This is a genomic window from Mycobacterium sp. NGS50, from assembly GCF_059812545.1.
The window spans coordinates 1-57,671 of sequence record NZ_JCALCW010000011.1 but is presented as its reverse complement, the minus strand read 5'-3'; the positions used below and the strand labels follow the sequence as shown (position 1 = coordinate 57,671).

The following is a 57,671-nucleotide window of genomic DNA, read 5'->3' as shown; positions in this document are numbered from 1 at the left end:
ATCCGCCGGCCCGATGATCGCCGGCCAGATTTCCGCGTATACGCAATTTGCCAGCTTAGTTGGCCCGCGCCGCGCCGTCGGCAAACCGCCACCGATGTGCGTCCAAGGGAACAGCCCCGCACGCCAAAGCGTCCGGGGCTGTTCGTCAGGTGTCGCGATCGCCGACTCCGCGGTTGCGGATTAAGGGGCGCCGGCGCCACCAACACCGCCTGCGCCGCCCGGAAAATCTTGCCAAACTCGGCGAATAGTCTGATTCAACGGATCCTCAAGGCCAGCAGGTCTGCCCGTGTGCGGGCCGTCGCTCAGCTGTCGAGGAGCGGGGCGATGCCGGCCTCGACGTCACCCAATCCGGCCAGGTCAATGCCGAACCGCTCGGTCAGCTCCTCACAAACCTGAGCGGCGGTGTCGAACCGAATGCGTTCGGTGGCACCGTCGCGGGGATGCACGGCCAGGTTGCGGCCACGCAGGTTCCATCGCGCCTCATCGGTGACCAGCGCGACGCTGAGGCCGACGACGAATATCGAGTTCGGATGCGTCGAGACGTACCAGCTCCCGACCTGGCTGTCGATCAGCGGCCGCGGTTCGGTGGAGAAGATGTACAGCGGCTGCCAGGTGCCCGCGACCAACGCCTCCAGCAGGCAGTTGCCTCCGTGCGGCCGCAACCGGTACGGCTCGTGGCGGGTCTGCTGGACCTCGCCGGTGGCCAGCCGGATCGGCGACGACAGGGTCTGCCCACCGAAACCGACGTCGACCAGGTACGGGTCGTCGGCGCCGGGGAGCCGCACCGCCAGCACCTGATGCGTCTCGGAGTGTGGCGGGCCGTCGAGGCCGGCCGGATCCATCCACACCACCCGCCCGATCAGCCGGTCGACGCGAAACCCGAGGTCTGTCAGCGCATACCCGATCAGGTTGTTGTGCTCATAGCAGTAACCGCCGCGTCGGCGCCGCACCAGCTTGTCGGTCAATGCCGCCGGGCTCAGGTCGAACACCGGGATACCGAGCACCGGGTCGAGGTTCTCGAACGGAATGCTTCGGTTGTGCGCGGCGACCAGGGCGCTCACGGTCTCCAGCGTCGGCTCACCAGCGCCGGTGTATCCGATGCGGTCGAAATACGCCGCGCGGTCGAAGACCTGTTCGGCAGCCACAGCGGTGATGGTAACAACCCGCCCGGACCGGGTACTATGGGAAAAACTAGAACACGTTCCAATTTGAAGGGGGTACCCGGTGAACGCACCGGACACCGACGCAGACGTCACCCTGACGCCCACCGCCAAGTGGGATCCGCTGCTCACCGAGAAGGTGATGGGACTGCTTCGTCCCTTCCTGAAGACCTATCACCGCAGCGAGGTGCACGGCCTGGAGACCTTCCCGCCCGGCGGCGCCCTGGTGGTCTCCAACCACTCCGGCGGCATGTTCGCCATGGACGTTCCGGTGTTCGCCGCCGACTTCTACGAGAAGTTCGGCTATGACCGGCCGGTGTACACCCTGAGCCACGACGTCATCTTCACCGGGCCGACCGCCGACTTCTTCATCAAGACCGGATTCATCCGCGCCAACCACAACAACGCCGACGAGGCGCTGCGCTCCGGCGGAGTGGTCGTGGTCTTCCCCGGCGGTGACTACGACGCGTACCGCCCCACCCTGGAGGCGAACACCATCGACTTCGACGGGCGCACCGGCTACATCCGAGCCGCGCTGAACGCCGGCGTGCCGATCGTGCCGACGGTGTCCATCGGTGGGCAGGAGACCCAGTTCTACCTGTCCCGCGGTACCGGTCTGGCCAAGATGCTGCGGCTGGACAAGCTGATGCGGTCCAAGATCATGCCGATTTCGGTGGGCTTCCCGTTCGGGCTGTCCGCGGTGCTTCCGGTCAACCTGCCGCTGCCCACCAAGATCGTCACCCAGGTGCTCGAGCCGATCGACATCTCGGATTTCGGCGAGGACCCTGACATCGACGCCGTCGACGCGCACGTGCGCCATGTGATGCAGCAGGCGCTGGACAAGCTGGCCGCCCAGCGTCGCTTCCCGGTCATCGGCTGATCCGATGCTCGACGTGCTGACCCGGCTCACCCAAGCCGGTGGACTGCTGACCACGATGGCCCGGGCCGGGATGATCGCCGGGCTGCGACCGGATAAGTACCTGCGCATCGCCGCCGCCGCACGCCGCGAAAACCTCTCCATCACAAGCGGCTTCACCATGTCAGCGCAGCGCTGCCCGAATCGGCCCGGCCTCGTCGACGAGTTGGGCACGCTGACCTTCCGCCAACTCGACCAGCGCGCCGACGCGTTGGCCGCTGCCCTGCAAGGGTTTCCCGGCGGGGCACCCGCGGTCGTCGGGGTGATGTGCCGCAACCATCGCGGCTTCGTCGAAGCGCTGATTGCCGCCACCCGCATCGGCGCGAACGTGCTGCTGCTGAACACCTCCTTCGCCGGTCCCGCGCTGGCCGAGGTCGTCGAGCGGGAAGCGGTCGACGCGGTCATCTACGACGACGAGTTCACCGACTCGGTGGATGCGGCGCTGTCGGGGCGCACCTCGTGTCGCCGGATCGTCGCGTGGACCGACGCCCCCACCGGGCACGACACCGTCGAGGCGTTGATCACCACGCATGCCGGCCGGCGCCCGGTGTGGGGCCGCACCGGAAAGCTGATCCTGCTGACGTCTGGAACCACCGGCACTCCCAAGGGCGCCAAGCATTCCGGCGGTGGCATGACCGAGCTCAAGGCGATCCTCGACCGGATTCCCTGGCACACCGAGGAAACCACGGTGGTGGTCGCGCCGATGTTTCACGCCTGGGGCTTCTCCCAGCTGGTGTTCGCCGCGTCGTTGGGCTGCACGGTGGTGACCCGGCGCAAGTTCGACCCGGAAGCCACCCTGGCGCTGATCGATGAGCACCGCGCCACCGGCCTGTGCGTGGTGCCGGTGATGTTCGACCGGATCATGGACCTGCCCGAGGACGTGCGACGCCGCTACAGCGGGCGGACGTTGCGGTTCGCGACCGCGTCCGGCTCGCGGATGCGTCCCGACGTCGTGACCGCGTTCATGGACGAGTTCGGCGACGTCATCTACAACAACTACAACGCCACCGAAGCCGGCATGATCGCCACCGCCACCCCCGCGGATCTGCGAGTGGCGCCCGATACCGCGGGCAAACCAGCTGTGGGCACCGAGATACGGATCCTGGACGCCGCGTTCCGTTCGGTGCCCACCGGCGAGGTCGGTCAGATCTTCGTGCGCAACTCCAACCAGTTCGACGGCTACACATCAGATTCCAAAGGGGCCACCAAGGACTTTCACGATGGCTTCATGGCGTCGGGCGACCTGGGGCGGCTCGACGAAGCAGGCCGGCTGTACGTGGTGGGCCGCGACGACGAGATGATCGTCTCCGGTGGCGAGAACGTCTACCCGATCGAGGTGGAGAAGACGCTGACCGCACACCCCGGTGTCGCCGAGGCGGCGGTGCTCGGTGTCGACGACGACGCCTACGGGCAACGGCTGGTGGCGTTTGTGGTGTTGCGTCTCGGGGCACAGGTGACCACGGACGATCTCAAGCAGCATGTCCGCGACAACCTGGCCAACTACAAGGTGCCGCGCGACATCACCGTGCTGGATGAATTGCCGCGCAACACCACCGGCAAGGTGCTGCGGCGGGAGTTGCAAGCCCGGGCCTGATCGCGCGGTCGTGTCGAAGACGTGTGCTCGACGACACCACTAGTTCGTCGCCGACCAGCTGCGAGTGGCATTTGCCCGACGCCTCAGCGGCGTGTCACGTCGTGAGAATGCCACTCGGTGCGTACAGACGACTCACGCCGGGGGCATCGCGGTTTCCACATGGGTCAGCTCATCGGAAAGCCCCGCAGCCCTGCGGATTTCGATGAACTCCTCGACCATGGCGTCGGTGATCTCGTGGGGGTCGCGCACGCTGGCGTTGTCGGTCAGCACCGAGATGTTGATCTGGTCGACGTAGCTCCACACCGTGATGTTCACCCCACTGGCCGCGGTCAACGGACCCACCGAGTAGATCTCGGTGACCAGTGCGCCACCCACCCGGCCGCGTTCGCGCGGGCCGGGGACGTTGGAGATGTTGAGGTTCAGCATCTTGTTCTGTACGTCTGGGGTGTCCAGCTTCTTGAACATCGATTCCGCCAGCGCCGGCGGCATGTAGTTCGACCATCGGCTGATCAACTCGGGCCCCATCAGCTGGTGGCTTTCCTTGGCGCTGGTGGCCGCCTCCTTGGCCTGCCGCACCCGGTCCAACGGGTCGTCGGCCTCCACCGGCAGCGCCACCAGGACTCCGGAGAATCGGTTGCCGGAGATGCGGTCCGGGGAGAAGTCGAAGCTCATCGGCACCGACGCCAGCAGCGGGTGTTCGGCGGCGCCGTCGTACTGCAGCAGCAGGCGACGCAACGCGCCCGCCGACATGGACAGCACCATGTCGTTGATGGTGGCGCCCAGTGACTTTCCGGTTGCCTTGACATCGGCCAGCGCCAAAGTCGCGGTGGCGAAACGACGTTCGGCGGTGATCATATGGTTCATGAAGGTCGGCGGCGGGGCGAACGGCCGGGTCAGCTGCGACAGTTTGCGGGTGCTGCGACGCACCCGCCCGATACCCGCGGTGGTGTAGCCGATGGTCGCCGGCACCTTGCCCAGTTGGCGCATGTGATCGCCGAACGCCGACCGCATCAGTTGCCCTCGGGTCGGTTCGGGATCGGTCCGGTAGGAGTCGCGGTCGGCCTGTGGGCCGGTGGTCAGGTCCATCCCTCGGGCCATCAGGTTGGCCGAGGCGATGCCGTCGGCGAGCGCGTGGTGAATCTTGCCGACCACCGCGATCCGGTTGTCGGCCAGCCCTTCGATGAAGTACATCTCCCACAGCGGCCGGCTGCGGTCCAACTGGGTGCCGGCGATCTCACCGATCGCCTCGTCGAGTTCACGGCGACCGCCCGGCGCGGGCAGCCGCCACGGCCGAATGTGGTAGGTCAGGTCCACATCGCAGTTCTCCCGCCACATCGGGTGGTGGAACTTCCAGGGGATGTCGACCAGTTGGTAGCGGAACGGATCCAACTTGTAGAGCCGACTGTGGATGACTTGGCGGAAGTCGTCGATGCCGAAGTTTCGGTGGTCTTCATCGAGGGCGATGACCGCGATTTTCAGGGTGTGCATGTGCACGCCCGGAGTCTCGCTGTAGAGCAGGACCGCGTCCCACCCGCTCAACCGCTTCACTACCGGGTCACCGCCATGCAGGGACCATACATGCGGGTGGTGATCAAATGACTCGTTTGGTCCCGATCAGCGTTCGGCTGCGGTGAATCTGGTTGAGGAACAGCCCGATTGCGGTGGCCATCGCACCGGTGCGGGCACCGTCGGTCATGTCGAAGCCGTGTCCGGCGCCGGGCAGCTCGACATAGCCGACCGCCGAGGACGACACCGACCGCAGCCGCGCCACGAAGTCGCGGGCCTGCTCGACCGGGATGACGGAGTCGGCGCTGCCGTGGATCACCAGGAACGGCGGGGCCTTGGGGTGCACCCGCGCGATCGGTGAGGCTTTGCGGTACAGCTCGGGGTTGCGCTTGATGGTCTTCTTGACGACCACCCGCTGCAGGAAGTCGACGAAGTCCGCCCGCTCCGGGGTGGACCGATCCTCCCAGTCGTAGCGGCCGTAGATGCCGACCACCGCATCCACTGCGGTGTCGGAGCCGTCGGGCAGGTCGGCCTGCAGTTCCCGGTCGTTGCCGGTCAGCCCGGCCAGCGCGGCCAGGTGACCGCCGGCCGAACAACCGGCGACCGCGACGAAATTGCGGTCACCGCCGAACTTGTCGACGTTGGCGTGCGCCCAGGCGATGGCGGTTTTCACATCGGTGATGTGGCGCGGCCAGCGGTGATGCGGGGCGACCCGGTAGTCGATGGACAGACACACCCAGCCCTGCTCGGCCAGGTGCGACAGCAGGGCGTAGCCCTGCAGCAGCCGGCTGCCGTGCACCCAGGCACCGCCCGGCACGAAGATCAGCACCGGGGCCGGCCCGTCGGGCAGATCAGCGCGGCGCCACACGTCCAGCAACTGGGCCGGGTCGCTGCCGTACTGGACCGAGCTGCGGTACAGGTGGCGGCGATGCTCCAGGGCCCGCCACACCGGCGGGGTGCGCTCGGGTTGCGGCCACTCGATGTCGAGATCGGCGGCCGGCACGATGCCGCGCAGCGCGGCGTCGGCGACGGCGCGGGTCTGGTCACGCTCTTGCTTGCGGACGGCGCCGATGCCAGGGGTGAACCAGGATTTCGCGGTGCTGGACCAGAAGCTGGGCACCTGACGTGCACCCCAGACGCCCATCGCGGTGACGCCGCCCAGCGGCTCCAGGCGCTTGCCGATCACCGGGAGGGAAGCCAGGGCCACGCTGGATGCCAGCATGTAGTCAGCGGGGCGGGCGCGCAGGAACCAGCGGGCCCGCCGGGTCATGGCGGGCGTGATGGTTTCAGTGCGCCGAGGGCGCGGTCCAACCGTCATTTCCGGAGCGTACCCCGCCCGATGTCGGGTCATTCACAATGCCGCCGGGTCGTCGCAACCGCATGTTGGCGGGAGCGCAATACTGGGCTGATGCCCAACCGTGAGTTCCATCCCGACCTGCGTCGCGTCGCCCGGTTGCTGCCCCGTGGCGGGATCGGTCCCCGCACGCTGCCGGTGCTGCAAGGCCTCAGCCGCGTGACGGGGCGTCGCACCGCCAAGGACATCGAGGTGCTCACCCTGGCATCGGGCGTCGGAGTCCGGCTCTACCGCCCGGCCGACGCCGGCCCGGCGCCCGCGCTGTTGTGGATCCACGGCGGCGGATACGTGATAGGCGACGCGTCCATCGACGACGCACTGTGCCGGAAGTTCAGCCGCGAACTCGGCATCACGGTCGCGTCGGTGGACTACCGGCTGGCACCCAAACACCCGTACCCGGCCGCGCTGGAGGACTGCTACGCGGCACTGACCTGGCTGGCCGGGCTGCCGGCGGTCGACGGTGCTCGAGTGGCGATCGGCGGGGCCAGCGCCGGGGGCGGGCTCGCCGCCGCGCTGGCACTGCTGGCCCGGGACCGTGCCGAAATCCAGCCGGCGCTACAGCTGTTGGTGTACCCGATGCTCGATGACCGCAGTGCGGAGCTGCCCCCGAATCCGAACTACCGGCTGTGGAATCCGGGCAGCAACAAGTTCGGCTGGGGCGCCTACCTGGGCGATGCCGATCCGCAGCTGGCAGTACCGGCCCGCAACGCCGACCTGAGCGGGCTGGCTCCGGCGTGGATCGGCATCGGCACCCTGGACCTGTTCTACAACGAGGACCTGACCTACGCGGAGCGGCTGCGCGACGCCGGGGTGCCGTGCCACCTCGAGGTCGTCCCGGGCGCCTTTCATGGGTTCGATCGGCTGGTGGCGCGCGCGTCGGTCTCGCGGTCGTTTTTCGGCAGCCAGTGCGCCAGCCTCAACAAGGCCTTCGCATGACGGCCAGCGGCGACGAGCAGCGGGCGCTGCGCGACGCCGTCGCCGATCTGATGGCCAAGCACTCTGGTGAGGAGCAGGTGCGGGCGCTGATGGCGTCCGATACCGGATTCGACGCGTCGGTGTGGCGGGATCTGGCGGCGATGGGCCTGCTGGGGCTGCTGATTCCCGAAGAGTACGGCGGGGCCGGTGCGGGCCCGGTGGAGATCGGCATCGTGTGTGAGGAGATGGGCCGTTCGCTGCTGGTCAGCCCGTTCCTGGCGACCGCGGTGCTGGCCGTCAATCTGTTGGCGGAGGTTGCCGATCCGGCCGAGCAGGCAGCGGTCTGGCCGCGGATCGCCGCGGGCGAGCTGATCGCCGCCATCGCCTACGCCGAGGACGGTTCGGCCCGGCCCCCGGAGAGCATCGCGACATCGGCCGGTGCCATCGGCGACGCCTGGCATGTCACCGGATACAAGCACTTCGTGCTGGACGCGGCGGTGGCCGACGTGCTGTATGTACTGGCCGGCACGGACGCCGGCCCGGCGGTGTTCGCCGTGGAACGCGGCGCGACCGGTCTCGACGTCACGCCGCTGAGCACCGTGGACGCCACCCGCAAGCAGTACCGGGTGCAGTTCGTCGACACCCCCGCCCGCCTGGTCGGCCGACAGGGTGCCGGGTTGGCGGCGTTCACCGCGGCGCTGGACCGTTCGGCGGTCGCGCTGCTGAGCGCGCAGGCCGGCGGCGCGCAGCGCGCCACGGCGATGGCGGCCGACTACGCCAAGACCCGCTATCAGTTCGGCCGGGCGATCGGCAGTTTCCAGGCCGTCAAGCACCTGTGCGCCGACATGCTGCTGGAGTCCGAGTCGGCGACCTCGGCCGCTCGCGTGGTCGCCGCCTCCTTCGCCGAGGCGGCGCCGTCGCGGCTGGCGGACCTTGCTCTGGCGCAGGCGTATTGCGCGGATGCGTTCGTGTTCGTCGCGGCCACCAACATTCAGGTGCACGGCGGGATCGGTTTCACCTGGGAACATCCCGCCCATCTGTATCTGCGCCGGGCCCGCAGCGACGCCCAGCTGCTGGGCAGCCCGTCCTGGCACCGTGAGCGCTACCTGCAGCAGATCGGAGCGTGACCATGAGCGACGATGAGGCACTGCGCGCCGAGGTCTCCGAATGGCTGGCGGCCAACTGGACTGCGGACGTCGACCGGGCGGCCTATGCCCGAGCGGTGGTCGATGCCGGCTGGGCCGTACCCAGCTGGGAGCCCGAGCTCTACGGTCGCGGGCTTTCCGATCGGCAATCACGTTTGGTGGCAGCAGAATTCAATACTGTCGGCGCGCCAGGGACCGGGCATGATCGGGCCAACCTGTTCGCCTGCACCCTGCACGACTGTGGAACCGAGGAACAGAAACAGCGACTGATCCCCCCGTCCATCCGGGGTGAGAGCAAATGGTGTCTGCTCTACAGCGAGCCGGGCGCCGGATCGGATCTGGCCGGCCTGCGTACCCGCGCGGATCGCGACGGCGACGACTGGATCATCAACGGGCAGAAGGTATGGACGTCGTTCGCCACCACTGCCGACTACGGCATGTTGGTGGCGCGCACCGACTGGGACGTGACCAAGCACAGCGGGATCAGCTTCTTCATGCTGCCGATGCGTCAGCCCGGGGTCGAGGTGCGCCCGATCCACCAGATCACCGGTGAATCGGAGTTCAACGAGGTGTTCATCTCCAACGCCCGGGTGCCCGACGCCAACCGGGTCGGCGAGCTCAACGCCGGGTGGGGTGTGCTGCAGGTGGCGTTGGGGTATGAGCGACGCCTGATGGGCGATCTGGCGCGGACCTCCAAGGGCGGTAAGCGGTTACAGGCCCAGTCGCAGAGCAAGCTGGTGGAGTTGGCCCGGCAGGCCGGCCGGCTCTCCGACGCGTCGGTGCGCCAGCAGATCGCGCGGGTGGAGGCATTGGCGACGGTGAACCGGTGGAACAACCAGCGGGCCAAGACCAGCGCCGATCGGGCCGAGGCGGGCAGGCTGTTGGCACTGGGCAAGATCGCGATGTCGCGGATTCTGCACGAAACCGCCCGGGTGGAGACCGAGATCATCGGCTCGGAGTCGATGCTGTGCGGCCCGGACAATCCGGTCGGTGACGCGGTGACCTTCCGCACGCTCAACGCCTATTTCACCTCGATCGGCGGCGGCACCGATCAGATTCAGCGCAACATCATCGGTGAGCGGGTGCTGGGCCTGCCCAAGGAGCCGGATCCACACCGCGACACCCCGTTTCGCGATCTGCCGTTCTAAAGGCCGACAAACGGGAAAGCCCCGCACGCGCCATTGCGTGCGGGGCTTTCCCGTTGTTCGGTGCTGCGTGCCGCCTAAGGCGTGGCGCCGTCGCCGCCGGCGCCACCGACCCCACCGGTCGCCCCGTTGACGGGGCTGGCGGGTGCGCCGAGGTCGCCGGCCGTAGCCCCGGATGCACCGCCGTTGCCGCCAGTGCCGCCGACGCCCCCGGTGCCGCCGCCCGTGGTTTCGCTGTCGCCGCCGTCGCCGCCGGTCCCGCCGGTACCACCGGTTCCGGTGTCGCTGGCGCCACCAGCGCCACCAGCCCCACCGGCGCCACCGGTCGCGGCCACCACGTTGGCGTTGTCGCCGCCGGCGAGACCGCCATCTCCACCGTCACCACCGGCCCCGCCGGTACCCGCACCGATCGCGGCCCCACCGTCGCCGCCATTGCCGCCGTATCCCGGAATGGCGCCGCTGCCCGTGACACCTGTCGATCCGGTACCTCCAGGCCCGTTGACCGTGACGGTGTTCCCGTTGCCTCCGTTACCGCCGTCGCCGCCGCTGCCGGGATTGAAGCCAGCGCCACCGGCGCCGCCGTTGCCACCGTTACCAGCGCCACCCGCGACGTCAACCAGGCCGTTGTTGTAGGGCGTGGGCACCGAGGTGAAAGCGTCGCCACCGTTGCCCCCGGCGCCACCATCGGCACCGTCACCGACGTGGCCGTTGACTCCGCCGACACCACCTGAACCACCTGCACCACCTGCACCGCCTGCGCCCCCGAACTGAGCATGCTGCGAGTACGCGTGGCCGCTGTCGGTGTGCTGGGCCGCACCCGACACACCGCCGTCACCGCCGGCGCCACCCTGGCCGCCGTTGCCACCGATACCGTCAGCAGCGGTAACGGCGCCACCCGCGCCACCGGCCCCGCCGATGCCGCCGTAGCCACCGCCATTGCCTTGAGTGCTCAGACCGGTTGACGGAGCAGCACCGATCTGACCTGAGCCACCGTCACCGGCGTCGCCACCGGCGCCGCCATTGCCGCCGATGTGCACGCCGGTGCCTCCTGCACCTCCGGCCCCGCCGTTACCACCCGCACCGCCGCCGGTCACCCCGGTGACGTTGCCGGCGCCATTACCGCCGGCACCGCCAGTACCTCCGTCGGCGCCCGCCACGTTTTCACCGGCACTGTTGCCACCGGCACCGCCGTCACCACCGGCGGTGGCATCGGGGTAGGCAGTGGTGCCGTCGGCCCCGGCACCGCCGTTGCCGCCCGCACCACCGACCAGACCGTTGCCGCCAGCACCACCGTTACCGCCGTTGTGCGCACCGGCATAGTTGCCGCTGCCGAAGATTCCGCCGGCACCACCGTTACCGCCGGCGCCACCGTTACCCATGGTCCCGTCGCTGCCGGCCTGACCACCCGGGCCCGCCGCGGCACCACCGTTACCGGCCGCGCCACCGTTACCGCCGGCGCCACCGTCCTGGTTGCCGTAGGCGTTGAAGGCCTTCGCGGCATCGAGGGCGGCCGCGGACTCACCGTCCTGGCCGTGTCCGCCGTCACCACCGTCACCACCGTTACCGCCGATGCCGTTGCCGCCGTCGGCAGTCGAGATCGCCGCACCACCATCGCCGCCGGCACCACCGTTACCGCCGGCACCGCCGCTCACACCGCCACCGGGCACCCCGTGATCGATATCCGGGTTGCTGGCACCACCAGAACCACCATCGCCGCCGTCACCACCATCACCGGCGATAGCGCCCTGGCCACCGTCACCACCGGCACCACCATTGCCGCCGGGGCTGTGCGCCGGACCATTGGGCGCGTACTGCGACAGGTTCTGACCCTGGGCAACCGCGCCACCGTCGCCGCCGCTACCGCCGTCGCCACCGTCGCCGCGGGTGCCGTCACCCAAAGCGCCGGTGCCACCGGCACCGCCGCTTCCACCATCGCCGCCGGCACCGCCGTCGCCGCCGGGCCCGGTGCCGTCCGGCGAACTGACAGTGTCGTTGAGGACACCACCGGCACCACCGGCACCACCGTTGCCGCCGGTCCCGGCATCACCGCCGGAACCGGCCGTGCCATTGACCGCATTTCCGCCGACGCCGCCCGAACCGCCGTTACCGCCGGCGCCACCGACAGCCCCGGTCGCACCAGCGAGACTGCCCTGCACCCCATCACCGGCATTGAACCCCGCACCACCGGCACCACCATCAGCGCCGCTACCACCGGCGCCGCCGTTACCGGCATGGTTGCTCGCCAACGAGCCGGCGTTGCCACCAGCCCCACCGTTACCGCCGGAGCCACCGGCCTGACCTGCCGTCGGCGCGCCCTGGTTCGTGCCGAGGGCCCCCGACGTCCCCGCCGCACCATCACCACCAGCAATGCCGTTGCCGCCGACACCGCCATCACCGCCGTTGCCCAGCGCGCCGCCGTCACCACCGGCCCCGCCGTTACCGCCGGACGCGCCGGTCAGGGCGTTGGGGTCGCTGGCCGGGTCATAACCGTCACCACCGTTACCGCCGTTGCCCTGGATCACCGTCACCAGATTGCCCGCCGCACCGTCTTGGCCATCCGCACCGGGAAGAGCGTTGGTGTCATTGGGATACGCCGGGCCGCCATGCCCGCCGTGCCCGCCGGCCCCGAAGACACCCGGCGCCCCACCATTGCCGCCGGCACTGCCATCGGGGTTAGCCGCGGTCCCATCCGCGCCGTTACCACCATTACCGGCGATCCCGGCATCCCCACCGGTCCCGCCGTTCCCGCCGTCACCGCCCTCACCGATCCCGCGGCCCGCGTCCCCACCCAAACCGCCGTTACCGCCGTCGCCGCCGATACCCCCGGCACCGGCCGCGCCACCATTACCACCGGCCAGCAACGGATCCGTGGAATTCCAGCCCGCCCCGCCATGACCACCAGCCCCGGCGTTACCGCCCAGACCACCATCACCACCATCAGATAAGAACCAGCCCGCCGTGCCGCCATCACCACCACGGCCACCATGACCACCGGTACCACCCACACCACCATCAGGGCTGGCCTGAGTACCCGCCGTCCCGGTCACCCCCGAACCGCCGGCACCCCCGTTACCGCCCAACCCGCCATTGCCATACGTCAAACCCTGACCACCGGCACCACCATTACCGCCGGCCGCACCACTTAACGCCGCCGCAGCCCCACCATTACCGCCGACACCACCAGTCCCGAAGTACTGGCCGGCCACATCACCACCGACACCACCGGCACCGCCGGCACCACCATTGACACCCAGATCCCCGGCACCACCATCACCACCGGCACCACCATCACCGAACCACGTGCCACCCACACCACCGGCGCCACCATCAGCCCCGGCACCACCATCACCGCCGGCACCACCATTACCGAACCAACTCAGCGCATCCCCACCCGCACCACCAGCAACCCCGGCCTGCGTGGAATCCCAACCATCCCCACCATCACCGAACCACAAACCCCCCGCACCACCATCAGGGTCGGCCGCCGTGCCATCCACACCATCACAAATCACCCCGCACGCCCCAGTAGCGGCCGTCAACGGGGCAAACAACTGATTCAGACCCTCATACACCGGCGCCATCACCGGGTTATTGATCAAACTCTCCACACCGTCATGCCACGGCTGATACACCACCTGCTCAAACCAATTCCCACTACCAAACACCACCGGATCCACCGCCAACGCCGGCGCCGAACCCCCCACACCCCAATCCGCCAAATCAACCGACGACCCACCCCAACTCGCCGGATCAAACAGATTCAGCGCCCCATCCCCGACACCCACATCCCCCGCCGGCACCCACGCCGACACATCAAACAAATCCGTCAACCAATCCCACTCATCAGCCTGCGCCACCGGAACCGACCCCAACGGCCCCAACCCCAACGCCAAAAACGCCCCAACCGAAGCCGCAGCCCCCACAACCCGACCCGAACGACCCGACCGACCCCGACGAGCAGCCATCCCCCGTGAACCTTTCGTTACACCCCATTAACAGGGCTCTTAGTGAGCGCTAACATACTGATCAGCCGACTGTCAGTCAACGAAATCGGGCTATTTCATCCTGACAGTTTGCTTATGGACGGTCGGGTGCACCATTGGTCTCCATACGGGTCCCGAAAGTCACCGTTGCCGCACTCAGCCGCGTTCAGCGGGCCGCCGGTAGCGGATTCCCGAAAATGCCGGTCGCGAAGATCTGCCAGGCTGCTCTCAGCTGGGATCAGCTCACGACCTGGCCGGCGATCACGGTGGCCGCCACCATGTCGGCATGGAGTTCGGCCAGCGCCTCACCGGGTGGGATGTGCAGCACACACAGGTCGCCGGGTTCACCGGCGGCCACGCTGCGGGGGCGTGCCGGCTCTTCGGGACGACCGAGAAACAGCTGTAATGCCCGACCCGGTGCAATGCGTTCATCGGCGCCGAGCACCGTTCCCGAGCCGGTGGAGCGGTGCACCGCGGCGCGGATGGCCGCCCACGGATCCAGCGCCCCGAATGGGGCGTCGGTGCTGCCGGCCACCGAGACCCCAGCGTTGATCAACCCGGCGACCCGCCACAGCTGCGGGTGTTCGTCGGCGGGGACATCGCGTACGTACTGGTCGCCCCGCTCGGCGATGAAATTGGGTTGGGTGACCACGGTGACGCCCAGTTCGGCGAGGTCAGCGAGGGTGTCGTCGGACACGATCGCGGCATGCTCGATACGGTCGCGCGGGTCAGTGCCCGCGGCCCGCAACGCGGCCAGGGTGACGAGCAGCTGGGCGGCGGTGACGCAGTGCAGCGCCACGGGATGCCCGGCACGGTGCCGATCGCGGATCCAGTCGGTCAGTCCGTCGAGGTCGAGCCCGTCGTCGTGCAGGATCTTCTTTCCCGGGGCCAGAAATGCTGTGCGGGGGCGGAATTCGCCGCTGCGGTGGGCGACCAGCAGGGCATCGATGTCGTCGGCACCCAAATCCGGTGTCGCGTCGGTGACCCCGGTGACACCGAAGCCGGTGAGCCGGGCGCTCAGCGTGGCCAGATCCGTGTGGCGTCGCTGCAGCGCGCTTGCCCAGCTGTCGGTGCTGCGCAGCCGCCCATCGGGGTGCCCCGCGAGCCCGAGCCGGATCAGGCCGGCGGAGTTGAGGATCCACCGCACGCCGCTGCGGTGCTGGACCCGCACCGGAGTGTCGGGCAGCAGAGCATCCAGGGCGAACCGATCCAGGTCGCCGGCGACGGATTCGTGGTAGCCGACCGCCCGGATCCAGCCGTCGGCACCGGCGGCGCTTGCCGATAATGCGTGCCACAGCTCCTCTTTCGTGTGCACCGCGGGCGGCCCGACCGGCAGCGAATCGAGCGCGGCCGCGGCGGCCCGCAGATGCAGGTGGTGGTCATGCAGACCGGGGAGCACGGTGCCGTGCCGCGCATCGAGAACCTGTTCACCGGGTTGCGGCTCGAGCGTGGCGGCGACATCGACGATCCGGTCTGCCACCCGGACATCGACGATCCGGCCGTCAAGCAGGGTGCCGCCGCGGATCAGCATCGGATCCCGCGCCCGGTGACCAGCCGTCGCACCGTCGCGTTGTCCGCGCCCAGGGGGCGCGCGGGCGGGGGCAGCACCGGGATTCGAGCGGCGGCTTCCGGTCCCGTCGCCGACGGCAGCGCCGCGTAGCCGGCCGCGACCGCGGCCATGGCGATGTCGATGATCTCGCCGCCGCCGCGGGCCAGGCTGTCCAACACCGCGGCGGTGGCTTCCAACCCGGTCAGCGGGTCGGCGATCGCATCACCGATGAACAACGGTCCGTCGGGGTCTGCGCCCAGCAGTCCGCCGGCTACCGCGGCGTCGTCGCCGAACGCGACCCGGTCAGGATGTTCGGGGCCATATCCGGTGATCCGCAACCACACCCGGCCGGGTCGCGACGGGCACTGGTCGGCGCCGAGGCCGCGGCGGGCCAGGGCGCCCGGGCGGGAGCCTTCGATCACGACGTCGGCCGCGGCGAGCAGATCGGCCAGCTCTGATGAGTCGAGTCGCACTGCATAGCAGAGCTTTTCGCTGTTCATCCAATTGAAGAAGTGGCGGTTGCCGGCGCGGGTGCCGTCCGGGCGGCCGGGGGTTTCCACTTTCACCACGGTGGCGCCGGCGGCGGCCAGCAGCCGCCCGCACAGCGGTCCGGCCCACATCGACGACAGATCCGCGACCAGCAGGGCGGTCAGATCCGTCGGCGCAGACGCGTTGCGGGACAAGACGCGTGGCGCCCCCGGCGGGTGCTCCCCGGGGACGGCCGCGGGCAGGCCCAACAGCCGAGCGCGCTCCACCAGGTCCGCCGCACACCGATGCACCGAGGCCGCCGTCAACGCGGACCACGGGTCCGGGCCGACGTCCGGCAATTCCAACAGTGCCGGCACGGCGTCGAGATCGTCGGCGCGGGACAAGGTGAGCGCCCACCATCCGTCGGCGGCGGACAGCAACCGGGTGGCTCCGCCTGCCGACGTCTGCCCAGCCGGTGCCAGGTCCAGCAGCGCGGCACGGCCGGTGAGGATCTCCGCCGCGTCGACGGCCAGCGGTCGCCCGCCTAGTCCGGCGACGCGGCCACCGATACCGGCGGCGGTGTGTTGGGCATGGGCGAGCACCGCGGCGGGGATGCCGAGAGTGCCCATGGGCTTCAGAATTGCAGGGCGGTGAACCGCCAGTCCAGCACCTGCCGGTCTGGCTCGTCTGCCGCCGCGCTGACCGCGTAGACCAGCGAGCGCAGGCCCAGCACACCGCCGTCGGCCACCGGCTCAGCTGATTCCACCGTCAGCTCGCTGTAGAGCGTGTCGCCTTCGTGGACCGGTCCGGTGTGATCACAGGAATGCCAGCCGAGCACGGTTGCCAGGTTGGGCAGTAGCCGGGTGGCCTGCGCCAAGGCCAGCCCGATGGTGTGTCCGCCGTACACCAGCCGCTGTCCGCCGACGCGTGAGTCGTGGTGGGTGGCAGCGATGTTCAGGCTGAGTCGGGCGAGTTCGGGGGCGCTGGACACCACATCGGCGGTGCTGTGCAGCACGGTGCCTGCGAGCCCGGCGTCGAAGTGCGGGCCCGGCACCCGCTGGCGGAACGCGTCACCGTTCCAGCCTGCGGTCGCGTCGGCCGGCGCGGTGTCGTCCCCGATACCGGACAGATCGTCGCCACCCTCCCGGGGGCTCCAATCGGGACGGGCCGGCAGCATGGCACAGCGGTAGAAGTCGAGCACCAGTTGATCAGCCTGGTCGATGGTAGTCATCCGCAGCGCCGCCAAACCGGTCGGCGCCCGGCCCGGCTTGGCCGAGTTCGCCCGCAGACCAACGACTTCGGTTCGGGTATACAGGGTGTCTCCGATCACCGGGAACCGGTGGAAACGCAGCCCGCGGTAGAACAGATTGGCTTTGACCCGCTGGGTGGCCAGCGTGCTCTGCCCGATCGCCACGTCACATACCAGCCCCGGATGCGTTAGCGGCCCGGGCGCCCCGGTGACCGCGTGGGCCAATCGGGCGTCCAGACCCAGCCGCAGCCGGTCCCCCAGGATCGACTGATGGACCGCCGCGATACCGGCCGTCAGCGTCATCGCCGGTGCGGCGTCGAACACCTGACCGACCGTCAGCTCGTCGAAGTAGGGTCCGCCGCCGCTCATCACACCTGCCAGTATGGCGGTACCAAGCCTGACATCCGGAAGGTGACCGATGAGCAGCGACGTGCACGCCTTGAGCGACGAGGAAGCCATGCTGGTGGCCACCGTCCGCGAGTTCATCGACCGCGAGGTCAAGCCCACGGTCCGGGACGTCGAGCACGCCAACGCCTACCCGCAGGCCTGGATCGAGCAGATGAAGCACATCGGCATCTACGGCCTGGCCGTGCCCGAGGAGTACGGCGGATCACCGGTGTCGATGCCGTGCTACGTGCTGGTCACCCAGGAACTGGCCCGCGGCTGGATGAGCCTGGCCGGCGCCATGGGCGGGCACACCGTAGTCGCCAAGCTGCTCACGCTGTTCGGCACCGAGCAGCAGAAGCGGCGCTACCTGCCGGCCATGGCCACCGGTGCGGTGCGGGCCACCATGGCGCTGACCGAACCCGGCGGCGGCAGCGATCTGCAGAACATGGCCACCACCACGGCGCGGTCCGGGGACGACCTGCTGATCAACGGCTCCAAGACCTGGATCTCCAACGCCCGCTACTCGGGGTTGATCGCGCTGCTGGCCAAGACCGATCCCAATGCCACCCCGCGCCACACCGGGATTTCGGTGCTGCTGGTGGACAACCCGACTGCCGGGCTGACCGTCTCGCGGGACCTGCCCAAGTTGGGCTACAAGGGGGTGGAGAGCTGCGAGCTGAACTTCGATGACTGCCGCGTGCCGGCGTCGGCGGTGCTGGGCGGGACGCCCGGTGCGGGATTCGCGCAGATGATGAAGGGGTTGGAGACGGGCCGGATTCAGGTGGCGGCCCGCGCGTTGGGGGTGGCGACGGCGGCACTGGAGGACGCGCTGGCCTACGCACAGCAGCGGGAGAGCTTCGGCCAGCCGATCTGGAGGCATCAGAGCGTCGGCAACTACCTGGCCGAGATGGCGACCAAACTGACCGCCGCCCGCCAGCTCACCCGCTACGCCGCCGAACGCTACGACAGCGGGCAGCGTTGCGACATGGAGGCCGGGATGGCCAAACTGTTCGCCTCCGAGGCGGCGATGGAGATCGCGCTCAACGCGGTCCGCATCCACGGCGGCTACGGGTATTCCACCGAGTACGACGTCGAACGCTACTTCCGGGACGCGCCGCTGATGATCGTCGGCGAGGGCACCAACGAAATCCAGCGCAACGTCATCGCCGCGCAACTGGTGGCGCGCGGCGGGATCTAGGGCGTCGCGCCTCGCCCGGAAGTGCCGCGATTCTGACCGTCCTGGACCAATTCGCCGAGCGTGACAGCGCCTTTCAACAGCAGGCCGGCGGTGACGGCCGGATCGGCGTGCAGGCGCTCGGGAAGATTGGCGTTCAGGAACAGGGTCGCGAATCCGTGCGACATCGACCACCCCGCCATGACGAGCCCGACGACGTCGTCGTCGCTGACCTCGCCTGTGCGGTGTTCCTGCAGGCTCGCGCGCGCGGTGCCGTAAAGGATGTCGAACGCCGCGTCGCGGGCGGCGAGCAGCTCGGGGTCATCGAGTCGGTACAGGTAGGGGCGAAACATCACCTCGAAATACCCGGGGTGGGTGAGGGCGAAGGCCACGTAGGCCTGGCCGCCGTGCATGAACCCGTCGGGTCCGGTCGCGGCCGCGCCGATCATCTCCGACGCCAACCGAAACCCTTCGGTGGCGACCGCGGTGAAAATCCCGGTCTTGTCGCCGAACTGGTAGGCCAGCGCGGCATGTGACACCCCGGCGCGGCGGGCGATGCGGCGCATGCTGACCGCCGCGATTCCGACCGTGTTGACCTCTTCGACGGCGCCGTCGATCGCCACCCGGACCAGGTCGCCGTGATGGTAGCGGCGCGGCTGCTCGGTGCTCATGGCTGACTAGCCTACGCGCGATCTAACCATTGATAAGTTTCACCGTCTGCGTCATACTTACCATTGGTAAGACCGAGGAGCGGCTGGTGGCTGATTTCGATGTGGCGATCGTGGGGGCGCGCTGCGCGGGCTCGCCGCTGGCGATCACCCTCGCCAGCCATGGCCTGCGGGTCTGCCTGCTGGACCGGGCGAAGTTCCCCAGCGAAACACCGTCGACGCACGTCATTCAGCCCTGCGGCGTCCAGGCTCTCGACGACCTCGGCGTCCTCGATGCCGTTCGGGCCGCCGGCGCCGTACCGTTGGACCGCGTCACGCTGGTCAACGAGGACGTACGCGTCGAGGCGACGTCTGCCCGGCCGGGTTTGTGTGTGCGACGCGTAACCCTCGATGCACTGCTGGTCGAGGCGGCCACGCGGGCCGGCGCCGAGGTCCGGACCGGCTGCCGCGTCACCGGATTGACCCGGGACGACGGCCGGGTGACGGGCGTGCAGACCTCCCGAGGCCCGGTGTCCGCCCGGCTGGTCGTCGGTGCCGACGGGTGCCGCTCGGTGGTCGCCGCGTCGACCGGCGCAGCCGAATACCTGCCCACGCCACCCGGACGCCTGCCGGCGTGGGCGTACTTCGACGGAGTCACCGATCGCGACGGCCGATTACGACTCGGACGGCTCGGTGAGTACGGGTTCTTGGCCGCCCCCACCGACGGTGGGCTGTACATGGCCGGTATGGCGATCGACATCGCCCGGCAGGCGGAATTGCTCACCGACCGCGATCGCCACTTCAGCCGCGGGTTGGCCCACTGGCCGGAACTCGCCGACCTGCTGTCGGGTGCCCGGCGGGTGGGACCGATCCGGGTGATGACGAACTGGCACGGCTACTTCCGCCAGAGCGCCGGGCCCGGCTGGGTTCTGGTGGGAGACGCCGGGCATTTCAAGGATTTCACGCCGGCGCAGGGCATTTCCGATGCGCTGCGGCAGGCGCAGCACCTCGCCGAATCGATCATGTCCGGGTGGGCAGCCGCAACCCTGGACGCGCAGCTTCAGCGGTGGTGGCGGTGGCGTGACCGCGACGCCTATGAGATGTATTGGTTTGCCCACGATATGGGTGTGCCGGGTGCGTCGACGCCGTTGGTCACCCGCTTTCTGCGCGACACCTCGTCGGACCCGGTCGCCACCCAACAGTTACTGGGCGTGCTCAACCATGACCTGCGTCCCGCCCAACTTCTCGGCAAGCCCCGGATGGTCAAAGCCGCAGCCCGCGCACTGCGCGACCGGCCGGACCTGATGGGTGCCACCCTGCGTGAGATCACCTCGGCGGTCAAGGATGAGGTATCCCGCCGGCGCCACCGAATTTAGGTTCATGACAAGGGCTTCGGCTGTCCGATACTCGATCCACCAAGCCCCACGCCAGCGCGGTGTCGGCGCCGATCGTGCGCCCGGACAGCACCAGATATGCGGTGCGCCACCGCCCCATGCGCCGGGTGATGCTGACGGTGCCGCCGGCTCCCGGGATCAGCCCCAATGCCAGCTCCGGCAGCCCGAATACCGAATCACGCTGAGCGGTAACGGTTCGGCAGAAAGATGCCATCTCCAGTCCACTGCCCAGCACACGGCCGTGTACCTCGGCCCGCAACGCCGGGCCCAGTCGGGCGGCCAGTTCGTCGAGCATCAGCGCCGGGCTGTAGCGGGTGCGGGCCAGGTGCGCGCTGGCCGGATCGTCGAAGGAACCGAATTCGGCCAGGTCGCCGCCGCTGCAAAAGGACGGCCCGTTTCCGGATAACACCAGCTCGACGATCGACGGGTCCAGGCGGGCCATGGTCAACGCCTCCAGCAGTGCCGCGCGCGCATCGGTGGAAAACGCGTTGTGCCGTCCCGGCCGATTCAACACGACGCGCAACGTGCCGTCGTCGCGGTCGCACAGCACCGGGTGGGGTAGCTCCGGCGCCTGGGCGGGTCCGCGGTCGTCCAGCCAGCGGGCGAACTCCGGCCCGGACTGCAGCGTCGAGTAGGCCAGTGATTCGGTCACGATGCCGGCCGGGGCCGGACCGCCGGCGTCCACCGCGCGCAGTACGTCGTCGCAGACCGCGCCGGCCTGCGGCCAACGCGCCAGCCGCGCGGTCAGCTCGTCGACGGCGACGTCGAGCGAGGCGACGGTGATCACCCGACGATCGCTGGTGTTGTCCCTGGTGAGGCTGAAAGTCGCGTTTTCCAGCCAGAATTGGGATGCGTCACGCATGGACCCGACGGCTACGACCGGACCCGTCAACCCGGCGGCATGGTCGACCTCCGGCGGCGCCGACAGGTCAACAATGCGCAGCGTCATGCCGAGTACTTCGCCACCAGTTCGTTCTTGTACAGCTTGCCGGTATCGGTGCGCGGCAGTTGCGCCTCGAACGACAACGACCGCGGACATTTGTAGTGTGCCAGGCGGTCCCGCAGCCAGGCCAGCAGCTCGTCGGCGAACTCATCGGTGGCGTCGGCCGGGTCGACGGTCTGCACGACGGCCTTGACACTCTGACCCATTTCGTCGTCGGGTATCCCGAACACGGCCGCGTCCAACACCTTCGGATGCGTGACGAGCATGTTCTCCGCTTCCTGCGGGTAGATGTTCACCCCGCCGGAGATGATCATGTGGTGGCGCCGGTCGGTGAGATACAGGTAGCCCTCGTCGTCGAGGTAGCCCACGTCACCCACCGTCATCCAGCCGTGCTTGTCGCGCGACTTCGACGTCTTCTCAGCATCATTCAGATACTCGAAGGTGTTGCCGCCCTCGAAGTAGATCTCGCCGGCTTGTCCCGGCGGCAGCTCGTTGCCGTCCTCGTCGAGGATGTGCACGGCGCCGAGCATCGGCTTGCCGACCGAGCCCGGGTGGGCCAGCCAGTCCTCCGCGCTGATCAGTGTGGATCCGTGCGCCTCCGAGGAGGCGTAGTACTCGTCGACGATCGGCCCCCACCAGTCGATCATCTGCTTCTTGATCTCCACCGGGCAGGGCGCCGCGGCGTGCATGACGCGCTTGAGGCTGGTCACGTCGTACGAATCCCGCACTGCTGCCGGAAGCTTCAGCATCCGGGTGAAGTGCGCGGGCACGAACTGGCCGTGGGTGACCCGGTAGCGCTGGATGGCGTCGAGCGCGGACTCGGGGTCGAATTTCTCCATCACGACGGTGGTCAGTCCGGACGCCTGCACCTGCATCGACCACACCGACGGCGCGGTGTGATACAGCGGCGCCGGGCTCAGATACACCGCGCCAGGCCCCATCCACACGTCGACCAGCATCGACATCAAACCCGGCGCCTCGGCGGGCGGCACATGCGGCAGTGCCCGCTTGATGCCCTTGGGTCGCCCGGTGGTGCCCGAGGAGTACTGCAGCAGGTCGCCCTCGATCTCGTCGCCGATCGGCGTATCGGGTTGCTCGGCAACGCATTCCGGGTAGCGCAGCCAGCCGCCCAGATCGTCATCGGCGATCATCAACAGCTCCGGCAGACCTCCCGGCAGCTGGCCTGCCAGGTTCTCGCAGGTTTTGCGCAGCGCGGCCGAGCCGATGATCGCCTTGGCGCTGCTGTTGTCGATGATGTAGGCCGCCTCGGCCGCGGTCAGGTGGGTGTTGATCGGCACGTAGTACAGACCGCTGCGCCGGGCCGCCCACATCACCGCGTGGATGTGCTCGTTGTTCTCCATGAGGATCGCGACCACGTCGCCTTCGAAGAGTCCCGAGGCGCGGAAGAAGTGGGCCAGCCGGTTGGCACGGGCCTCGAGGTCCTCGAAGGTGATGACGACGCCGGACGGGTGCAGGATGACGGCCGGCTTGTCGGCGCCCAGGTGTTCGCGGATCTGCATGCGCTGAGACTACCGCCGACAGATTTGACACCTGTCAAGTGGTCGGGGATTCCCCCGTGAGCGTGCGTAGATGTACGCAAAACCGGCCCGAACCTGTACAACTGCGCACGCTCGCGCAAATAGGGGACTACCCCAGGCGGTGCTTGAGCGCGTCGAACTCGTCGCGGATGCCGGTGGGCAGCCGGTCGCCGACGAACTCGAACCACTCCTCGATCAGCGGCAGCTCGTCGCGCCACTCATCGGTGTCCACCGCCAGCGCCGCGTCCACATCGGCCGCGTCGACGTCCAGACCGTCGAGGTCCAGGTCGGCGGCGGAGGGCACGGTGCCGATCGGGGTGCTGGTGCCGCCTCCGGTGCCTTCGATGCGGTCGACGATCCACTTGAGCACCCGGCTGTTCTCGCCGAAGCCCGGCCACAGGAACTTGCCGCCCTCGCCGCGCCGGAACCAGTTGACGAAGAACACCTTCGGCATCTTGGACTCGTCGGAATTCTTGCCCACGTCAATCCAGTGCTGCATGTAATCGCCGACGTTGTAGCCCATGAACGGCAGCATCGCCATCGGGTCGCGGCGCACCGCGCCGACCTTGCCTTCGGCGGCCGCGGTCTGCTCGCTGCCCAGGGTGGCGCCGATGAACACGCCGTGCTGCCAGTCGCGGGCCTGGGTCACCAGCGGCACCGTGGTCTTGCGGCGCCCGCCGAACAGGATCGCCGTGATCGGCACGCCCTGCGGGTCGTCCCACTCCGGCGCCAGGATCGGGCACTGCGACATCGGCGTGCAGTAGCGCGAATTCGGGTGCGCGGCCTTGGTTTCCGTCTCCCGGATCACCCAGTCCTGACCCTTCCAGTCGATCAGGTGCTCGGGCTCACCCTCCAGCCCCTCCCACCAGACGTCGTTGTCGTCGGTGAGTGCGACGTTGGTGAAGATGGTGTTGCCTTCGGCGATGGTGCGCATGGCGTTGGGGTTGGAGGACCAGTTGGTCCCCGGTGCCACCCCGAAGAAACCGAACTCGGGGTTGACCGCGTAGAGCCGGCCGTCCTTGCCGAACCGCATCCAGGCGATGTCGTCGCCCAGGGTTTCCGCGCGCCAGCCCGGGATGGTCGGCTGGATCATCGCCAGGTTGGTCTTGCCGCACGCCGACGGGAACGCCGCCGCGAAGTAGTAGGCCTTGTTCTCCGGCGAGATCAGCTTGAGGATCAGCATGTGCTCGGCCAGCCAGCCCTCGTCGTGGGCCATCGCCGAGGCGATCCGCAGCGAGTAGCACTTCTTGCCCAGCAGCGCGTTGCCGCCGTAGCCGGAGCCGTAGCTCCAGATCTCCCGGGTCTCCGGGAAGTGGGTGATGTACTTGGTGTCGTTGCACGGCCACGGCACGTCGGGCTGCCCGGGCTCCAGCGGCGCCCCGACCGAGTGCAGCGCCTTGACGAAGAACCCGTCGTCGCCGAGCTTCTCCAGCGCCGCGGTTCCCATCCGGGTCATGGTCTTCATCGAGATGACGACGTACTCGGAGTCGGTGATCTCGACGCCCAGCTTGGGGTCGTCGGCACCCAGCGGGCCCATACAGAACGGCACCACGTACATGGTGCGGCCGCGCATGCAGCCCCGGTACAGCTCGGTCATGGTGGACCGCATCTCGCTGGGGTCCATCCAGTTGTTGGTGGGCCCGGCGTCGACCTCACGCTCCGAGCAGATGAAGGTGCGCGATTCCACCCGGGCGACGTCGGAGGGGTCGGAGAGCGCCAGGTAGGAGTTGGGCTGCTTGGCCTCGTTGAGCCGCTTGAAGGTGCCGGCGTCGACCAGCTGGCCGCAGAGCCGGTGCCATTCCTCGTCCGAGCCGTCGGCGAAGACCACGCGGTCGGGTTGGGTGAGTTCGGCGACCTCCTGAACCCAGGCCAGCAGACCCTGGTGCTTGGTCGGCGCGGTGTCCAGACCCGGAATGGTCGCTGAAGTCATCGAACTCTCCTGTGTAGATTGCCGGGGGTTTCGCTGGGAAATCGCCCTGGATGCTCTTAGTAGAGGCTATCGCGCCGATGATCGGCAAACTTCGGGTACCCGATACCTCACTCCAACTCGGCCTGTACCCGTTCCAGTGCCTTACGCAACGCCGGGGTCTCGCGGTCCCGAACGGCCACTGCCCGGGCAGCGGCCACCGCGTGTTCGCGCAGTTCACTGTCGATCGCCGCGACCTGAGTAGCGACGTCGTCCGCCTCCGCGGCATCTTGTTCGTTCAACGCCGCCGTCAGCACCGATTCGGCGGCCAGCACCCGGGTGGCCACCCGCTGCTCGACCGCCGCCTGCAGCGCCGTCGTCACCTCCCCGGCCCAGCGATCCAGCACGGCGCGATCGCGCAGCAGGCTACGGGTCCTGACCACCCAGACGGTGAGTGCCAGCCCGATCGCCGCGCAGCCCACCGCCCCCGCCGCGGTCCATGCCGGTGCCAGGTCGGCGAACAACCGGCTCAGGGTGAGCGCTGCGCCCAGTCCGAAGCCGACGCCCAACAGCATCATCAACCGGCTTTCCAGGCGATGGCTGTCCAGCGACGCAGGGGGCACCGGCACCTCGGGTGCCTCGGCGGAATCCGGCAGGTCGACGGTCAACGTCAGTTCCTTCGCCAGGTCGCTCAGCTGCTCGCTGACGCCCTCGTCCACCTCGGTGACGACGTCGTCGACGCGCTCGCGAACGTACTCCTCGAACGCGGGCAGCCGCCGCCGGGTCATGGTGGCCGCGTCCTCCTGCAGTTCGCCGCGCAGCGACGTGCACCGGTTGCGGGCGAAGTAGTTCAGCTGCACCCGGGCCTGCTGGATCTGGCTGCGCAGCGCGATGGTGCGCTCGGATTTGGACAGTCGGCGCTGCCGCAGCGCGGCTTCGCGCTCCTCTTGCAGGGCGGTCACCCGCGTTCGCCGTCCCACCCCTTCCACGTCGTGTTCGTAGCGGTCCACCGCGGCTTGCAACCGCGATTCCCACACCCGCAGCCGGTTGCGACGCGCCAGGTCGGCGCCTCCGATGAGGTCTCGCAGCCGGGCGACCAGGTCGTCGCGTCGTGGTTCGCCCCGCTCGGGTGCGGCGGCCACACCCACCCAGGGCACGTCGCGGTAGCGCGGCGCGTGCGCGGCCAGCGTCGCCTGGTTGGCGGCCAACACGTCGGGCCAGGCGCGGTGCACGTCGATCTTGGAGACCACGCAGATCACCGCGTCGGTGTGTACCGCCGCGGCGTCCAACAGGGCGCAGTCCGATTCGGTCACGACGGACGCGGCCGACACCACGAACACCACCGCCGCCGGAGTCTCGCCGGAGGCGAGGTCGGTGGACTCGATGAACTCGTGGCCGGGCAGCCGGGCGCGCAATGCGGCTGCCACGCTGCTGACCCCGGACAGCCACGGGCCGGTCACCAGCACCGCGTCGCGCCGGTTCAGCAGGGGGGCGCGCATCTGGGGCAGGATCTCAGCCACCATCGCATCGACCGCCGCTGTCGGACAGTCGGGCCCGGTCTCGGACTCCGCCGCGCTCACCTCACCCCCTGGACGACCATCGACGCAACGACGCACGTACGACGTCGCCGGCGCAAGCCTGATTAACGGAGGACACCGGGGCCCGACTATAGCGACGCCAGGTCACAGCCCTGCGCAGCTGGTCGGCCGCGTCGCGGTCGGGCCCGGCCTCGAGGCCCGCCGCCTCGAGCACGGCGACGGCCGCTGCCTCGCGCGCGAACGCGACGCGGTCGCCGGCCAGGAAACCCGCCACCGGCCCCCCGACCTCTCCCGCGGCCAGCGCCTCCAGCTCGGTGATCCGGTCGACCAGGCGCCGATATCGCACCTCGGCGCCGACGGCGGCGATCCGGGCGCACACCGTGTCCACGCCGCTCAGATCGTGCAGCAGCGCTCGGACGTCGGCCGCGGTGCCGCCCCGGCGGATAGCGGCCACCGCCTCGGTGATCCCGAACAGGTCCAGCATGTCGCACAGTCGCTGCCGAACCGCACCGGGCAACCGATGCCGGCCGTGCACGAAATCGTCGACGCCGCCCAGGTGGGCGGGTTCGGCGGCGAGCATCTCGAGCGCGGCCCACAACTGTTCGTCCACGTCGGCGACGGCCAGCAACGCCACCATCGGAATCCCCGACCCGGCTTCGGCGACATCGGCTTTGTTGCACACCACCAGCACCGGAAACGACGCTGCTGCAACGGCTTCGGCGTCCTCCGGCTTGAGTACCTCGGCGATGACGTGCACCGCGACGTCGGATTCCGGCACGGCGGCGACCGAGATCCCGGCGCGGTCCAGGGCACGGGCGACGGTGCCGCGGCCCACCCCGGGCCGGCCGGTGACCGCCACCCGGAGCGGCGCAGCGGCCCGCTCGGCGATCGCCGTCACCCGTGGATCGGCGGCGGCCAACCGGTTGAGTTCGTCGACAAGAATCTGCGTCCCCCTCTGGTGGCCGACCTAGCCGAATGGTGGCAGCCGGCGCGGGCCGGCGCGAGCCACCCGTACCAGTCCAAGGCAACTGTTGGGTATCAATCCGCACCACAATGCGGCATGCCGGCGTTGATGGGTCACCATGGACGGATGCAGGCGCAACGTTGGGCGGATCCTCCGTCGCACGACTCCGCGCACTCCTACACCGGGGGTTATCCGCGAACCACCAGTTTCCGGTCTCGGCGATCCGCAGTCTCCGACGCCCAGCAGCGGACCTGGGAGCGGCTGTGGCCGACGCTCGGGGCCCAGGCCGACCCCGATGCCACCGCGCTGGACACCCGGGCCTGGTTCGGCCGCCAGGCCCCGTTGGTGCTGGAGATCGGGTGCGGCACCGGCACCTCGACGCTGGCGATGGCCCGATCCGAACCGGACATCGACGTCGTCGCGGTGGAGGTGTACCGGCGCGGGCTGGCCCAGCTGCTCAGCGCCATCGACCGGGACGGCGTCGACAACATCCGGCTGGTCCGCGGCGACGCGGTCGACGTGCTGGAACGCATGCTCACCCCCGGCTCGCTGGTCGGTGTGCGGGTGTTCTTCCCCGATCCGTGGCCCAAGGCCCGCCACGTCAAGCGCCGACTGCTGCAACCCGCCACCGTCGGACGCATCGCCGAGTTGCTGCAACCCGGTGGCGTCCTGCACGCGGCGACCGACCACCCCGGCTACGCCGAGCAGATCGCCGAGGTCGGCGACGCCGAGCCGCGGTTGCGCCGGATTACGCCGGACTCGCCAGGACTGCCGATCTCGGTGGCCCGCCCCATCACCAAGTACGAGACGAAGGCCCGCGACGCGGGCAGTTCCGTCGCGGAGTTGCTCTGGGAGAAGCGGCCATGACCACCGAAGCGCCGGAAACCGAGCTGGTCACCGATCCGCCGAGCGTCACGCCGAACGCGCGGCGTGTGCTGCTGGTGTGGGACGCCCCCAACCTCGACATGGGGCTGGGCTCGATCCTGGGCCGCCGGCCGACCGGCGTGGAGCGGCCCCGCTTCGACGCCCTGGGCCGCTGGCTGCTGGCCCGCACCGCCGAGGTATCGGCCCACTATCCCGACATCACCGTGGAGCCCGAGGCCACCGTATTCACCAACATCGCTCCGGGCACCGCCGACGTGGTGCGGCCATGGGTGGAGGCACTGCGCAACGTCGGATTCGCGGTCTTCGCCAAACCCAAGGTGGACGAGGACAGCGATGTCGACTCCGACATGCTGGCCCATATCGAGCTGCGAAACGGCGAGGGGCTGGCCGCCCTGGTGGTGGCCTCCGCCGACGGGCAGGCGTTCCGGACGCCGATGGAAGAAATTGCCGGCACCGGGATCAGCGTTCAGGTGCTGGGATTTCGTGAACACGCTAGTTGGGCGTTAGCCTCGGATACCTTGGAGTTTGTCGACCTGGAAGACATTCCTGGCGTATTCCGGGAGCCGCTGCCGCGGATTGGCCTAGATTCGCTACCAGAGCAGGGCGCGTGGCTGCAGCCGTTCCGGCCGTTGACCTCGTTATTGACGTCGCGCGGGTAAACAACTGGAAAGCGCGGGTCGCCACGGATTTGCAGTAAGGAGCGTATGTGTTCGCCTGGTGGGGTCGAACTGTATACCGCTACCGGTTCATCGTAATCGGGGTCATGGTCGCGCTGTGCCTCGGCGGCGGCATCTACGGGATGAGCCTGGGCGAACACGTTACGCAGGGCGGTTTTTACGACGAAGGCGCCCAGTCGGTGCAGGCGTCGATCGACGGTGACAAGGTGTACGGACGCGATCGCACCAGCCACGTGGTGGCGGTGTTCACCGCCCCCGAGGGCAAGACCGTCGATGACAAACACTGGTTCGACGGCGTCAAGAACGGCCTGAACACCGTCAAGGAGAAGAACCCCGACCAGGTGATGAGCTGGGTGGGCTACTTCACCAACCCCGAGCAGTTGCACACCATGGCCGACGGTGACAAACACCACGCCTTCGTCTCGATCCAGCTCAAGGGCGACGACGACGACACCATCCTCAACAACTACAAAGAGGTCGAGCCGGCGCTGCAGAAGCTGGACGGCGGCCACGTCGAACTGGCCGGGTTGCAGCCGGTCGCCAATGCGCTGACCGGCACCATCGCCACCGATCAGAAGCGGATGGAAGTCCTGGCGTTGCCGCTGGTCGCGGTCGTGCTGTTCTTCGTGTTCGGCGGGGTGATCGCGGCCAGCCTGCCGGTCATGGTCGGTGGGCTGAGCATTGCCGGGGCAACCGGCATCCTGCGATTCGTCGCCGAGTTCGGTCCGGTGAACTTCTTCGCGCAGCCGGTGATCTCACTGATCGGTTTCGGCATCGCCATCGACTACGGGCTGTTCGTGGTGAGCCGCTTCCGCGAGGAGCTTGCCGAGGGTTACGACACCGAGGCGGCGGTTCGGCGCTCGGTGATGACGGCCGGGCGCACCGTGGTGTTCTCCGCCGTGCTGATCATCGTGTCCAGCGCCAGCCTGCTGGTGCTGCCGCAGGGCTTCGTGAAGGCGCTGACCTACGCCATCTTCGCTTCGGTGGGGCTGGCGGCACTGCTGTCGATCACACTGCTGCCGGCCTGCCTGGGCGTGCTCGGCACCCACGTCGACTCGCTGGGGGTGCGCACCCTGTACCGGGTGCCCTTCCTGCGTAACTGGTGGCTGTCCAACCGCATCATCGGCTGGTTCGCCGAGAAGACCCAGAAGACCAAGACCCGCGAAGAGGTCGAGGGCGAGTTCTGGGGCAAGCTGGTCAACTTCGTGATGAAGCGACCGCTGGTGTTCGCCATCCCGATCGTGATCGCGATGATCCTGCTGATCATCCCGCTCGGGAAGCTGTCCTTCGGCGGCATGAGCGAGAAGTACCTGCCACCGGACAATCCCGCCCGGGTCGCCCAGGAGCATTTCGACCAGATCTTCCCCGGCTTCCGGACCGAGAAACTCACGCTGGTCATCGAGTCCAACAACGACAAGGACGTCACCGACCAGCAGGTCGCCGATATCCGCAGCAAGGCGATGGCGTTCAGCGGGTTCGTCGAACCGGACAACAATCCGGCCGACATGTGGAAGGAACGCCCGCAACTGCCGGGTGCGTCCAAGGACAAATCGGTTCGGGTGATCGAGAACGGTCTGATCAACCGCAACGATGCCGCCCAGAAGATCAAGGAGTTGCGCGCGATAACCGCGCCCAAGGGGCTCAGTGTGCTGGTCGGCGGTACTCCGGCGCTCGAACAGGACAGCATCCATGCCCTAGCCGACCAGGGACCGCTGCTGCTGGTGATCCTGTTGACCACCACCACGTTGCTGTTGTTCCTGGCGTTCGGATCGCTGGTGCTGCCACTGAAGGCCGCGGTGATGAGTGCACTGACGATCGGATCAACACTGGGCATCCTGACCTGGATCTTCGTCGACGGGCACGGCGCCGGGCTGTTGAACTTCACCCCGACCCCGCTGATGGTGGTCATCATCGCCCTGGTGGTCGCGGTCGGCTGGGGTCTGGCCACCGACTACGAGGTGTTCCTGGTCTCCCGGATGGTGGAGGCGCGAGAATCCGGCGTGTCGACCACCGAGGCGATCCGGATCGGAACCGCCACCACCGGACGGCTGATCACCGCCGCCGCGCTGATCCTGGCGGTGGTCGCGGGTTCGTTCGTGTTCTCCGACCTGGTGATGATGAAATACCTGGCGTTCGGGCTGATGGCGGCTCTGCTGCTGGACGCCACCGTGGTCCGGATGTTCCTGGTGCCGTCGGTGATGAAGCTGCTCGGCGACGACTGTTGGTGGGCGCCCCGGTGGATGAAGCGGCTGCAGAACCGCATCGGCCTGGGCGAGATCCGGCTGCCCGACGAACGCAAACGCAACTCGACCCGCGCGCAGGCTCTGGTCGGTGCCACCGCCCCGGCCGCCGGACGGCCCCGCCCACCGCACGACCCCACCCATCCGGGTGGGCAGCCGCGCCGCCCCGTCACCGGCACGGTCCAGACCACGCCGTCGACGTCGGGCACCAGCAAGATGCGGGCCGCCTCGACCGAGGCCGGGGAGTCAGACCCGGCGACCACCCGAATCCGCGCCGCCTCGACCGACGACGTTGAGCCCACCACCACCCGGTTCGCGGCCGGCAACGCCGGCACCCGCAACGGCCCGCTACCGCGGCCCGCGCCCAACCAGGACCGCGAGATCGAGTCGTGGCTGGGCGAACTGCGCGGCGAATCGACCGGTCGCGGCCGCAGCACCCCGCCCCCGCCCGCCGCGCAGCCGCCCGGTGATTCCGCGGAGACCACGGCGTTCCCGGCCGCGCCGCGCCCCCAGGGCAGCGACGCCGGCCAGCCCGGCGGCGACGATCAGCCTCGGCCGCGTCGGGGCGGCCTCAGCGCCCAGGACCTGCTGCGCCGCGAGGGCCGCTTCTAGTCCAGTCGGCCCCGCCGAATGTCGGGTTGATGCACGCTGTTGACGAAAACGTGTGACACAACCCGACATTCGAAATCAGTCGGGGACGTGGTCGGGTTGGGCCTCGATACGCAACGGGCCGTCTTCGTCTGGCTCCTCCTCGGGTGGGCTGATCAGCACCCGCACCGCCCGGTCGACGAAGGCGATCGTCGGCACCGACAGCAGGGCACCGGGGATACCCGCCAACACGCCGCCGGTGGAGATGCCCAGCACCACCGCCAGTGGATGCAGCGACACCGCGCGTCCCATCACCAACGGCTGCAGGACATGCGACTCCAGCTGGTTGACGCCGATGACCACCCCCAGCGTGATCAGGCCGTACACCGCGCCCTTGGCGATCAGGGCGACGATCACCGCCAGCATCCCGCTGATCACCGCACCGACCAGCGGGATGAACGCGCCCAGGAAGACCAGCGACGCCAGCGGCAACGCCAGTGGCACCCCCATGATCGCCAGGCCGGTGCCGACACCGGCCGCGTCGACCAGCGCCACCACGAAGGTGGCCCGCACATAGCCGACCAGCGCCTGGAAGCCGGCGATACCGGCGTGATGGACGTGCTCACGTACCTGCGTCGGGAAGATCTTGACCACGAACGCCCAGATGTTGCGGCCGCCGTACAAGAAGAAGATGACCGTGAACAGCACCACGAACGCACCGGTGATGATCTCGGTCAAGGTGGCGGCGGTGGCCAGCGCGCCATGGGTCAGCTTGGCCTGATTGCGTTGCAGCATCTCGGTGACGGTGTTGCCGATGTTGTTGACCTGATCCCGGCTCAGGTGCAGCGGACCCTCGACCAGCCACCGGCGGCTGGAGTCGATCAACACCGTCACCTGCTCGACCAGCCCCGGCAGACCCTCGATGAACTGGCTGACCACGAACGCGAGCATTCCGGCGATGATCGCCATCCCACTGAGCATCAGCAGAAACACCGCCAGGCCGCGGTTGACCCGGTGCCGGTCCAGCCAGTCCACCCCGGGCAGCAGCAGCGCCGACAGCATCAGCGCCAACGCGATCGGAACGAAGATCACCTCAAGGCTTTTGAACACCCAGCCCACCGCCGTCGCGGCGGCCAGCAGGATCAGCAGCCGCCAGGACCACGCCGCTGCCTTGCGCACCAACGGGTGTACGGCCTCGTCCTCAATGGCTGACATGCCGGTAGCGTAACCGCCCGCGCGTTACCGCGACGCCCGCTAATCGGAACCCAACCGAGACTGCCTGGCCTGGGCTGATGGGGTTTGCCGGCACCCCGGTGCGGCTACCCTGATCCGCGTGTCCCACGACGCTCACGCCACTGCCGCCCGCCAGCAGGTGACGCTTCCCGCCCGCGGTCGGTACGCGTGGGTGCGTTGGGTGACCCTCGGGGTGGTCGCCGTGGTGCTGACGGTCGAGCTGGTTCTGGTCCGCGATCAGCTGGCCAAGGCGTGGGTGAGTCTGTACACCGCCAAGTGGTGGTGGCTGGTGGCGGCGGGTCTGGCGGCCGCCGCCTCGATGCACAGCTTCGCCCAGATTCAGCGCACCCTGCTGGGCTCGGCCGGCGTGCGGGTGCGGCAATGGCGTTCGGAGGCGGCGATTTACGCCGCCAACTCGTTGAGCACGACGCTGCCGGGCGGACCGGTACTGTCGGCGACCTTCATCTACCGGCAGCAACGAATGTGGGGCGCCTCCCCGGTGGTGGCGTCCTGGCAGCTGGTGATGTCCGGCGTGCTGCAGGCTGTCGGGCTGGCGCTGCTGGGGTTGGGTGGGGCCTTCTTCCTGGGCGCCAAGGACAACCCGTTCTCGCTGTTGTTCACCCTCGGCGGTTTCGTCGCCCTGCTGTTGCTGGCGCAGGCGGTCGCAACCCGGCCCGAGCTGATCGACGGGATCGGGGTGCGGGTGCTGTCCTGGATCAATTCGATTCGGGACAGACCGGCCGACACCGGGTTGGCCAAGTGGCGCGAGATGCTGGCCCAGCTGGAGTCGGTCAGCCTGGGGCGCCGCGACCTCAGCATGGCGTTCGGTTGGTCGTTGTTCAACTGGGTCGCCGACGTGGCCTGCCTGGCGTTCGCCGCCTACGCCACCGGCGGCAACGCGTCGGTGGCCGGATTGGCCGTCGCCTACGCCGCCGCCCGCGCGGTCGGCTCCATTCCGCTGATGCCCGGTGGCCTGCTGGTGGTCGAGGCGGTGCTGGTGCCGGGTCTGGTGTCCAGCGGCATGTCGCTGCCCGACGCCATCTCCGGGATGCTGATCTACCGGCTGATCAGCTGGCTGCTGGTGGCCGCCGTCGGCTGGGTGGTGTTCCTGTTCGTATTCCGTCCCCAGGGCGAGATCGACCCCGACGCCGAGATCATCGATGCCCACTGACACCACGCGGCGCGCCGTCCTGGCCGCGCTGGCCGCCGACATCGGGTGCGTCCTCGTGTTCTGCACATTGGGCCGGCGCAGCCACGCCGAGGGGCTGACCGTCGCCGGCATCGCAGACACGGCCTGGCCGTTTCTGTCCGGGACCGCCGTCGGATGGTTGCTGGCCCGCGGCTGGCGGCGGCCCACCGCGATTGCACCGACGGGACTCGTGGTGTGGGTGGCCACCGTGACGGTCGGCATGCTGCTGCGTCAGGTGCTGCACCGTGGGGTGGCACCCAGCTTCGTCGGAGTGGCCGCGACGGTGACCGCGGTGCTGCTGCTCGGCTGGCGCGCCGTGTGGGCCAGGCGCCGCCCGGCCCAACCTCGCTGACTCTGCACCCACGGCGCAGGCTACTCGACCTTTCGCGCCCTAGGCGCAGAGCCAACGCGTCGTGCGGCGGCTTACCTGGCGGCGTTGGGCGCGATCACATTCGGGGCCGGTCCCGGACGGGGCACCGCCACCGCGCCGGGACCCGGCTGCCCGACCACGGCCGGCGATCCCGTTCCGCCCGGCAGGCCGCCCTGGGCGGCCTGCATGATGCCGAGCATCTGCGGCAACGTGATCGGCAGCTTGCACTTGGTGGCCAGATCGGTCAGCGGTGCGGTCAGATTCTCGATGTCGCTCTTCGCACCCGGGTTGGTGTCGAAATACGTCTTCAGCGCCGCCACCGATCCCGGCGAGGACTGCGCCTGCATCACGCTGGTCATGGCCTGGTTGGTCTCGGGGTGTTTGTCGAGGTATTCACCGGTCTTCTGGGCCACCGAGCCGACGGTCTTGGTGACCTCGTTGGCCGCGCACGGGTCGGGCGCGGCCGACGCGAGCGGCACCGACACCACCGCGGCGGCGCCGGCCATCACGGTCGCGGTCAAGGCACCGGAGAAACAGCGGCGCAGGGCCTCCCTGGTCGTGATCAACTCCGATCTCCTCACGTCACGGTTTACCTTCCTCGCACCACCATGCCCCGCCGCGCCCGAAGCCGCCACCTGCGCTCCCCGTCGGCACCGGGTCACCGCAGTTCAGAGCCACAAAAGTGAGTTAGTTCACGCCGTGCTGCGGTAGGCTCGTCCGAACGCGACGGGAGGGCGCCAGAGACCGGGAGGCTAGCGATCCAGCAGTTCATGATGCGCCTGTCGGCCAGCCTGCGCAGACATCGTTGGATCGTCCTCGCGGGGTGGCTGATGGCTGTCGTCCCGGCGGTCTACCTGGCGGCAACCCAATCCGGTCAACTCACCGGCGGCGGCTTCGAGGTCACCGGCTCGCAATCCCTGTACGTGCACGACCAGCTGCAGGACCACTACCCCGACCAGGGCGCGTCGCCACTGGCGCTGGTGGCCGCGCCCCGCGCCGACGCCACCACAGCGGACATGACCGAGGCGGTCGCGCTGCTGCACCGGGTGGCCGCCGAGTCCGCCAGCCTCACCGTGGTACCCAACCGCGCTCAGCCGCCCCCACAACCCGACCGTCCGTACGTCGTCTCGCTGCGGCTGGACTACAACAACACCGGCGCCGTCGACGTCGCCAAGAAGCTGCGCACCGAACTCGGCGTGCACGGTGATCAGCCCGGCCAGATCCACAACGGCGAGGTGCGGCTGTATGTGATCGGGCAGGGCGCGCTGGGCGCCGCGGCGTCGGCGAAGACCAAACAGGACATCGCCAACGCCGAGCACTGGAATCTTCCGATCGTGCTGATCGTGCTGCTGGCGGTGTTCGGGTCGCTGGCCGCCGCGGCGATCCCGCTGGCACTGGGCATCGCCACCGTCATCGTCACGATGGGGCTGGTCTATCTGTTGTCGACGTTCACCACCATGTCGGTGTTCGTCACGTCGACGGTCTCGATGTTCGGCATCGCGCTGGCCATCGACTATTCGCTGTTCATCTTGATGCGGTTCCGCGAGGAGTTGCGCACCGGCCGCGAGCCGCAGCAGGCGATCGACGCGGCGATGGCGACCTCGGGGCTGGCGGTGGTGCTGTCCGGGCTCACCGTCGTCGCCTCGGTCACCGGGATCTACTTGATCGACACCCCGGTGCTGGTGTCGATGGCGACCGGGGCCATCCTGGCCGTCTCGATCGCCGTCCTCACCTCGACCACGCTGACCCCCGCCATCCTGGCCACCTTCGGGCGCTCGGTTGCCAAACGGTCCGCGGTTCTGCACTGGTCGCGGCTCCCGGAGTCCACCCAGTCCCGGTTCTGGACCCGCTGGACCGGCCAGGTGATGCACCGGCCGTGGCTGTCGGCGCTGCTGGCGTCGCTGGTGCTGGTGGTGATGGCTGCGCCGGCGGCCGCGCTGACATTGGGCAACAGCATGCTGCGCCAGTTCGATCCGTCGCACGAAATCCGTGCCGGGGTCGCCGCCGCCGCCGAAGCGTTGGGTCCCGGCGCGTTGGGACCGATTCCGGTGCTGGTCACCTTCCCCGACGGCAACGCCTCGGCACCCCAGCACGCCGGGACGCTCAACGCGATCCGCCAGGAGATCGCCCAAGCCCCCAACACCACCGGGCGGGTGCTGCCCCCGGTGTTCGCCGACAACAACGACAGCGCGCTGCTGACCGCGGTGCTGTCGGTGGATCCGGAGGATATGGAGGCGCGGCAGACCATCGACTGGCTGCGGACCCACCTCGCCAACGTCGCCAACGCCCACTGGGGCGCCCAGGTCGACGTCGGTGGGCCCACCGCGTTGATCAAGGACTTCGACGACCGGGTGTCGGCGACCGAACCGTTGGTGCTGGTGTTCGTCGCACTCATCGCGTTCGTGATGCTGCTGGTCTCGATCCAGTCGGTGCTGCTGGCGTTCAAAGGCGTGCTGATGACGATGCTGTCGGTGGCCGCCGCCTACGGCAGCCTGGTGGCGGTGTTCCAGTGGGGCTGGCTGGCGAAGCTGGGCTTTGAACCGATCAGCTCGATCGACAGCACCATTCCGCCGCTGGTGCTGGCGATGACGTTCGGCCTGTCGATGGACTACGAGATCTTCCTGCTGACCCGGATCCGGGAACGCTTCCTGCAAAGCGGGGACACCCTGGACGCGGTCGCCTACGGCGTGAGCACCAGCGCGCGCACCATCACCAGCGCGGCGCTGATCATGATCGCGGTGTTCATCGGGTTCGCGTTCGCCGGGATGCCGCTGGTCGCCGAGCTCGGGGTGGCATGTGCGGTGGCCATCGCGGTGGACGCCACCGTGGTGCGGTTGGTGCTGGTTCCGGCGTTGATGGCGATGTTCCACCAGTGGAACTGGTGGCTGCCCGGCTGGCTGAAACGCATCCTGCCGTCGGTGGACTTCGAGAAGCCGCTGCCCACCATCGATCTGGGCGGCGTGGTGCTCATCCCGCACGAGGAATTCACCTCGGTGGTTCCCAGCGCGGAGCTGCGGCTGGCGGTGAAGTCCGCGGCCCGACTCAAGAAGCTGATCCCGGACGCGATCTGCGTGACCGACCCGCTGGCGCTGCGCGGCTGCGGGCCCAACGGCGCCCCGGCGGCGGTCAACGGCACCACCGCGTCCCGGAAATTGGTCGGCTGGCCGGCCCGAAACGGCGTCACCCGCCATCCGGTCACCGTGTGGTGCGACCGGATTCAGATCGCGCTGGACGCGCTGGGCAAGGACGAGGCCGGCGATCCGATGTTCGAGCGGAGCAGCCCGCTGGAGATCACCACCGTGCAGCTGCCCACCGGCGACCGGTTGCAGATCCCGACCGGAGCCGAGACGCTGCGGCTCAAGGGCTACCTGATCATGCGCCGCAACCGCAGCCGCGACTTCACCGAGTTCGCCGAGCTGGCGGATGCGCTGGAACCCGAGGCGGCGGCGATGGCGTTGGCCGGGATAGACCGGTATTACGCCGGTCAACCGGCTAGGCGACAATGGATCGCCAGCCAGTTGGTCCGGCGGCTGGCCGATCCGCGGCCGGCCGACATCGACGAGAACGGCGCACCGGAACCCGATGGACAGGCAGACTGGGAGGACGTCAAGCAACGCTGCCTGACGGTGGCTGTGGCGATGCTGGAGGAGGCGAGGTGACGTTGGCGGCCGACCCACGTCGCGTACCGGTGCCGCACCGGTCGGGCCCCCGCACGCGTCCGATCGACCGCCCGGTCGAGTTCTGGTCGACCGCCGCGATCCGGTCGGCGCTGGAGACCGGCGACATCGAGGTGTGGCAGCGCATCGTCGTCGCGCTCAAGCGTGACCCGTACGGGCGGACCGCCCGCCAGGTCGAGGAGGTGCTCGACGGGTCACGCCCGTACGGCATCTCCAAAGCGCTCACCGAGGTGCTGGCCCGTACCCGCGCGCATTTGGAAGCCAACGAGCGCGCCGAGGTCGCCCGGCACATCCGGCTGCTGATGGAACGGTCCGGACTGGGCCTGACCGAGTTCGCCTCCCGGTCCGGGGTGCAGGTGAACGACCTCACCGACTACCTCGATGCCAAGGTCAGCCCGCCGGCGTCGCTGATGATCCGGATGCGCCGGCTCTCCGACCGGTTCGTCAAGATGCGCGGCGACCGGGGGCCGGGCCAGAACTGATGGACCATTCAGGGCACCACGCCGACCTGCGGCAGATCCTGCATCAGACCCGCAGCATCGCGGTCGTCGGGGCGTCGGGCAACCCCGCCCGACCCAGCAATGAGATCTACTCGTACCTGGTCGCGACCGGCCATTTCCAGGTGTATCCGGTCAACCCCACGATCACCGAGATCAGCGGCGCCCCGGTGTATCCCAGCCTGTCCGCGCTGCCGGTGACACCCGATCTGGTCGACGTGTTCCGCCGCGCCGAGGAGCTGCCGTCCGTGCTCGACGAGGTCCTGGGCCTCCCGCAGCGGCCCAAGACCCTGTGGTTGCAGCTGGGGTTACGCGACGAGCAGGTGGCTCGCGACGCGCAGGCGGCCGGCCTGCAGGTGGTGATGGATCGCTGCCTGAAGGTGGACCACGCCCGGTTCTACTGAATCGGTAGCCGGCCGACACCGAGAGTGCACTCAGGCATGCCTGCACTCGTGCGTTTCCGGCCACGATGCACTCTCGTGGCCTCAGCGGCGCATCCCTAGCGTTGGTGGACGGGCGAGAAGTCCAGCACCAGCCACTGGCCGTCGCGCTTGGTCAGCGCCACCCGCACCGCGGCCACCGCACGGTCCGGCTCCTTGCCGGGCGCGCTCTGGGTGACCCGCAGCACCACCGGCACACTGGCCACCTCCGGGCCGATCGCCTCGACCCCGGCGGAGAGCGTCACGGCCTGCGCGGTGACGTTGTGCTTGGCCAGTTCGGCACTGGACTTGGCGACCTCCTTCTGGAACTCTTCGGCCCGCTCCGGCACCATCAGCGCGGCCGCCTTCTCGGCGGCGGCCTGCGGGGTGCGCGGGTTGAACGTCGCCGTCGCCTCGGCCATCTCGGTCGCGATCTGCAGTACCCGCGCCGAATCGCGGGTGAAGTCACGGTCCGGCTCGGTCCAGTGGGTGAACCCGACCAGCACCGCCGACACCACGGCGATGGTGCACAGCGCAACGACGGCCAGCCGCAGCCGTGGCCCGTCGTCGTCGGTGCCGACGGTCACCGTGTCGCGGCGCAGCAGCCAGAAGTTGACCAGCATCCCCTGCACGATCAGCAGCAGCAGCACCGAACACGCCGAAATCCACCACCACGGCCAGGCCAGCACCATTCCGATCGCCACCAGCGCGGCAGCCGCCACCAGCGGGGCGGCGATGTCGAACGCCAGCAGCCGCCACACGTTCCTCATCGGATCGACCCCAGCCCCGAGATCAGCAGCTTGCCGGACACATCGGCGACGTCGAGCCGCAGATTCCAGTGCACCGTCTGCGGCTTGCCGCCAACGTTGTCGGCCACGGATGTGGCAACCACCAGGACGGTGTCGACGCGGCTGGCCACGCCGGGCGGCAGCTGCTCGGACGGCAGCGGCGTCCGGACGCCGGGCTGCTGGTCCGGGTCGTTGCGCACGCCTTGGATCGCCACCGCCTCGACCGCGCCGGTGCTGTGCGCCTTCAGCTTTTGGACGACGTCCCGGTACGGCTTGACCGCGGAGTCGAACTCCACGTTGAGCTTGCCGGCGGTGCCGTCGCGCAGGTTGCGCAGGCTGGCGTCGACGTTCTCGATGTTCATGTTGATCAGCACGCCGGTCCAGCTGATCGCGGTCTGCAGCACGCGGGTCTGATAGGCGCGCTCGGCGTCGCTGTCGCGGTGCGCCGACCAGATCAGCACGCCCAGCACGATCGCGGCGACCGACACCAGCCCCAACGCGGCCGACCCGATGCCGTAGGGCGAGAAAACGCCGCCGGTCGACGTGTCGTCATCAACGGCCGACCCGGTCCCGGCGTGGTCCTTGTCCTCGTCCGACATGGCTGGAACGGTACCTGACCGGCAGCTATGCACCGCCGTCAGGCAGGAAACGGTGAATTGGGGTGCTGAATACAATTGCGCCGATCCACGCCACGACTACGGTCCGGCCCCCTCTACCGGGCCGTCGTCGCGATGTGGATCGGCGCGTCATCCATACTCGCCGTTTCAATACTTTGAGTATGAATTAGTTGGTTTTCCATAACTTAGCGCCAACTGGCGTTCTCGTCAACCGCCGCGCCTGCTCCGGTGCCGCCAGGTCGTGGAATGATGGGCGCGGTGACGGCACCTACCTTGCGTTCCGGACTCGATCTGGACCACGTCGATAACCGCACCCGCCCCCAGGACGACCTATTCGGGCACGTCAACGGCCGCTGGCTGAGCGACTACGAGATGCCCGCCGATCGGGCCACCGACGGCGCCTTCCGCACCTTGTTCGACCGGGCCGAGGTCCAGGTGCGCGATCTGATCGCCGAGGCCGGCGGTTCGGCGAGGCTCGCCGGAGGCGAGGTGAAGCCGGGACCGCCGCATCAACCGGGCGGTTCGGCGAGGCTCGCCGGAGGCGAGGTGAAGCCGGGACCGCCGCATCAACCGGGGGCGAAGGCCCGCGCGGCGGGCACCGATGAACAGCGCATCGGTGACCTGTACGGCAGCTTTCTGGACGAGGCGGCCGTGGCGCGCCGCGGCGTGCAACCGTTGCTCGACGAGTTGGCCGGCATCGACGCGGCGGCCGACCGCGAAGCGCTGGCGGCCGTGCTCGGTGGGCTGCAGCGCACCGGCGCCGGGGGCGGAGTCGGCGCCTACGTGGACACCGATTCGAAGAAGTCGACCCGCTATCTGCTGCACCTGACCCAGTCCGGGATCGGGTTGCCCGACGAGTCCTACTACCGCGAGGAGCAGCACGCGGAGATCCTGGCCGCCTACCCCGGCCACATCGCGGCCATGTTCGCCCTGGTGTACGGCGGTGACCCGGTTGAGCACGCCGACACCGCCTCCCGCATCGTCGCGCTGGAGACCGCGCTGGCCGCGGCACACTGGGATGTGGTGCGCCGCCGCGATGCCGACCTGGGCTACAACCTGCGCGCATTCGCCGACCTGAGCACACAGGCGCCGGGCTTCGCCTGGTCCGACTGGGTATCGGCACTGGGCACCAGCCCTTCGGCGGTCGCCGAGCTCGTGGTGCGCCAACCGGACTACCTGACCGCTTTCGCCGCGCTGTGGGCCTCCGCCGATTTCGAGGACTGGAAGCGCTGGGCCCGCTGGCGGCTGATTCACGCGCGGGCCGCAATGCTCACCGAGGCGCTGGTGGCCGAGGACTTCGCCTTCTACGGCCGCCGGCTGACCGGTTCCCAAGACATCCGGCAGCGCTGGAAGCGCGGCGTGTCGCTGGTCGAGACCCTGATGGGCGACGCGGTCGGAAAGCTGTACGTGCAACGGCATTTCCCGGGAAACGCCAAGGCCCGCATCGACACGTTGGTGGCCAACCTGCGCGAGGCGTACCGGGTCAGCATCGAGGGATTGGACTGGATGACGCCGGCCACCCGGCAGCGTGCGCTGGCCAAGCTGGACACGTTCACCGCCAAGGTCGGCTACCCGGCGCGCTGGCGGGATTACTCGGCACTGGTGATCGATCGTGACGACCTCTACGGCAACTACCGCCGCGGGTATCAGGTCAACCATGATCGCGAGCTGGCCAAACTCGGCGGGCCGGTCGACCGCGACGAGTGGTTCATGACCCCACAGACCGTCAACGCCTACTACAACCCGGGGATGAACGAAATCGTCTTTCCCGCCGGGATTCTGCAGCCGCCGTTCTTCGATCCCGACGCCGACGACGCGGCCAACTACGGCGGTATCGGCGCGGTCATCGGCCACGAAATCGGGCATGGCTTCGACGACCAGGGCGCCAAGTACGACGGCGACGGGAACCTCGTCGATTGGTGGACCGATGACGACCGGTCCGAATTCTCGGGCCGCACCGAGGCTTTGATCGCGCAGTACGATGCCTACGCGCCGCGCGCACTGGACAACGGGCATCGGGTCAACGGCGCCTTCACCGTCGGGGAGAACATCGGCGATCTGGGCGGGCTGTCCATCGCGTTGTTGGCGTACCAGCTATCGCTGGGTGGTGCCGAAGCACCGGTGATCGACGGGCTGACCGGGGTGCAGCGGGTGTTTTTCGGCTGGGCGCAGGTGTGGCGCACCAAATCCCGGGAGGCCGAAGCGATCCGGCGGCTCGCGGTGGATCCGCACTCACCGCCGGAGTTCCGCTGCAACGGTGTCATCCGCAACCTCGACGCGTTCTACGAGGCGTTCGGGGTCACCGAGGACGACGCGCTCTACCTGGATCCGCCGCAGCGGGTCCGCATCTGGAACTGAGCCTGGGCCCGCCTGTCCCGCGAGCAGACCGCGGCTCGCGGGATGACCACGGCTCGCGGAATGCCTACGGGTGGGGCGTACCGGCCGCTCCGGCGGTCCCGGGCGTGCCGTTGGGCTGGGCGTCGCCGCCGTCGCCACCGTTGCCGCCGATGCCGCCGCCGTCGACGTTGAGCTTCCCGCCGGCACCACCGACGCCACCGGCACCACCGTTGCCGGTGCCGCCGGGGCCGGGAGCGCTGCCGTCGCCGCCGTTCCCGCCGTTGCCGCCGGTGGCGGTGTCGTTGTAGAAGCCGCTGCCCTGCGCGACGCTGAGCGTGCCGGCACCGCCGTTGCCGCCCTTGCCGCCCAACGCGCCGCCGGTGCCGTTGGTGCCACCGGCACCGCCATCGCCGCCGGTCGCGGTGCCGTTGCCCACGACGCCGTTGACCGACGCCGAAACGGTTGCGGCGCCGCCCGTTCCACCGGCAGCGGTCCCGACCCCGCCGGCCCCGCCGTCCCCGCCGGTGGCGGTGCTGTCGATGACGGTGCCGACGGAGGTGGCGGTGCCGGTCGCGGTGATGCTGGCCGCACCGCCGGCGCCGGCGTTGGCGGCACCGGCCCCGCCGTCACCACCGGTGGCTGCGCTGCCGGTGACGCTGCTGGCTTGGAAGCCATCGGTGCCGGTGGCGGTGATGGTGGCCTTGCCGCCAGCGGCGCTGTCGGAGCCGTTGCCACCGGTCGCGGTGCTGTCGGTGACCGTGCCGCCGTTGCTGGCGGTCACGCTGGCACTGCCCCCGGCCCCGTGGGCTCCGGCGTCCCCGCCGGTCACGTGGGTATCGGAGACCGCGCTACCCGCGCCGCCGGTCACGCTGATGCTGGCGGCGCCGCCGGCCGCCCCGTCGGTGCTGGTACCGGATGTCACGCTGCTGTCGGTGACCGTGCCGCCGTTGGTGACGATCTGAGCTGTGTTCCCCTGGCCGCCGGTGTAACCGTCGCCACCGGCCGCCGTGCTGCCGGTGATGGAGTCCCCGGCGCCTTTGGCCGACAGGGTGCCAGAGCCCGCGTTGCCGCCGTTGACGCCGTTCTGGCCCGCTCCGCCGTCGCCGCCGGTCGCGGTGCCTTCGGCAACGCTGTTGGCGCCACCCGCACTGACCACGCCTGGCCTGCCCAGGCCACCGGTGATGCCGCTACCGGTGCCGCTACCGCCGGCGCCACCCGTGCCGGTGCCGCTGGCGTGCGCTCCGGTACCCAGCGTGACCACCTGCCCGGTCCAGCCCGCACCGCCCGTTCCGCCGTCGATGCCCTGACCGCCGGCACCGCCGTAGGCGCTGCCGGAAGCCTCAGAGTTGTCCCCGGTGGCGAGCACCACGCCCCCACCACCGGCACCCCCGTGGCCGCCGGTGGAGGCGCCGCCGCCGGCCCCCCCGAGCGCATATCCGCTGGCGGTGCTGTTGGCACCGCCCGCGTAGTAGCCGGTCTGGATCCAGCCACCGCCGGCCGCACCGCCGACGCTGTCGGTCCCGTCACCGCTGCCGCCGGCACCACCGATGCCGGTGCCGGTGGCGGTGCTGTCGGTCCGCTGGGCGAAGATGCCACCCTGTCCACCGGCGCCGCCGACGCCGCTATGGTCGCCCGCACCGCCAGCACCACCGTGGCCCTCGCCACTGGCCGAACCACCGGCCGCAGTGGCCGCAACGTCGCCGTCGCCGCCGGCCCCGCCGGTCCCGCCATTGCTGCCGGCCCCGCCGGCGCCGCCGACCGCGCCGATGCCGCCGGCGACTCCTGTGTCGGTTCCGGTGGCTTCCGCACCAGCCGATCCGGCGACGACCTTTCCTGCACCGCCGTCCCCGCCCGTGCCACCGCTGGTGGCGCCACCACCGGCACCACCGGTCGCGATCCCGCCGGCCGACCCGTCGTTTCCACCAACGACCGAGTGGCCTGGCGTCAAAACCCCATGGAACGCGCCCGCGATCAAGGCGTTTCCGCCGGCCCCGCCGACGCTGCCACTGTCCTGCGCGCTTCCGCCGGCACCGCCAGTGGCGTGACCCGAAGCTTCACCGCCGGTACCGCCTTGCACTCCGGCGCTGACCTCGGCGCTGCCGCCCGCGCCACCGGTACCGCCGGTGCTGCCGGAACCACCTGCGCCACCGTCTGCGATGGCGTTGGTGACCACGCCACCCTTGCCTGCTGCGACATTGGCAGCACCGCCATTGCCCCCGACGCCGCCGTTCGCGTCGCCCGCACCGGCGTTACCGCCGGTCGCTGACGAGTCGGAAATGGAACTACCGGCGCCGGTGGCCGTGACGGTGGCGCCACCACCGACGGCGCTGTCAGAGTTGACCCCGGCAGCTGCGGAACTGTCGATAATGCTGCCGCCGGTACCGGCGAACAGCTTGGCGTCACCGCCCGCGCCGCCGGCACTGGCATTCCCTCCGGTGGCGCTGCCACCGGAAATGGAGCTTCCGGTCTGGCTGGCCCGGACGTCGCCCACGCCGCCGTTGGCGCCAGTGGCGCCGTTCCCGCCGGTGGCGGTGCTGCCGGTGATGGAGTCGTTGTCGCCCTTGGTGGCGATCACGCCGGACCCGCCATTGCCACCATTGACGCCGTCGTGGCCCGATCCGCCGTTGCCGCCGGTCGCGGTGCCCTCGGCGGTGGAGTTGATTCCGCCCCCGGTCGACGTTCCCGAGCCGATCACACCTTGACCGCCCTTGCCGCCGCTGATGCCGGCGCCGGTGCCGCTGCCGCCGTCGCCTCCGGTGGCGGTGCCGCTGACGTGGGTGCCATTGCCGGTGGTATCCACCTGCCCCATCGCCCCGGCCCCGCCGGTACCGCCGTCCGCGCCCGTGCCGCCCGTACCGCCGTAGGCGTTGCCCGAGGCGTCCGAACCGTCTCCAGCGGTCAGGATGCTCGCGACGCCGCCGGCGCCACCGGCACCACCGGTGGACGCGGCCCCACCGGCACCACCGAGCGCATAACCACTGGCGGTGCTGCTCATGCCACGGCCGTAATACCACCACCCGCTCTGAACCGAGCTGCTACCACCGGCGCCGCCGACGCTGCCGGCCCCGTCGCCGGCCCCACCGGCGCCACCGATACTGGTGCCGCTCGCGGTGCTGCCGGCATAGGTGGCAAAGATTCCGCCCTGCGCGCCGACGCCGCCGGTACCACCGTCGGTACCGGCACCACCCGCGCCGCCCGTTCCGCTCCCGGTCGCCGACGCGCCGTAGCCGGCGGTGGCCGCAACAACGCCCTGGCCACCGGCGCCGCCGACACCGCCGGTGCTGCCGGCCCCGCCTGCGCCACCGGTCGCGGTGGTCGTGTCGCCGACCGTGCTGCCGGCCGCACTACCGGCCACCGTGGCGGAAATGTCCCCGCTGCCGCCGGCCCCGCCGGTGCCGCCAGCGGTACCGAAACCGCCGGCCCCGCCCGTCGCGACGACGTTACCCACCGCTCCGCCGCCGCCCGCAGTCACTGTCGCCGCGCCGCCGGCCCCGCCGGTACCGCCGTTGGCGTCACCCGCACCGGCATTACCACCGGTGGCAGACGCGCCGGAGATGGAGCTGCCTCCTCCGGTGGCGGTGATGCTGGCGCTGCCGCCGACCGCACTGTCAGAGCCCTGCCCGGCCTCTGCGGAACTGGCCATGATCATGCCGCCGTAGTTGGCGAACAGCTTGGCGTCGCTGCCCGCACCGCCCGCACCGCCGTCGCCCCCGGTAGCGCTGCCACCGGAGATCTGGCCTCCGTGGCTGGTTCTCACGTCGGCCAAGCCGCCATTGGCACCGGTCGCACCGTTCCCGCCGGTGGCCGTGCTGTCGGTGATGGAGTCGTAGTCGCCCTTGGTGACGACGTAGCCGTTGCCACCGTTACCGCCGTCGACACCGTCCTGGCCGGCCCCGCCGTTACCGCCGGTCGCGGTGCCCTCCGCGGTGGCGTTGATGCCGCCGCCGCTCGAGAGTCCCGAACTCACGGCGGCTCGTCCGCCGGCGCCCCCGGTGACCCCGTCGCCGGTACCGCTGCCGCCGTCGCCGCCGGTGGCGGTACCGCTGGCGTGGGTGCCATTGCCCAGCGTGACCACCTGCCCGATCGTCCCGGCCCCGCCGGTCCCACCATCGGCGCCGGCCCCACCGGCGCCACCGTACGCGTTGCCCGACGCCTCGGAGCCGTCCCCGCCGGTGAGCACGCTCGCGACGCCACCGGCGCCACCGGTGCCCCCAGTGGCCGCAGCCCCGCCCGCGCCGCCACGCGCATATCCGCTGGCCGTGCTGTTGTCGCCGCGACCGTAGTAACCGGTCCGGATCGACCCGCCGCCGCCGTTGCCGCCGAGGCTGCCGGCCCCATCGGCGCTGCCGCCGGCGCCACCGATCGCGGTGCCCGTGGCGGTGCTGCCGTCCCGCAGGGCGCTGACCCCGCCTTGTCCGCCAGCGCCACCGGCGCCACCGTCGGTCCCGGCCCCGCCGGCGCCCCCGGTCGCGGACGCATCGGTCGCGGTGCCGCCGTTGGTGGCGGTAACCACGCCCGCACCACCGGCACCACCGGCTCCGGTGCCGGAGGCGTTACCGCCCGCACCACCGGTGGCGCTGCCCGCCGCGGCGCTGCCCGCCCCGTCAGCCGTGATGGTGGCCGATCCGCCGGTACCACCGGCACCGCCCGCCGCCGCCGAACCATCGCCACCGGAGCCGCCGTCACCACCGGAAGCGGTGCCGCTTGCCGCGCCACCGTTCGTCGAGGAGATGACGGCGCCACCGGCACCACCGCCGCCGCCACCGCCGTAGCCGACGTGACCGGCGCTGCCCAGTGCGCCGGCGCCACCGGCGCCGGCCGCACCCGCGGTCGCACCGGTACCCGACGCGTAGCCGTCGCCACCGGCACCCCCGTTGCCGCCGGAGGCGTAGGCGCCGTCGGTGCCCGCGGTGCCATCAGCACCCAGTGCGCTGCCCGCTCCCGCCGTACCGCCCGTGCCCGCAGCATCGCCCGAAACACCGCCGGTGCCGCCGGTACCACCGTTGATGTGTGCCGCGTCGCCGGCCGCGCCGGCACCACCGACACCGCCGGCGCCCGCATTGCCGCCGTTACCGCCGTTACCGCCGCGGGCCAACCAGCCGGTGGCGTTGCCGCCGTTGCCGCCGTTACCGCCGTTACCGCCATCGCCGCCGTTACCGCCGGCGCCGGCGTTGACCGCCCACACGCCGTCGGCCCCGGTCGTCCCGGCAACTCCCGCGCCGCCGACACCGCCATTGCCGGCGATGCCGAAGAACCAGCCCGGCGCGTCGCCGCCATCACCGCCGTCGCCGCCCAGCTCGCCCGCGGTGGCGGCGCCACCGGAGCCGCCATCACCGCCGATACCCATGAAGGTGCCGCCGGACCCGCCGTCACCGCCGTTCAAGCCGGCCCAGCCCGCACCACCGTCGCCGCCGTTGCCGAACCACCCGGCGTCACCGCCGTCGCCGCCGGCGACGCCGTCGGCGGTGCCGCTGAAGCCGTCGCCCCCGTCGCCGAACCACAGCCCGCCGTCCCCGCCGTCGGGGTTGGCCAGGGTGCCGTCGGCGCCGTTGCCGATGAAAATGCTTCCGGCCGGGGCGAACTGGTTGATCCAGTGATCGACCTGGGTCCCGAACGGACTGTCGATCCACTGCACCATGGTGGTGTGCAGCGGCTGATACCACCACTGGTCGACCAGCGTCGTCCAGTCGAAGCCGGCGCCGGCCAGCGGCTCGGCACCCAGGGACAGCGCCTGCGCGCCCGGATCGCCGGCACTGGAGAGCACCGCGTCCCACGCCGCGGGGTCCAGCAATTGGGCGGCGTCCACGTTGACGTCGGCGCCAGCGGCCCACGCCGACGGGTCGAACAGATCCGTGATCCAGTCAAATTCGTCGGCCTGCGCCGTGGGTGCTGTCGACAGCGGCGCCATTCCGAACGCCAGGAACGCTCCGACGGCGGTGGCGGCGCCGGCAACCCGGCCATGGCCGGCCGCCCTCCCGGCCAAGCCGTCGCGGCGCGCGCTTTTCCGATGCGATCCAGCCATATGTGAGCTACCCCCCGCACGCCCACGTAAGAAAAACGTAGGAAATTATCAGTTGGCGGAACTGTAACGTTCAGCTAGTTCAAGCCGCAATGCCTTGACGCCCAGGTAAATATCCGCGCGAGGCACCCCACGGCGGGGCGCGGTACGCGGCCGGTACCCGCAGCAAAAAGCCCCCGAATTTCGAATCGGGGGCTTTATGCGGTTACGCGGACGGTCAGATCTGCCAGTCGTTGGAGCCGTCGTTCTTGGTGTAGCTGCCGACGGAGTTCTTCACCACGACCGGGTCCCCGCTGCCGAAGTTGTCGTAGAACCACTTCGCGTTGGTGGGGCTCAGGTTGATGCAGCCGTGGCTGACGTTGCGCTTGCCCTGATCACCGACCGACCACGGGGCGCTGTGCACGAAGCCGCCGCTGTTGTCGATCCGCACGGCGTCGTTGACGGTCACCTTGTAGCCGTAAGTGGAGTTGACCGGCACCCCATAGGTCGAGGAGTCCATCACCACCGTGGGCATCTTCTCCAGCACGTAGTAGGTGCCGTTGGGGGTCTCGTGGCCACCGGCCGACATCCCCATCGACATCGGGAAGGTCTGTTCCACCTTCCCGTTGCGGGTGATGGTCATCTGATGGGTGGCGTCGTCGGCGGTGGCCACCAGCGCGTCACCGGTCCGGAAGTCCGACAGGGTGCCGGCGGCGTCGATGTGCACGGTGGTGTTGGCCGGCCACAGGCTCAACGGACGCCAACGCACCTGGGTGGGTGTCATCCAGTAGAACTTGCCCGGCACCGGGGGCACCGACGAGATGTGGATGGCCTGTTCGGCCAGGGCCTGGTTGGCGATCGGCCGCTGGAAGTTGATGATGATCGGCTTGGCCACCCCGACCATCGACCCCGGCAGCGGGTTGAACGACGGCGGCAGGAACGGCGGCTCACCGGTGAACGGGGCCGGGTTCTGCCCGGCGGGCACCCCCTGCGGGCCGACCGGGGCACCCTGCGGGGCGGCCGGCACGGCTCCCGGCGCCGGGTCCGCGGGCGGCGGGGGCGCGAACGGGTCGGCGGCCGGGGGTGGGGCGAACGGATCACCCGGGGGCGGCGGCACGTCGACCGGGGGTGCCGGGTCGACCGGGGCCGGTTCGGCCGCGGCCGGGTCCGCGGGGGGCGCGGGCTGATCGGGATCGGCCAGCGCCGCACCGGCACCAAGGGTGAACACGGCGGTCAATCCCGCCGCACCGAGCGCAGCGGTGAACGCGCTCATCGTCCATCGCGACATTTTTACCTCCAGTCACAGTTGGATCCAGTGTCTCACAACTGAAGGTCCAGCTAACTCTCGCGATATCACTCCAGACCGGCCTAGCAGCCATACCGAAGGCGTTGAACTGCGCAATTACTTCGCCGATAGCGTCGAACATCACTCCCGGAGGACAGGCGAGGAAACTCGAAACAGGCCCCGACCAAGCGTCATACCCACCGTCGCTCCCCCGACCAACAGCGCCGAGGCCGCCAGCATCGCCCAGACCTCGGCGTGCTCGTCGAGCAGCCCGCCCATCAGCGATCCGGCCATGATTCCGACCTGAAACGCCGCCACGTAGACCCCGGACGCGCCGTCCGGGTCACCGGGAGCGGTGCGCATGGCCGCGGATTGCAGCATCGGTGACACCGCCATCGTCATCGCACCCCACAGCACGATCGCCGCAATGCCCACCAGTGCCGTGGCCGGTGTGTGGCGCCCTTCCAGCGCCAACACGGTCAGGATCAGGAAACCGGCGGCCATCGCCGCCAGGCAGGCGCACAGCGCGGCCTGCGGGTGGCGGTCCAGCGGCCGGCCGACCAGCGGCATCGTCACCAGACCGGCAACCCCGAACGCCGCCAGCAGCCAGGCCAGCCTCGGTCCGTGCACCCCGACGACGTCACGGATGATCACCACGATGAAGGTGTAGGAGATGTAGTGGCCGGCGACCACGATCAACGTCAGCACGCTCAGGGTGAGCAGCCGATTGTTGCGGTGGTGGCGCGCCTGCCGGCCGACCGCGGTGAGCTGCTCGGCGGGCAGCACCATCTCCGGCAGCACCAACCGGGCCGCGACGGTGACCACCGCCGCGGCGACGGTGACGCCGGCGACAGCCCAGCGCCAGCCCGCCAGCAGGCTCAACGCCGCGGTCAACGGAGTGCCCAGCACCAGCGCCAGGCTGGTGCCGACATAGATCACGGTGGTTGCCCGGCCGGAATGGCTAGTCGGCACCAGCCGGGATGCGATCGGCGCGATGACCGACCACATCAGCCCGTGGGTCACCGCACAGAGCACCCGGCCGCCGGTCAACACCGTGAAATTGGGTGCCAGCGCGGACACCAGTTGCGAGACGGTCAGGCACACCAGGGTCAGCAGCAGCACCCGGCGCCGCGGCCAGTAGGCCGTCGCGCGCACCAGCGGGATGGTGGTCAGCGCGGCTACCAGCGCGTACCAGGCCAGCAAGGTGCCGACCAGGGCCTCGCGAACCCCCAGATCACGTGCAATCGCGGGCAGTGCGCCCACCGGCACCGTCTCGGCGGTGACATAGATGAAGGCCGCCGCGGCCAGCACCGTCAACTGCACCGCGACCCGCGGCGTCCACGGGCCGGTACGTGTGATTCGGCTATCGACTTTGACGTCCTCTCCGCACCAGCGTGCGGGGATTCCTCGTGCCGGCCAGCTGTCTCGATAGGCGCTCATGGGGCTATCGCCGTGGGCTGGTCGGTAGTGGAGGTTTGCGCCGAGCGGCTCTGTCGCATCACAGCTTTGGCTTTGCGCCGGGCGTTGATGCGCGCCACCGACCTCCGCGAGGGCGGATGCCTGCGGCCTCGCCGCTTGCGTGCTGATGCACTACAGCTGGACTTCGACGACCCGTCGACGTCCTGACGGCGCAGCCAGCCCCGGCGGGCTGCCTGCAAGTCCAGCCGATCAGACCCATCAACCTCGGCTACGACGTGCAGTCCGAGGTAGGCCGACAACAGGTCCCGATCTTCGGTGACACCACACTGGCAGCGGTGCACCCGTTGCCAGAGCGGCTTCTTCTCCCGCTTCCCGCACAGACAGGTTTGCGACAAGGCGGTCGCGTATGGGCTGTACTCGTAGAGCCGCTCGCCGCCGGCGCTTTCAGCCTTGCGGCGCATCATCTCGACCAGTAGCCCGGGTGCCCGGTCGCGCACACTGCGCGGAAAGTTCTTCTGCCACGACACGTAGTCCAGCTTCTCGCAACACACATCGTGACCGTGGGCCAGCAGCCGGTTGACCAGCGCCCCGTGCAGCGTCTTGCGGTGGGCAGCGAGCCGGCGATGGGTTTCGGCGACGCGAATAGCAGTCTGCTGAGCGGCAACCGATCGTTGCCAGCCACACCGCGCCGACGTATGGGTGCCATCAGGGTTGAAGCACCGCGATGATCCGGCGCGGTGCTGACGATCCAAGTGGCGTTGGACGCGACGCAGCCGGGCAGTGTCGAGCTCGATCGCATCGGCCAATGGCTCGATCCAGCCTTCCCAACCGCCGTCGCTGGACTCGACGGCAACCGCGATCTGCCTCGGTCCCAGATCGAACGACACCCGGCCGTCGCCGACCGGGTGTCTCGCTGCCGGATGCCCGTCGCAGACCAGTTGCAATCGATAGGTGTCGGCGCCGTTGATCACCGTGCGCACAATCCGGGTGCACAGCACCTTGCCGGTCGAGATCAACGCTTCAATCTCCGCAAGCTCGGCCGCTTGCTCTCTACCGCGGCGACCCGACTCTGCCACGGGCGCGACCGGGATGACGAATCCCGCACCCCACTGCAACCCCACCAGGCGGCCCGCCGCATCCGTATTCGGGCGGAGTGCACCGTTGCCGTCTTTGGACGCCAACGAACGCAGGCCCCGCTTGGTCGATTTGAACCGCGGCCTTCCTTTGCAGCCCACATGCCACCGGCGGACCGCATCAAAGGCCCGCGCCCCCAAATTTTGGGTCTCCTGGGCGAGAAGATGCTCGCGCACCCACGACCTGCGTAGCGCCGAAGCATACGACTGCGCCCCATCGGCAGTGAATCCGTGCGCTTGCTCCACAGCCCGAAACGCCGCACCGCGGCGCTGGCGCTCGGCCGACGTGCGGCGCGGCAGGTCTCGTGCGGCATGCCAGGCCGGATCGGCCTTCACACGACGGCTACGGGCCAAGAACTCACCGAGCACCGCGTTATACACCCGCACCCCGACACGAAACCGGATCGTGATCCCCCGGCACTGCGACCGATCAGGTCGCAGTGGCCAGGACCGCACATGAGTGGGTGCGCCCTTCGGGCGCTTGCGCGCCCGCAGCTTGCGCACCAGCCCGGTTGCCGGTGTCGCTGCCGTGAGGTATGCCTTACCCACAGAACAACCGTAGAGGTGACCCCTGACACCACGACCTGCCGCCGCACCAAGCACAGCGTGTCGGTGTTGCATCCATATTTTTGGTGTGCCTGACCAAGTGTGCGTCCGCCCGGGACACGCGGACACCTCTTCTCGTCGTCGTATCCCGCCGGCTACTACGGACGCGCACGACGTCCACCCTGCACGGCACCTTGGCCGCTTGTTGGCAGCGGCAAACAAGCGTGGCGGTCGAGTGCTGTTGGGCGTGAGCATGCTGGGTGAGCAGCGGTGATCGCCAGGAACGGCGATCAGGCGTCGGGCCTGGTCAGCGTCCTCGTCTTCCGGTTCTATCATCGGCTCTGAAACGAATGGGACGACGCCGCGGTGGACGGCACACTAGCGCTGGACGTTACGTTCCGAGGCTCACTTGGCCAGTCGACCCTGGGGCGCGACGGGTGGCGTGGCTACCGCGATCAAATCCGCCGTGGTGCGCCGGATTTCCACAACGAGGTCCTCGACTTATTCACCTGGTTGAACACCCGTGGGCCGCTGCGTGCCCGCGAACTGGTGGCCGAGGTGGGGCTCGCGGAGCACCCGGTCGATGTTCTGCTGGCGTACTGTGCCGCCCTCGGCCTGATTGATCGCGATGTTGCCGACGGCGACCGGCGAAGATCACCGAGCTCCCACGCCAGCACCTAGTCGCCGAGTCGCGTGTCACCAGGAAGTTCACTGAATTTGACGATGAGGCAGGCATCGTCGGGGTCCCCGTGCAAGGCGAGCGCCCTGTCCACGACAACAACCTGCACAGGGGCTGCACAGACCACCGCTGGCGCGTCCCTGACCGTAGCGGGTAGGACACCCGCCGGACGTCAGGATCTCAAGATCGAACGAGTCGGGCGATGGCTGCCGACGCTTCGGCGAGCTTCGCGTCGGCCTCATCACCGCCCTCGGCGACCGCGTGCGTCACACAGTGGCCGAGATGCTCGTCGAGCAGGTTCAGTGCCACCGACCGCAACGCGCTGTTGACGGCACTGATCTGGGTGAGCACGTCGATGCAGTACTTGTCCTCGTCGATCATCTTGGCGATGCCGCGCACCTGGCCCTCGATGCGGCGCAGCCGTTTTGCGTAATTGTCCTTCTGCGACGAATACCCGTGTGCGGTCGTCATCTAGCGCCCTCCCAGCATTCGGTTCATCTGGTCTATCCCGGCCTGCTGGGACGTCACGAGTGAGTTCGCCACCGAGATCACATCGGCACTGTGGCCGTGCGCGATCTCGTATCGGGCCATGGTGAGCGCCCCCCGGTGATGGGACAGCATCGATTGCAGCCACAACGTGTCGAACGCCTCGCCCGACAGGCCCTTGAGCTTGTCCATGGTGCCCGCATCGACCATGCCTTCGGGATGACTCCCGTCGCGGGTCGGCGCAACGTCCCACTGCAGCAACTGCGCCCGGAAGCCCTGGATCTCGGGGTTCGTCTGATTGGCGATCTGGGCGGCGAACGCGATGAGTTCGGCATCGGTGCTGTGCGCCGACACCATCATCGACAACTCCAGCGCCTGCTGGTGATGCGGAAGCATGTTCTGCAAAAAACTGACGTCGTCGTCATTGTGCGGGGTAACGGTCACCGACGCTGTCGCGCTGGCCGACGTGTGGCCGGCATGGTCCTGCGACGACGACCCGCAGCCGCCCAGCACGGCAACGCACAGCGCCGCGCCGGCCGCCACCACACTCGGAAACACACCCATAGCCACCATCATAGCCCATACCCCGGTAGGGTATAGAAATCGTTTTGTCCAGCTAACCGCTGCAGGCATACTGACACGGTGACTTCCGCGAACGCCAACACCTCAGCGGCTTCCGCCGCCGCCGACATCAAGCCGCGCAGCCGAGATGTGACCGACGGGCTGGAGAAAGCCGCCGCCCGCGGCATGTTGCGCGCGGTCGGGATGGGTGATGACGACTGGGCGAAGCCGCAGATCGGCGTCGGATCCTCCTGGAACGAGATCACTCCGTGCAACATGTCGCTGCAGCGGCTTGCCCAGTCGGTCAAGGGCGGCGTGCACGAGGCCGGCGGCTATCCGCTGGAATTCGGCACCATCTCGGTGTCCGACGGCATCTCGATGGGCCATGAGGGGATGCACTTCTCACTGGTGAGCCGCGAGGTGATCGCCGACAGCGTCGAGACGGTGATGCAGGCCGAACGACTGGACGGCTCGGTACTGCTGGCCGGCTGCGACAAGTCCATCCCTGGCATGCTGATGGCGGCCGCCCGGCTGGACCTGGCCTCGGTGTTCCTCTACAACGGCTCGATCATGCCCGGCAAGGCCAAGCTGACCGACGGTACCGAGAAGGAAGTCACCATCATCGACGCCTTCGAGGCGGTCGGCGCCTGTGCGCGGGGACTGATGTCCCGCGAGGACGTCGACATCATCGAGCGGGCGATCTGCCCGGGAGAGGGTGCCTGCGGCGGCATGTACACCGCCAACACCATGGCATCGGCCGCCGAGGCACTGGGCATGTCCTTGCCCGGCAGCGCCTCACCGGTCGCCATCGACTCACGGCGCGACGAGTTCGCCCGTAAGTCCGGCGACGCGGTTGTCGAGTTGCTGCGCCGCGGTATCACCGCTCGCGACATCCTGACCAAGCAGGCCTTCGAGAACGCCATCGCGGTCGTGATGGCGTTCGGCGGTTCCACCAACGCAGTGCTGCACCTGCTGGCCATTGCACGCGAGGCCGAGGTCGACCTCACCCTGGCCGACTTCACTCGCATCGGCAACAAGGTTCCGCACCTGGCGGACGTCAAACCCTTTGGCCGCCATGTGATGAAGGACGTCGACGAGATCGGCGGCGTGCCGGTGGTGATGCGCGCACTGCTGGATGCCGGTCTGCTGCACGGTGATTGTCTGACCGTCACCGGCGCGACCATGGCGGAGAACCTGGCGCACATCGCCCCGCCGGATCCGGACGGCAAGGTGCTGCGGGTGATGAACAACCCGATCCACCCCACCGGCGGCATCACCATCCTGCACGGGTCGCTGGCGCCGGAGGGCGCGGTGGTCAAGTCCGCTGGCTTCGACAAGGACGTGATCGAGGGGACGGCACGGGTTTTCGAGCGCGAGCGTGCCGCGCTGGATGCGCTGGAGGACGGCACCATCACCGCCGGTGACGCGGTGGTGATCCGCTACGAGGGCCCCAAGGGCGGGCCGGGGATGCGCGAGATGCTCGCCATCACCGGCGCCATCAAGGGCGCCGGCCTGGGCAAGGACGTGCTGCTGCTGACCGATGGCCGCTTCTCCGGCGGTACCACCGGGCTGTGCGTCGGACACGTGGCACCCGAAGCCGTCGACGGTGGGCCGATCGCGTTCGTGCGCGACGGCGACCCGATCCGGCTCGACGTCGCCAACGGCACCCTGGACGTGCTGGTTGATCCCGACGAGTTCGCCGCGCGCCGTGAAGGTTTCACCCCGCTGCCGCCGCGGTACAACACCGGCGTGCTGGCCAAATACGTCAAACTGGTCGGCTCTGCCGCGATCGGCGCCGTCTGCAGCTGAGGTGCTTATCCCGCGAGCGTGCGCAGTTGCACGCCCTGAGGCGCATACCGTGGCATTCTACGCACGCTCGCGGTAAAGGACGTCAGGAAACCACGGCCATCGCGAAGCCGTCCCAGCCCTTGACACCGACCGTCTGGATCGCCGCGGCCTGCAGCCGCGGATGCTCACCCATCAGCGCCAGAACATCCCGGCTGCCGCGCGCCGTCGCGTCGCGGGAAGCCGCATCCAGGATTGCTCCTTCGCGAATCACATTGTCCACCACAATGACCGAACCGGCATGACACAGCTGCGTCGCCCAATCCAGATACCCGACGTTGTTCTCCTTGTCGGCGTCGATGAACACCAGATCGAAGAACTGCCCGGCCAGCGTCGGCAACGTGTCCAGCGCCGGACCGACGATCACCTCAACCCGATCCCCGACGCCGGCCCGATCCAGGTTGGCCCGAGCGACCTCGGCGTGTTTGGGCTCGTATTCCAGCGATACCACCGCGCCGTCGGGCCCCACGGCGCGTGCCAGCCAGATGGTGCTGTAGCCGCCGAGTGTGCCGATCTCCAGGATCCGGGTGGCCCGCATCGCGGTCGCCAGCAGGTTCAAGAACTTGCCCTGTTGTGCGGAGACCGCGATCGCCGGCAACCCGGCCGCCTCGCTCGCCCGCAGGGCCGCCTCCAGCGCCTGGTCGTCTCCGATCAGCGTGCGGTCCAAGAAACTATCAACGTCAACAGCCTGTGCCGGATTCACCACACCGACGCTACCAGCGCCTAG

Annotated in this window: 41 protein-coding genes and 2 pseudogenes; 18 read left to right on the top strand and 25 right to left on the bottom strand. The window is 69.3% G+C overall.

All coding sequences use genetic code 11. The features are described from left to right. Positions 1-302 precede the first annotated feature (302 nt). On the bottom strand, positions 303-1,145 hold the full coding sequence (locus AC5Y36_RS10055) for an arylamine N-acetyltransferase family protein (RefSeq protein WP_500040738.1): 843 nt from the start codon (positions 1,143-1,145) through the stop codon (positions 303-305). A 79-nt stretch (positions 1,146-1,224) separates the two neighbouring features. Between AC5Y36_RS10055 and AC5Y36_RS10050 the strand changes: the two genes are divergently transcribed. Continuing rightward, positions 1,225-2,040 (top strand): 1-acyl-sn-glycerol-3-phosphate acyltransferase, encoded by an 816-nt coding sequence (locus tag AC5Y36_RS10050; RefSeq protein ID WP_500040737.1) that lies wholly within the window; start codon positions 1,225-1,227, stop codon positions 2,038-2,040. A gap of 4 nt (positions 2,041-2,044) precedes the next feature. After that, positions 2,045-3,670 (top strand): acyl-CoA ligase FadD12, encoded by a 1,626-nt coding sequence (gene fadD12, locus AC5Y36_RS10045; RefSeq protein ID WP_500040736.1) that lies wholly within the window; start codon positions 2,045-2,047, stop codon positions 3,668-3,670. A 132-nt stretch (positions 3,671-3,802) separates the two neighbouring features. Here the strand turns inward: fadD12 and AC5Y36_RS10040 are convergent, their stop codons facing one another. Together AC5Y36_RS10040 and AC5Y36_RS10035 are read right to left on the bottom strand one after the other, a co-directional pair. Further along, positions 3,803-5,218 carry a WS/DGAT/MGAT family O-acyltransferase gene (locus tag AC5Y36_RS10040; protein WP_500040735.1) on the bottom strand — a complete coding sequence of 472 codons (1,416 nt, stop codon included), beginning with the start codon at positions 5,216-5,218 and terminating at the stop codon, positions 3,803-3,805. A gap of 43 nt (positions 5,219-5,261) precedes the next feature. After that, positions 5,262-6,446, bottom strand: coding sequence for an alpha/beta fold hydrolase (locus tag AC5Y36_RS10035; RefSeq protein ID WP_500040819.1), 1,185 nt, complete (start codon positions 6,444-6,446; stop codon positions 5,262-5,264). Positions 6,447-6,584: 138 nt separating this feature from the next. On the opposite strand from AC5Y36_RS10035, the gene AC5Y36_RS10030 reads away from it, so the two are divergent. Genes AC5Y36_RS10030 through AC5Y36_RS10020 form a run of 3 tightly spaced genes read left to right on the top strand, consistent with a single transcriptional unit; the run spans position 6,585 to position 9,738 of the window. After that, a complete protein-coding gene (locus AC5Y36_RS10030; protein ID WP_500040734.1) occupies positions 6,585-7,466 on the top strand; it encodes an alpha/beta hydrolase in 882 nt (293 codons plus the stop codon). Next, complete coding sequence (locus AC5Y36_RS10025; RefSeq protein WP_500040733.1) at positions 7,463-8,572, top strand: acyl-CoA dehydrogenase family protein; 1,110 nt, start codon at positions 7,463-7,465, stop codon at positions 8,570-8,572. The genes AC5Y36_RS10030 and AC5Y36_RS10025 overlap by 4 nt, the downstream gene beginning before the upstream one ends. A 2-nt stretch (positions 8,573-8,574) precedes the next feature. Beyond that, positions 8,575-9,738 carry an acyl-CoA dehydrogenase family protein gene (locus AC5Y36_RS10020; protein ID WP_500040732.1) on the top strand — a complete coding sequence of 388 codons (1,164 nt, stop codon included), beginning with the start codon at positions 8,575-8,577 and terminating at the stop codon, positions 9,736-9,738. Between the two features lie 74 nt (positions 9,739-9,812). Here the strand turns inward: AC5Y36_RS10020 and AC5Y36_RS10015 are convergent, their stop codons facing one another. From AC5Y36_RS10015 to AC5Y36_RS10000, 4 genes are all read right to left on the bottom strand, one after another. Next, on the bottom strand, positions 9,813-13,700 hold the full coding sequence (locus AC5Y36_RS10015) for a PGRS repeat-containing protein (protein ID WP_500040731.1): 3,888 nt from the start codon (positions 13,698-13,700) through the stop codon (positions 9,813-9,815). 256 nt (positions 13,701-13,956) lie between these two features. Further along, entirely contained in the window at positions 13,957-15,249 is a 1,293-nt protein-coding gene (locus AC5Y36_RS10010; RefSeq protein WP_500040730.1) for an amidohydrolase family protein, read from the bottom strand. Then, a complete protein-coding gene (locus tag AC5Y36_RS10005) occupies positions 15,243-16,364 on the bottom strand; it encodes a CoA transferase (RefSeq protein WP_500040729.1) in 1,122 nt (373 codons plus the stop codon). The genes AC5Y36_RS10010 and AC5Y36_RS10005 overlap by 7 nt, the downstream gene beginning before the upstream one ends. 5 nt (positions 16,365-16,369) lie before the next feature. Continuing rightward, on the bottom strand, positions 16,370-17,353 hold the full coding sequence (locus AC5Y36_RS10000) for a MaoC family dehydratase (protein ID WP_500040728.1): 984 nt from the start codon (positions 17,351-17,353) through the stop codon (positions 16,370-16,372). Between the two features lie 49 nt (positions 17,354-17,402). Here AC5Y36_RS10000 and AC5Y36_RS09995 point away from each other — a divergent pair, with 49 nt between their 5' ends. After that, complete coding sequence (locus AC5Y36_RS09995; RefSeq protein ID WP_500040727.1) at positions 17,403-18,569, top strand: acyl-CoA dehydrogenase family protein; 1,167 nt, start codon at positions 17,403-17,405, stop codon at positions 18,567-18,569. Here AC5Y36_RS09995 and AC5Y36_RS09990 read toward each other — a convergent pair. Continuing rightward, positions 18,566-19,216 (bottom strand): TetR/AcrR family transcriptional regulator, encoded by a 651-nt coding sequence (locus tag AC5Y36_RS09990; RefSeq protein WP_500040726.1) that lies wholly within the window; start codon positions 19,214-19,216, stop codon positions 18,566-18,568. The genes AC5Y36_RS09995 and AC5Y36_RS09990 overlap by 4 nt on opposite strands. A gap of 86 nt (positions 19,217-19,302) precedes the next feature. On the opposite strand from AC5Y36_RS09990, the gene AC5Y36_RS09985 reads away from it, so the two are divergent. Then, a complete protein-coding gene (locus AC5Y36_RS09985) occupies positions 19,303-20,568 on the top strand; it encodes an NAD(P)/FAD-dependent oxidoreductase (protein WP_500040725.1) in 1,266 nt (421 codons plus the stop codon). Here AC5Y36_RS09985 and AC5Y36_RS09980 read toward each other — a convergent pair. From AC5Y36_RS09980 to AC5Y36_RS09960, 5 genes are all read right to left on the bottom strand, one after another. Next, the gene (locus AC5Y36_RS09980; RefSeq protein WP_500040724.1) at positions 20,531-21,535 is read right to left on the bottom strand and encodes an enoyl-CoA hydratase/isomerase family protein; all 1,005 of its coding nucleotides are present in this window, start codon (positions 21,533-21,535) and stop codon (positions 20,531-20,533) included. The two genes, AC5Y36_RS09985 and AC5Y36_RS09980, sit on opposite strands and share 38 nt — an antisense overlap. Further along, a complete protein-coding gene (gene fadD4 / locus AC5Y36_RS09975; protein ID WP_500040723.1) occupies positions 21,532-23,049 on the bottom strand; it encodes a fatty-acid--CoA ligase FadD4 in 1,518 nt (505 codons plus the stop codon). Before fadD4 ends, AC5Y36_RS09980 begins: the two co-directional genes overlap by 4 nt. 127 nt (positions 23,050-23,176) lie before the next feature. Then, a complete protein-coding gene (locus AC5Y36_RS09970; protein ID WP_500040722.1) occupies positions 23,177-24,997 on the bottom strand; it encodes a phosphoenolpyruvate carboxykinase (GTP) in 1,821 nt (606 codons plus the stop codon). Positions 24,998-25,104: 107 nt separating this feature from the next. Then, positions 25,105-26,496, bottom strand: a complete 1,392-nt coding sequence (locus tag AC5Y36_RS09965; protein ID WP_500040818.1) for a hypothetical protein — start codon at positions 26,494-26,496, stop codon at positions 25,105-25,107. Between the two features lie 58 nt (positions 26,497-26,554). Next, entirely contained in the window at positions 26,555-27,430 is an 876-nt protein-coding gene (locus tag AC5Y36_RS09960; protein ID WP_500040721.1) for a hypothetical protein, read from the bottom strand. Between the two features lie 153 nt (positions 27,431-27,583). Between AC5Y36_RS09960 and trmB the strand changes: the two genes are divergently transcribed. From trmB to mmpL3, 3 genes are read left to right on the top strand one after another with little or no spacing between them, the layout of a single operon-like run. Then, the gene (gene trmB / locus AC5Y36_RS09955; protein ID WP_500040720.1) at positions 27,584-28,342 is read left to right on the top strand and encodes a tRNA (guanosine(46)-N7)-methyltransferase TrmB; all 759 of its coding nucleotides are present in this window, start codon (positions 27,584-27,586) and stop codon (positions 28,340-28,342) included. After that, entirely contained in the window at positions 28,339-29,019 is a 681-nt protein-coding gene (locus AC5Y36_RS09950) for an NYN domain-containing protein (RefSeq protein WP_500040719.1), read from the top strand. The genes trmB and AC5Y36_RS09950 overlap by 4 nt, the downstream gene beginning before the upstream one ends. Before the next feature lie 47 nt (positions 29,020-29,066). Further along, positions 29,067-31,889 carry a trehalose monomycolate exporter MmpL3 gene (gene mmpL3, locus AC5Y36_RS09945; RefSeq protein ID WP_500040718.1) on the top strand — a complete coding sequence of 941 codons (2,823 nt, stop codon included), beginning with the start codon at positions 29,067-29,069 and terminating at the stop codon, positions 31,887-31,889. 75 nt (positions 31,890-31,964) lie between these two features. Here the strand turns inward: mmpL3 and AC5Y36_RS09940 are convergent, their stop codons facing one another. After that, the gene (locus tag AC5Y36_RS09940) at positions 31,965-33,080 is read right to left on the bottom strand and encodes an AI-2E family transporter (RefSeq protein ID WP_500040717.1); all 1,116 of its coding nucleotides are present in this window, start codon (positions 33,078-33,080) and stop codon (positions 31,965-31,967) included. Between the two features lie 118 nt (positions 33,081-33,198). Here AC5Y36_RS09940 and AC5Y36_RS09935 point away from each other — a divergent pair, with 118 nt between their 5' ends. Both AC5Y36_RS09935 and AC5Y36_RS09930 read left to right on the top strand, forming a co-directional pair. Further along, positions 33,199-34,269 carry a lysylphosphatidylglycerol synthase transmembrane domain-containing protein gene (locus tag AC5Y36_RS09935; protein WP_500040716.1) on the top strand — a complete coding sequence of 357 codons (1,071 nt, stop codon included), beginning with the start codon at positions 33,199-33,201 and terminating at the stop codon, positions 34,267-34,269. Then, entirely contained in the window at positions 34,259-34,639 is a 381-nt protein-coding gene (locus AC5Y36_RS09930; protein ID WP_500040715.1) for a DUF3054 domain-containing protein, read from the top strand. Before AC5Y36_RS09935 ends, AC5Y36_RS09930 begins: the two co-directional genes overlap by 11 nt. 71 nt (positions 34,640-34,710) lie before the next feature. Here AC5Y36_RS09930 and AC5Y36_RS09925 read toward each other — a convergent pair whose 3' ends face one another. Continuing rightward, a complete protein-coding gene (locus AC5Y36_RS09925; protein ID WP_500040714.1) occupies positions 34,711-35,223 on the bottom strand; it encodes a hemophore in 513 nt (170 codons plus the stop codon). Positions 35,224-35,427: 204 nt separating this feature from the next. Between AC5Y36_RS09925 and AC5Y36_RS09920 the strand changes: the two genes are divergently transcribed. Genes AC5Y36_RS09920 through AC5Y36_RS09910 form a run of 3 tightly spaced genes read left to right on the top strand, consistent with a single transcriptional unit; the run spans position 35,428 to position 39,235 of the window. Next, complete coding sequence (locus AC5Y36_RS09920; protein ID WP_500040713.1) at positions 35,428-38,316, top strand: MMPL family transporter; 2,889 nt, start codon at positions 35,428-35,430, stop codon at positions 38,314-38,316. Continuing rightward, positions 38,313-38,816 (top strand): XRE family transcriptional regulator, encoded by a 504-nt coding sequence (locus AC5Y36_RS09915; RefSeq protein WP_500040712.1) that lies wholly within the window; start codon positions 38,313-38,315, stop codon positions 38,814-38,816. Before AC5Y36_RS09920 ends, AC5Y36_RS09915 begins: the two co-directional genes overlap by 4 nt. Further along, positions 38,816-39,235, top strand: coding sequence for a CoA-binding protein (locus AC5Y36_RS09910; RefSeq protein ID WP_500040711.1), 420 nt, complete (start codon positions 38,816-38,818; stop codon positions 39,233-39,235). The genes AC5Y36_RS09915 and AC5Y36_RS09910 overlap by 1 nt, the downstream gene beginning before the upstream one ends. A 95-nt stretch (positions 39,236-39,330) precedes the next feature. Here the strand turns inward: AC5Y36_RS09910 and AC5Y36_RS09905 are convergent, their stop codons facing one another. Both AC5Y36_RS09905 and AC5Y36_RS09900 read right to left on the bottom strand, forming a co-directional pair. Continuing rightward, complete coding sequence (locus tag AC5Y36_RS09905) at positions 39,331-40,020, bottom strand: hypothetical protein (protein WP_500040710.1); 690 nt, start codon at positions 40,018-40,020, stop codon at positions 39,331-39,333. Beyond that, positions 40,017-40,637 (bottom strand): hypothetical protein, encoded by a 621-nt coding sequence (locus AC5Y36_RS09900; RefSeq protein WP_500040709.1) that lies wholly within the window; start codon positions 40,635-40,637, stop codon positions 40,017-40,019. The genes AC5Y36_RS09905 and AC5Y36_RS09900 overlap by 4 nt, the downstream gene beginning before the upstream one ends. Positions 40,638-40,913: 276 nt before the next feature. Here AC5Y36_RS09900 and AC5Y36_RS09895 point away from each other — a divergent pair, with 276 nt between their 5' ends. Then, positions 40,914-43,013 carry a M13 family metallopeptidase gene (locus tag AC5Y36_RS09895; RefSeq protein ID WP_500040708.1) on the top strand — a complete coding sequence of 700 codons (2,100 nt, stop codon included), beginning with the start codon at positions 40,914-40,916 and terminating at the stop codon, positions 43,011-43,013. 64 nt (positions 43,014-43,077) lie between these two features. On the opposite strand, the gene AC5Y36_RS09890 is transcribed toward AC5Y36_RS09895, so the two are convergent. The 5 genes and pseudogenes from AC5Y36_RS09890 to AC5Y36_RS09870 form a co-directional block, all read right to left on the bottom strand. Then, positions 43,078-49,014: a beta strand repeat-containing protein gene (locus tag AC5Y36_RS09890; RefSeq protein ID WP_500040707.1), complete on the bottom strand. Its 5,937-nt coding sequence runs from the start codon at positions 49,012-49,014 to the stop codon at positions 43,078-43,080. 214 nt (positions 49,015-49,228) lie between these two features. Continuing rightward, entirely contained in the window at positions 49,229-50,278 is a 1,050-nt protein-coding gene (locus AC5Y36_RS09885) for a L,D-transpeptidase (protein ID WP_500040706.1), read from the bottom strand. A gap of 138 nt (positions 50,279-50,416) precedes the next feature. Then, on the bottom strand, positions 50,417-51,715 hold the full coding sequence (locus AC5Y36_RS09880; protein ID WP_500040817.1) for an MFS transporter: 1,299 nt from the start codon (positions 51,713-51,715) through the stop codon (positions 50,417-50,419). Next, a pseudogene (locus tag AC5Y36_RS09875) lies at positions 51,715-51,866 on the bottom strand (hypothetical protein); the annotation flags it as partial. The pseudogene AC5Y36_RS09875 and the gene AC5Y36_RS09880, both read right to left, overlap by 1 nt. Before the next feature lie 127 nt (positions 51,867-51,993). After that, positions 51,994-52,155 (bottom strand): annotated as a pseudogene (locus AC5Y36_RS09870) (zinc ribbon domain-containing protein); the annotation flags it as partial. Between the two features lie 1,584 nt (positions 52,156-53,739). Here AC5Y36_RS09870 and AC5Y36_RS09865 point away from each other — a divergent pair. After that, positions 53,740-54,054: a methyltransferase family protein gene (locus tag AC5Y36_RS09865; RefSeq protein WP_500040705.1), complete on the top strand. Its 315-nt coding sequence runs from the start codon at positions 53,740-53,742 to the stop codon at positions 54,052-54,054. A gap of 178 nt (positions 54,055-54,232) precedes the next feature. Here AC5Y36_RS09865 and ricR read toward each other — a convergent pair whose 3' ends face one another. Both ricR and AC5Y36_RS09855 read right to left on the bottom strand, forming a co-directional pair. Then, complete coding sequence (ricR, locus tag AC5Y36_RS09860) at positions 54,233-54,523, bottom strand: copper-sensing transcriptional repressor RicR (RefSeq protein ID WP_500040704.1); 291 nt, start codon at positions 54,521-54,523, stop codon at positions 54,233-54,235. Next, positions 54,524-55,102 (bottom strand): DUF305 domain-containing protein, encoded by a 579-nt coding sequence (locus tag AC5Y36_RS09855; RefSeq protein WP_500040703.1) that lies wholly within the window; start codon positions 55,100-55,102, stop codon positions 54,524-54,526. It lies immediately after the preceding gene. Between the two features lie 78 nt (positions 55,103-55,180). Here AC5Y36_RS09855 and ilvD point away from each other — a divergent pair, with 78 nt between their 5' ends. Further along, positions 55,181-56,908 (top strand): dihydroxy-acid dehydratase, encoded by a 1,728-nt coding sequence (gene ilvD, locus AC5Y36_RS09850; protein WP_500040702.1) that lies wholly within the window; start codon positions 55,181-55,183, stop codon positions 56,906-56,908. 82 nt (positions 56,909-56,990) lie between these two features. Here the strand turns inward: ilvD and AC5Y36_RS09845 are convergent, their stop codons facing one another. Further along, positions 56,991-57,650, bottom strand: coding sequence for an O-methyltransferase (locus AC5Y36_RS09845; protein ID WP_500040816.1), 660 nt, complete (start codon positions 57,648-57,650; stop codon positions 56,991-56,993). Between the last annotated feature and the right edge of the window lie 21 nt (positions 57,651-57,671).

Coding starts and splice junctions, on each gene's coding strand:
- AC5Y36_RS09995 (WP_500040727.1), top strand. CDS start 17,403: ATGAGCAGCGACGTGCACGCCTTGAGCGACGAGGAAGCCATGCTGGTG.
- AC5Y36_RS09940 (WP_500040717.1), bottom strand. CDS start 33,080: ATGTCAGCCATTGAGGACGAGGCCGTACACCCGTTGGTGCGCAAGGCA.
- AC5Y36_RS09990 (WP_500040726.1), bottom strand. CDS start 19,216: ATGAGCACCGAGCAGCCGCGCCGCTACCATCACGGCGACCTGGTCCGG.
- ricR (WP_500040704.1), bottom strand. CDS start 54,523: ATGACGACCGCACACGGGTATTCGTCGCAGAAGGACAATTACGCAAAA.
- fadD12 (WP_500040736.1), top strand. CDS start 2,045: ATGCTCGACGTGCTGACCCGGCTCACCCAAGCCGGTGGACTGCTGACC.
- AC5Y36_RS09980 (WP_500040724.1), bottom strand. CDS start 21,535: ATGACGCTGCGCATTGTTGACCTGTCGGCGCCGCCGGAGGTCGACCAT.
- AC5Y36_RS09965 (WP_500040818.1), bottom strand. CDS start 26,496: ATGGTGGCTGAGATCCTGCCCCAGATGCGCGCCCCCCTGCTGAACCGG.
- AC5Y36_RS10035 (WP_500040819.1), bottom strand. CDS start 6,446: ATGACCCGGCGGGCCCGCTGGTTCCTGCGCGCCCGCCCCGCTGACTAC.
- AC5Y36_RS09905 (WP_500040710.1), bottom strand. CDS start 40,020: ATGAGGAACGTGTGGCGGCTGCTGGCGTTCGACATCGCCGCCCCGCTG.
- AC5Y36_RS09920 (WP_500040713.1), top strand. CDS start 35,428: ATGATGCGCCTGTCGGCCAGCCTGCGCAGACATCGTTGGATCGTCCTC.
- AC5Y36_RS09930 (WP_500040715.1), top strand. CDS start 34,259: ATGCCCACTGACACCACGCGGCGCGCCGTCCTGGCCGCGCTGGCCGCC.
- AC5Y36_RS09880 (WP_500040817.1), bottom strand. CDS start 51,715: ATGAGCGCCTATCGAGACAGCTGGCCGGCACGAGGAATCCCCGCACGC.
- AC5Y36_RS09885 (WP_500040706.1), bottom strand. CDS start 50,278: ATGTCGCGATGGACGATGAGCGCGTTCACCGCTGCGCTCGGTGCGGCG.
- AC5Y36_RS10020 (WP_500040732.1), top strand. CDS start 8,575: ATGAGCGACGATGAGGCACTGCGCGCCGAGGTCTCCGAATGGCTGGCG.
- trmB (WP_500040720.1), top strand. CDS start 27,584: ATGGGTCACCATGGACGGATGCAGGCGCAACGTTGGGCGGATCCTCCG.
- AC5Y36_RS09970 (WP_500040722.1), bottom strand. CDS start 24,997: ATGACTTCAGCGACCATTCCGGGTCTGGACACCGCGCCGACCAAGCAC.
- AC5Y36_RS10015 (WP_500040731.1), bottom strand. CDS start 13,700: ATGGCTGCTCGTCGGGGTCGGTCGGGTCGTTCGGGTCGGGTTGTGGGG.
- AC5Y36_RS10030 (WP_500040734.1), top strand. CDS start 6,585: ATGCCCAACCGTGAGTTCCATCCCGACCTGCGTCGCGTCGCCCGGTTG.
- AC5Y36_RS10010 (WP_500040730.1), bottom strand. CDS start 15,249: ATGCTGATCCGCGGCGGCACCCTGCTTGACGGCCGGATCGTCGATGTC.
- AC5Y36_RS10000 (WP_500040728.1), bottom strand. CDS start 17,353: ATGAGCGGCGGCGGACCCTACTTCGACGAGCTGACGGTCGGTCAGGTG.
- AC5Y36_RS09900 (WP_500040709.1), bottom strand. CDS start 40,637: ATGTCGGACGAGGACAAGGACCACGCCGGGACCGGGTCGGCCGTTGAT.
- fadD4 (WP_500040723.1), bottom strand. CDS start 23,049: ATGCAGATCCGCGAACACCTGGGCGCCGACAAGCCGGCCGTCATCCTG.
- AC5Y36_RS10005 (WP_500040729.1), bottom strand. CDS start 16,364: ATGGGCACTCTCGGCATCCCCGCCGCGGTGCTCGCCCATGCCCAACAC.
- AC5Y36_RS09855 (WP_500040703.1), bottom strand. CDS start 55,102: ATGGGTGTGTTTCCGAGTGTGGTGGCGGCCGGCGCGGCGCTGTGCGTT.
- AC5Y36_RS09910 (WP_500040711.1), top strand. CDS start 38,816: ATGGACCATTCAGGGCACCACGCCGACCTGCGGCAGATCCTGCATCAG.
- AC5Y36_RS09890 (WP_500040707.1), bottom strand. CDS start 49,014: ATGGCTGGATCGCATCGGAAAAGCGCGCGCCGCGACGGCTTGGCCGGG.
- AC5Y36_RS10025 (WP_500040733.1), top strand. CDS start 7,463: ATGACGGCCAGCGGCGACGAGCAGCGGGCGCTGCGCGACGCCGTCGCC.
- AC5Y36_RS09950 (WP_500040719.1), top strand. CDS start 28,339: ATGACCACCGAAGCGCCGGAAACCGAGCTGGTCACCGATCCGCCGAGC.